Genomic DNA, 56522 nt, shown 5'->3' with positions numbered 1-56522 from the left:
ATCGACCAGGTGCGTCGGATCGACGATCCGGAGCTGTGCCAGGTGCTGCGCAACCTGCGTCGCCAGCGACGCTCGGCGGACCGCCTCTTCGGCTACTGGGACGGCACCACCTGGCGGGACGTGCGCAGCGACGAGGTCAACGACTACCTGCGCGAGGCCAGCGGTGGGGAGATGACCGCCAAGGACTTCCGGACCTGGCACGCCACCGTGCTGGCCGCCGTCGACCTGGCCGCGACGGGCGTCCGGCGCTCGGTCACGGCCCGGCGGCGGGCGGTCGCCGCGGTCATGCGGGCCGTCGCCGAACTGCTCGGCAACACCCCCACCGTGGCCCGGGCCTCCTACGTGGACCCCCGGGTGGTGGACCTCTACCAGGACGGGGTGGTCGTTCCGGTGGACCCGGACACGCCCCGGCCGGAGGCCGAGCGGGCGGTGCTGGCCCTGCTCGAGGAAAGCTGAACTGGCCCTGCTGGAGGAGACCTGGGCTGGCCCCGCTCGAGGAGGCCTGACCGGCCCCACCCGGCCTGGCGGAGGCGACGGTGGGGCCGGGCGTTCGGCCCGGGGCCGGACGACGGGGGACCGGGTGCCCGGAGAGCGACGTCGCGGCCTGAGCTCACGTCACACCGGCACTGCGGCCGGCGGGGCGCTGCCGCAACCCCCGTTGCCCGCGCGGCCCTCTCCTCGCAGCCGGTCACCGGACCGGCACTCAGCCGGTCAGTGGCCAGTATGCCGGGGGTCGGTTGTCCGAGCGTGCCACCGGGTTGACCGTCCGTGCCAACTCGTGGGCCGCCCGGTACGACCGGGGGCTCATCCCGTACGCCGCCCGGAAGGCCCGACTGAAGTGCGCCTTGTCGGTGAATCCCCAGCGCCAGCCGATCGCCTGCACCGGCCGGTTACGCAGCCTCGGGTCGGCCAGGTCCCGCCGGCAGCGCTCCAGCCGACGCCGGCGGATCAACTGGGCGACCGTGTCCGGCTCCTCGGCGAAGAGCCGGTGCAGCGAGCGCAGCGAGACGTGGTGCGCGTCGGCCACGGTCTGCGGGGTCAGCATCGGGTCGCCGAGGTGCCGGTCGATGAAGGCACGGACCTGCGCCAGCGTCGCCTGCTGCCGGACGTCGACGGGGAGCGCCGCCTCGAGGTCGAGCTGTCGGGCGAGCAGGGCGGAGACGAGGTCGAGGGTGAGGCCGGCCAGCCGGGGCGCCTCGCTGGCGGCGTACTGCTCCGGGTGGCGGGTGAGCTGGTTGAGGTGCTGGGCGAGGAGAGCGCCCATCCCCTCCGTCCCGGAGAGTCGACCGGCCGCGAGCCGGTCGATCTTGTTCGCCGGCAGCGGCAACAGGGACCGGGGGACCACCACCGTCGCCGAGGCGGCCGGTGCCAGGCCGCCCTGGTCGGCGTGGTGGAAGAGCTGGTGCGGCCGGCCGTAGTCGAGGAGGGTGAAGGCGTCCCGGCCGACCATGGTGTGCCGCCGGGCGGCGCTGATCCCGCTGGACCCGGTCAGGGTCAGGGCCAGCTGGTAGATGCCGGGATCGGCCTGCCGGATGAGCTTCGGGGTGCGTCGCCCCGTGAGCGACTGGTAGTGGAACCGGGTGAGCTGGACGCCGCCGAGGTCGATCAGCCGGGCGCCGCCCTGGAAGTCGGCTGCGTGCTCGGTGGTCATGGCGAGCGGCGCGACGGCCCGCCCGGTCACCTCCAGCCAGTACGGCCACCGGTCGGCCGGTGGCAGGTGCCGGGTGTCCACGCTCTCCGTCGGCAGCATCATCCCCACTTCCTGACCGACACCGTCCTCATCGTCCGGACGGCGCCGGCAGCCCGGACGTGGTGTTTGGGCAGGGTCACGGACGGCTACCGCGAGGATACCTCCACCGCGCTGACCACCCACGGGGTCCGAAGCCGACGGACGCGGACGGCCGTCCCGACCGGCGGGGCGGGACGGCCGGCAACCTCCCCACGACGCTGACCTGACGGCCACCAGGTCGCGGGAGTACGGCGCGGATCAGTCGTTGAGCACCTGCGCGAGGCGGTCCCGGAACCGGCGCTCGGAGTCGCTGACCACGTCCCCGCCGATGCCGAGGATCCCGCCCGTCGCGGCTGCCGTGACCACCTGGTCGGCGACCTCCACCAGCCAGTGCCGGTACGCCCCGGCCTGCCCCTCGTCCACCCGCGTGGCGAGCAGCGCGGCGGCCTGCCCGGCCCGGGTCAGTACGTCGTCGATCAGCGCCTGCGGATCCGACGGCGCGAGCACCGGCAGTTCCTCGCCGGCCTCCGGGTCGCCCACCCGGGCGACGATCTCCCCGGCCACGGCGGCGACCAGCGGGCTCGCCGACTCCCGGCCGGCCGAGATGGTCTCCAGTCCGGCGGCGGTCTCCGCCCGGGTGCGCCGGGTGCCGTCGGACTCCGCCGCGCTCGCCGCGGTCAGGATCGCCTGGGGCAGGCCGACCAGCAGCCCCCACTCCTCGTCGGAGAACCCGAACCCGGTGTACGCCGGCTGTTCGATCACGCCTTCGCCCCTCTCGCTGTGCACCAACCTCGACGGCACCGCCCTACGGCGGCAAGGAATCAGGCTAGACGAGTGTCAGTAACGACTGCCCACTCACCACGGGCACGGACAGCGTCTTGTACCCGACGTCGTCGAAGAGAACCGTCATCCGGTCCTCCTCGTAGCCGAGCACCATGCCGGCGCCCCACTCCGGATGACGGACCTGGCTGTGCACCGGGAAGGGCGAGTCGTCGGCCTCGCGGACGACGGCGACGCTGGTGCCGGCGTGGCAGTTGTCGCAGTGCCCGCAGACCTCGGTCATCTGTTCCCCGAAGTACGCCAGCAGCGCCTGCCCCCGGCAGCCGGTGGTCTCGGCGAAGGCCCGCATCATGTCGGTCCGGGACCGGGTCACGGTCTGCTGGCGTTCCGCCTCGGCCAATGCCGCCCGCGCGGCGTCCCGGGGGGCCGGGGCGTAGCGGGGGGCGCCGATCAGCTGCCGGCCCCGGGGCGCGACGGCACCGACCTGTTCGAGCAGGGCGAGGTACTGGCCGAGCTTGCGGGGGCCGAGACCGGTCAGCTCCCGCAACTGCTTGCGGTTGACCGGCTTGGCGTGCAGCAGTGCGGCCAGTTCGTGGAGTTGCCGCTCGTCCGGCAGGCCGCCGGTGAAGTAGCGTTGCAGCCCGATGTCCTCGGCCTGCCAGAGCAACAGCACCCGGGCCGGCTGGCCGTCCCGTCCGGCCCGGCCGATCTCCTGGAAGTAGCTGTCCGGCGAGTCCGGCAACGCCACGTGCACCACCCAGGCGATGTTCGGCTTGTCGATGCCCATGCCGAACGCCGAGGTCGCCACCATGATCGGCACCTGGTCGGCGAGGAAGGCGCGGTGCAGTTCGTCGCGGGCACCGGCCGGCATGCCGCCGTGGTAGTACTGCGCGGGAAAACCGGCGTCGGTGAGCCGTCCGGCCAGTTCCTCCGCCGACCGTCGGGTCGGGGTGTAGATGATGCCCGGCCGCTCGTCCTCGCGCAGCAGCGCGACCAGCCGCCGCCACCGGTAGTCCTCGGTGGGACAGTGCGCGACCTCCAGGAAGAGGTTCGGCCGGTCCAGCCCGGACAGCACCAGCTCCGGGTCACGCAGGCGCAGCCGGGCGACGATGTCGTCGCGGACCGGCGGCGACGCGGTCGCGGTCAACGCCACCACCGGCGGCCGGCCGATGCCCTCGATCAGGTGCCCCAGTGCCAGGTAGTCGGGGCGGAAGTCGTGCCCCCAGGCGGAGATGCAGTGCGCCTCGTCGATCGCCACCAGCGCCGGCCTGAGCGCGCGGACCTCGGCCAGCCGGGTCGGGTCGCTGAGCTGCTCGGGGGTGATGAAGAGGAACTCCGCCCGCCCGTCACGGACATCGGCGAGCGCCTTGGCCTGCTGGCTGGGGGTCTCGGCGGAACTGATCCGGACCGCCCGCAGTTCCGGCCGGCGCCGCTCGTGCAGGGCGGCGATCTGGTCCTGCTGGAGGGCGAGCAGCGGAGAGATCACCACGGTGCATCCCGGGATGAGGCTCGCCGGGATCTGGTAGATGGCGGACTTCCCCGCGCCGGTGGGCAGGACCACCAGCGCGTCGCGCCGCCGCATCACTGCCCGCATCGAGGCGAGCTGGTTGGGACGCAGCTCGTCCCAACCGAACAGGTCACGCGCGGCGCGACGGAGGGCGGTGGTGTCCCGGAAACGTCTCATCGGTGGCCGGTGGTACCCGGCCCGGCCGGGGGCGAAACCGGGGCGTGGCCCGGCGGCACCGGGGCGTTTCCGCTGGTGGACGCGGTCCTGCCCGGCTCACCGCAGCCGGGGCAGGACCGCACGCTGGTACAAGTCGAACAGCCCCTGCCAGTGCGGGCCGACGTTGGCCACGTACACCTCGTCGAAGCCGGCCCGGGCGTACGCCTCGATCTTCGCCAGGTGCGCGTCGGCGTCCCGGCCGCAGACGAACGCCTCCCGCGCGCTGTCCGGGCTCACCAGTTGGGCGGCCTGCTCGAAGTGCCTCGGCGAGGGGAGCACCTGGGACAGCTCGCCCGGCACCCCGGCGTTCGGCCAGCGCTCGTACGCGATCCGCGCGCCCTCGTCGACGCTGTCGGCGTACGCGGCCTTGAAACCGGCCTGGCACGGCTTGTCGCCGCCCCCGCCGTCGCGGAACCGCCGGACCAGGTCGGCGTCCGGGGAGGTGTTGATGTAGCCGTCGCCGATCCGGGCGGCCAGGTCGACGGCCTTCGGGCCGAAGCCGGAGACGTAGACCGCCGGGGGTGTCTCCGGCCGGGTGTAGATCCGGGCGTGCTCCACCGTGTAGTGCCGGCCCCGGTGGTTGACGAAGCCGCCGGCCCACAGCTCACGCATCACCCCGACCGCCTCCGCCAACATCTCCAGCCGGACGTCGGTGCCCGGCCACGCGTCGCCGAGGATGTGCTCGTTGAGGGCCTCGCCCGAGCCGACGCCGAGCACGAACCGCCCGGCGTGCAGCACCGAGCTGGTGGCCGCGGCCTGGGCCAGCACCGCCGGGTGGATACGAACGGTCGGGCAGGTCACGGCGGTGGTGACCGGCAGCCGGCAGACCTGGCTGAGCGCACCGATCATCGACCAGACGAAGGGGCTCTGCCCCTGGGCGTCCACCCAGGGGTGGTAGTGGTCGGAGATCCACAGTGCCTCGAATCCGGCCCGTTCGGCACCGCGCGCCTGCGCCAGGAGTTCGGCCGGCGTGAACTCCTCGCTGGACAGGAAGTAACCGATCCTCATCGTTTCCCCTCCGCCGCGTCCGTGGTCGGGCCCTCCGGTCGGACAACCTCGGCGGTACCCCGGGGGTGACGCGTCATGCCGGGTCCGGCACCCGGTCCCGGCGACGGGGCGGAGCCCGCCGCGAGAGCGTCAGCGGCGGGGCGGGCCGACCGGGAGGATCAGCGGAACATCGCGCGGATCGCGGCGATCAGGAGCAGGCCGCCGACGACCAACCCCAGCAGGCGGACCCCGGGGATGTCGTACCAGTCGACCTCGTCGGCGGCGGTGATCAGCGAGGAATGCACTCCCGCACTGTCGCACGACCCGGCCAGTGAGTGCCACGGCAGGCATCGGTCCGTCACGCCGCGTAATAGAAAGGTTTATTGACTATTAGGTGGTCCGGTGTGACCATGACAGCACCGCGGGCGGCGGGGCGGGCCCGCCGCCGGAGACCGAGGGGGTACGGGGGCCACATGAGCGCACCGATGGGGAACCTGGCGAGCCTGGCCGCTGCCGTCCTGCAACCCGGGTTCGTCGGCACCACCCCGCCCCCGTGGGTCCGCCGGTGGCTCGGCGAGGGGCTCGGCTCGGTGGTCCTGTTCGCCCGCAACGTCGTCGACCCGGCCCAGGTCGCCGCGCTCACCGCCGCGCTGCGCGCCGAACGACCGGACGTCGTCGTCGCCATCGACGAGGAGGGCGGCGACGTGACCCGGATCGAGTCCGGGCCGGGCAGCTCCCGTCCGGGCAACCTCGCCCTCGGCGCCGTCGACGACGTGGCCCTCACCGAGGAGGTGGCCCGGGACCTCGGGGCGGAGCTGGCCGCCGCCGGCGTCACCCTCGACTACGCGCCGGACGCCGACGTCAACTCGAACCCGGACAACCCGGTGATCGGGGTACGCGCGTTCGGCGCCGATCCCGCGCTGGTCGCCCGGCACACCGCCGCCTGGGTCCGTGGCCTCCAGGCGGGCGGGGTCGCCGCCTGCGCCAAGCACTTCCCCGGGCACGGCGACACCCGGGTCGACTCGCACCACGACCTGCCCCGGATCACCGCCGACCGGGCCCGCCTCGACGCGAACGAGCTGGTGCCGTTCCGGGCCGCCATCGCCGCCGGGGTGCAGGCGGTGATGACCGGGCATCTCGTGGTCCCCGCCCTCGACCCCGACCTGCCGGCCACGCTGAGCCGGCGCGTCCTGACCGACCTGCTCCGCGACGAGTTGGGCTTCCACGGCGTGGTGGTGACCGACGCGGTGGAGATGCGCGCGGTCGCCGGCACCTACGGCCTGGTCGGCGCGACGGTCCGGGCGCTCGCCGCCGGGGCGGACGCGATCTGCGTCGGCGGGGAACACGCCGACGAGGAGACCGCCCGCCGGCTGCGCGACGGCATCGTGGCGGCGGTGGTCGCCGGGGACCTGCCCGAGGAGCGGCTCGCCGAGGCGGCCAAACGGGTCGGCCAGCTCGCCGCCTGGACCACCACCGCCCGTGCCGCCCGCCCCCGGTACACCGGCGGGAACGGGGTCGGGCTGGCCGCCGCGCGTCGGGCGGTCCGGGTCACCACCGACGACGGCGGACCGCTGGTGCCGCTCACCGCCCCGGCGCACGTGGTGGAGTTCGCGCCGCCGCGCAACATCGCCATCGGCGCGGAGACCCCGTGGGGGATCGGCGCGCCCCTGGCCGAGCTGCTGCCCGGCACCACCACCGTCCGGTACGCCGAGGCGGACGTACCCGCCGACCCGGCCGCCGGCACGCCCGGCCGGCCCCTCGTGCTGGTGGTCCGCGACCTGCATCGGCACGGGTGGATGCGGGCGGCGGTGGAGCGTATATTGGCCGCCCGCCCGGACGCGGTGGTGGTCGAACTCGGCCTTCCGGTGCTGGTCGCCGGGCGGGTGCACGTCGCCACGCACGGCGCGAGCACGGCCGGGGCGTGGGCCGTCGCCGAACTCCTCAGCGGGATACGGGCCTGACCGAGTCCCACCCGCCGCCCTCCGGCGCCGGCCGGCTACGACCCGTCGGTGGCGGTGACGAGGTCGGCGTAACCGGGGTGGCGGTCGATGAAGGCGGCCATGAACGGGCAGCGCGGGACCACCCGCGCGCCGCGCCGGCGTACCTCGTCCAGCGCGCCCCGGACCAGCGCCTCGCCGACGCCCGCGCCCCGGAACGCCGGATCCACCTCGGTGTGGGTGAAGACCAGCACGTCTGCGCCGCGCGGCCGGTACGCGGTGAACCCGGCCAGCGCGTCGTCGACCAGGATCTCGAAGCGGCGGCGGGCCGGGTCGTCCTCCACGAGGTAGCTCACCCGGCCATTCTCCCTCCGGAACGCACCCGGCCGGTCCGGTTCGGCCAGCAACCGGTCGACCTCCTCGACGGTGTGGTCGGGGTGAACACGTGCCCGCCCCGGCCAGCCAAGATCGTCGTGGTGCCGGGGTGGAGCGGGTTGCGTACCCTTGCCTCCGTGACGAACCGACGCGCCACCCCCGCCCTCACCCCCGCCCGCCGCGCCGCCGGCCTGGTCGCCGGCCTTGTACTGGGCGTCGCCGTGCTCGCCGGTTGCAGCTCGGAGAACGCCACCACCGACTGTGGACTGGACGCCTGTACGGTCACCTTCGACCGGGGCGTCGAGGCCAGCGCCAACGTCCTCGGCATCGAGGCCAAGCTGATCAGCGCCCAGGACGATCAGGTCACCGTCGAGGTGGCCGGCGAGCAGCTCACCCTCACCACCGGCCAGCAGGCCACCGAGGTCGGAGGCTTCACGGTGTCGGTCGACAGTGTCACCGACGCCAACGTCACGATCCGCGTCGCGCGTAGTCCCGGCAGCTGACCGCCCCCGGGCGGCGGGGCCCGACGTTTGAGGACCATGGGGATCGGTGAATCTGCCGCCATGTCTCTCACCCACAGTGCCCAGGCCACCGCCGCCCGCACGGCCAACAGCCGGTGGCTGGAAACCCTCGCCCGAGTCGGCTTCATCGGCTACGGGATCGTCCACCTTCTCTTCGCCTGGCTGGCGTTGCAGATCGCCTTCGGCAAGTCCGCCGACGACGGGGACCAGTCCGGCGCCCTGCGGACCCTCGCCGCCCAGCCGATGGGCAAGTTCCTCGTCGTCGCGATCGCGGTCGGCCTGCTCGCCATGGCGATCTGGCAGGGGCTCGAAGCCGCCGTCGGGCACCGCGCCGAGCGTGGCGGCGAACGGGTCGTCGAACGACTTGCCTCCACCGGCCGCACCATCGTCTACCTCTACTTCGCCTGGACCGCCTGGAAGGTCTTCTCCGACGCCGGCTCCAACAGCGCCGACAAGCAGGAGGCGCTCACCGGCGAGCTGATGACCTCCTCCGGTGGTCGCTGGCTGGTCGGCCTGGCCGGGCTGGTGCTCGCCGCCATCGGGGTCGGCCTGGTCATCTACGGCCTGGTCAAGCGCTTCGAGAAGCACCTGAAGACCGGCGAGATGAACCCCCGCACCCGGAAGCTGGCCCGCCGCCTCGGCGTCGCCGGCTACGTTGCCAAGGGCATCGCGTACGCCATCGCCGGCATCCTGGTCGTCGTCGCCGCGGTGAACTACGACCCGGAGAAGGCCCGTGGCCTGGACGCCGCCCTGCGGACCCTGCGCGAGCAGTCCTACGGCACGATCCTGCTCACCCTCGTCGCGCTCGGCATCGCCGCCTTCGGCGCGTTCTGCTTCCTCCAGTCCCGCTACCGGAAGGTGTGACGCTGGTCGGTTCGTCGTTCGGCGGGCAACATGGGGCCTTTGCCATGTGATCAACCGTCGGCATGAGGGAGAGAAGCAGTGCAGAGCTACCTCGGGACGGTCGTCGCCGCGCTCGTCGCGGCGGCGATCGCCCTTCTGGTGGTCGAGGTCACCCATCGGCTGGTCCGCCGGCTCGGTCGGAACTCGTTGCTGATGGGAGAGCTGGCCGACCACGCGCACCGGCCGTTGAAGATCGCCGCCACCGTGCTGGCCGTCCAGTTCGCCATCCGGTTCAGCACCGGCTACGCGGTCGGCGACCAGTGGCGGCAGGTGCTGCTGCACGTGCTGGTGCTCTGCGTGATCGCCAGCACCGCCTGGCTGGTGGCCGCGCTGCTGGTGGTCGTCGAGGACACCGCCCTGGCCCGGTTCCGGATCGACGTGCCGGACAACCGGCACGCCCGCCGGGTGCGTACCCAGGTGGTGATGCTGCGTCGGCTGACCATCGCGGTGATCGTGGTGCTCACCATCGGTGTGATGCTGATGACCTTCCCCAGCGTCCGGGGTATCGGGGCCGGCGTGCTGACCAGCGCCGGTGTGGTCGGTGTGGTCGCCGCCCTGGCCGCGCAGAGCCTGCTCGGCAACGTCTTCGCCGGACTGCAACTGGCCTTCAGCGACGCGGTGCGCCTCGACGACGTGGTGGTCGTCGAGGGGGAGTGGGGTCGGATCGAGGAGTTGACCCTGAGCTACGTGGTGGTCCAGATCTGGGACGACCGCCGGCTGATCCTGCCCACTTCCTACTTCACCAGCACGCCGTTCCAGAACTGGACCCGGACCCAGGCGGCCGTGCTCGGCACCGCCGAGTTCGACCTGGACTGGGCGGTGCCGGTGCAGGCCATGCGCGAGGAGTTGCGTCGCCTGGTCGAGAGCACCGAACTCTGGGACGGTCGGGTCTGCGTGCTCCAGGTCACCGACGCCACCGGCGGCAACGTCCGGGTCCGGGCGCTGGTCAGCGCCGCCAACGCCGGCAACCTGTGGGACCTGCGGTGCCTGGTCCGCGAGCACCTGGTCGCCTGGGTACGCGAACAGCGCCCCACCGCCATGCCCCGCCTCCGTACCGAAGTGGGTGACGCCAGCAGCGAACTGCCCTGGCAGTGGGTGCAGCCCCGCCGACCGGTCCGCCGCCCCGACGGCGGCGTCCCGGACGACGCCCGGCTCTTCGGTGGCAGCGACGACGGGGAGGCCCGAAGCGAGGCATTCGTCGGCCCGGACGAGCCGGTCGACGGCCACCGTTTCGCGGAAGGCGAGTCGGACGACGGCGCTCGCCGCCGGCCGCGCGACGGGCGTGAGCGGGACGACGCGGCCGAGCCCGCCCGCAGCCACCGCTGACCGCCGGTGCGAAGGTGCCCGGAGCACGGCTCGCCGCCACCCGACCCCGGCCGCCGGTCGGGTTTGGGTTTGACCGGGCGGTTTGTGGGGACGCGCACTCGGCGCGGTCCGCTCCGACTGGTCGCCCCGCGCAGGATTGATCCCTGGCGAGTCAGGGCATACAGCGCGGTGAGGAAGAAAGGAGGACAGCATGGCTGACGTCGCGAATCCCAGTACGTCCCGGACCCGCAACGAGCCGTCGACTGCGGAGCTGGTGCAGCGCGCCACGGAGCAGGTCTCCCGACTCGTCCGAGACGAGCTGGCACTGGCCCGCGCGGAGCTGACCGAGAAGGGCAAGCGCGCCGGCATCGGGGTCGGCCTCTTCGGCGGCGGCGGGGTGCTCGCCGTCTACGGGCTCGGCGCGCTGCTCACCGCCGTCGTCCTGCTGCTGGCACTGGTGCTGCCGGCGTGGCTGGCCGCCCTGATCGTCGCCGTGGTGCTCTTCGTGTTCGCGGGGATCTTTGCCCTGGTCGGCAAGAAGCAGGTCAGCCAGGCGGTGCCACCGGTGCCGGCGGCGACGGTCCGCAGCGTCCGCGCGGACGTCGACACGGTCGCCGCGGCGGTCCGGGACAGGGGCCGGCCATGAGGGGCAACGGGACCGGTGACCCGGAGGCGCTCCGCGAGGAGATCCGGCGGACCCGGATCGAACTCAGCGAGACGGTAGAGGCGTTGGCCGCGAAGGTCGACGTCAAGGCGCGCCTGCGGGAGTCGGCCGGGCAGGCCCGGGAACGAATGCGCGAACAGGCCGGGCAGACCCGCGAGCGGATGCGCGAGCAGGCGGGACAAGTCCGCCGTCAGGCGGCCCACCAGGCGGGACAAGTCCGCCGTCAGGCGGCCCAGCAGGCCGGACAGGTCCGCCACCAGGCGGCCCAGACGATGGCGAGGGTACGCGGGCAGGCCGCCCAGACGGCCGGCACGGCGCGCGGCCAGGCGCGGGGGACGGGCGCGCTGGTGCGGCGGGACCCGGTGCCGTGGGCGGTGCTCGCGGCCGGCGCGTTGGCTACCGTGGTGGTGCTGGTGATCGTCGGCGGGAGGCGTAGGTGAGCAGGGGTATCAACAAGGTCGCGTACAAGCCGGTGGGTGTGCTCCTCGGCGTGGCCGCCGGTGCCGTCGCCGGTGCGGTGTTCCGGCAGGTGTGGAAGATGACCGCGGGGGACGGCGAGGCGCCCAGCGCCACCGACGAGGACCGTGGCTGGGCCGAGATCCTGGCCGCCGCCGCCCTCCAGGGCGCGATCTTCGCGGTGGTCCGGGCGGCGGTCGACCGGGGTGGCGCGGTGGGTGTCCGTCGGCTGACCGGGCACTGGCCCGACTGAGCGAGGATCCCCGGCCCCCGTCCGAGACCGGACGGGGGCCGTGCCATGTCCGGGCGGCTCGGTGTCTGGCGTCCTTCAGGTCACATGTAGGAGAATTTCGTCCGGTAGGCTGTGCAGAGTTTTTGCGTACGTGGTTTGCTGTTCCCCGCTGTTGAGAGATGGCGTGGGTTGAGAGAAGTCTCCTTCCAGGGGGCCGCCTCAGGCGCCGCTGCTCGAAAACGGCCAACCGGCCGCACGGCGTGCTCGGCCGCCAGTTTTAGAAGGAGATACACATGGCGCAGGGAACCGTGAAGTGGTTCAACGCAGACAAGGGCTTCGGCTTCATCACCGTCGACGGCGGGGGTGCTGACGTGTTCGTCCACTTCTCGGCGATCCAGACCAGCGGCTACCGCTCGCTGGAGGAGAACCAGCGGGTGGAGTTCGAGATCGCCCAGGGCCAGAAGGGCCCGCAGGCGGAGCAGGTCCGTCCCATCTGAGCAGCACCGGTCGGCCCCCGCCGGCCAACAGGCTGACCCGTCCCCACGGGTCCGCCCCTGTAAAGCCCCGTGTCCAGACCGGACGCGGGGCTTTCCGCATGGCCCGCCCGTCGGTCGGCCGTTCTGCGGGCGGTCAGGGACACGCGTGGTCAGGAACGCTGGTGGTCGCGGACACGCGTGGTCAGGAACGCGGGCGCCGGGCGCGCATCCCGAACCAGAGCACCACGAGCCCGACGAGCACCAGCAGCGGTCCGACCAGCGCCCAGATCCGCTGGTCGGTCAGGACGCTGCCGCTGACGTAGCCCAGCCCCTGCACCGTCCAGACCGCCCCGACCACGACGGCCAGCAGGCCGAGCGTGAGTGGAAGCCACCCCTTCACCGTTTCCCCTTCCTGCCGTGAGCCGCCCCGCCGATCGGGACAGCAACGTTTGCGGCCCGGCCCCGGTCCGGGTCGACCTGTCTGGCACCGAGACGGACGACGCCCACCCGGCGGCCCAGCCGGTCGGGGGTAGGCTGCTTCATTTGGCTGAGCCTAGTGATCCGGTCACCGGGCCACGCGAGGGGTTGGACGAGTTCGCAGCGGGACACCCGTACGGTTTGGAGGTTCGCCATGTGGGATCCGGCCAGCTACCTGCGCTTCACCGAGGAACGATCCCGGCCGTTCCACGACCTGGTGGCCCACATTCCGGCGCGGTTGCCGCGGACCGTGGTCGACCTGGGCTGTGGGCCGGGGCACCTCACCGCGACCCTCGCCGACCGGTGGCCGGAGAGCCGGATCGCCGGCATCGACTCCTCCCCGTCGATGGTGGACCGGGCCCGGCAGCAGGCCGGGCGGGTCACCTTCACCGTCGGTGACCTGCACGACTGGGAGCCCGGGCCGGACGTCGACGTGCTGCTCACCAACGCCGTACTCCAGTGGGTGCCCGGCCACCAGCGGCTGCTCACCCGTTGGGCGCGGGAGCTGCCGCCCGGCGCCTGGCTGGCGGCGCAGGTGCCCGCGAACTACGACGCCCCCTCTCACCGCACCCTGTGGGCGGTGGCCGACCAGGGGCCGTGGCGGGCGGAACTCCTCCCGCTGCTGCGCGAGGCCCCGGTCCGTGACGCCGTCGGCTACGCCGAGCTGCTGGCCGGTGCCGGCTGCGCGGTGGACGCCTGGGAGACTACCTACGTGCACCTCCTGCCGGCCCCGGCCGACGCCGACCATCCCGTGTTCACCTGGCTGGAGGGGACGGCCCTGCGTCCGATCCGGGCGGCCCTCGACGACGCCACCTGGGACCGGTTCCGCGCGACGCTCAGCGCTCGGCTCGTCGAGCACTACCCGGTCCGGCACGGTCAGGTGTACTTCCCCTTCCGCCGCGTCTTCTTCGTGGCCCGCACCCCCACCCGAGTCGAGGAGAATCCGTGACCGACCTGTCCTCGTTCATCGCCGGACTGCCCAAGGTGGAGCTGCACGTGCACCACGTCGGCTCCGCTTCGCCCCGGATCGTCGCCGAGTTGGCCGCCCGGCACGAGGGCCGCAGTCCGGTGCCGGCCGACCCGGAAGCGCTCGCGGCCTACTTCGAGTTCCGCGACTTCGCCCACTTCATCGAGGTCTACCTCAGCGTGGTCGACCTGATCCGGGACGACACCGACGTCTGGATCCTCACCCACGAGGTCGCCCGGGAACTGGCCCGGCAGCAGGTCCGCTACGCCGAGCTGACGGTGACGCCGTACTCGCACGTGCGGCGGGGCATCCCCGCGCCGGCCTTCTGCGAGGCGATCGAGGACGCCCGCAAGCGGGCCGAGGCGGACTTCGGCATCGAGCTGCGCTGGTGCTTCGACATCCCGGGCGAGGCCGGACTACCGGCCGCCGAGGAGACTCTGCGGATCGCCCTCGACCAGCGTCCGGATGGGCTGATCTCGTTCGGCCTGGGCGGCCCCGAGATCGGTGTGCCCCGGCCGCAGTTCAAGCCGTACTTCGACCAGGCCCGGGCGGCCGGGCTGCGCTCCGTCCCGCACGCCGGGGAGACCACCGGCCCGCAGACCGTCTGGGACGCGTTGCGGGACCTGGGCGCGGAGCGCATCGGGCACGGCATCTCCGCCGCCCAGGACCCGGAACTCCTCGCCCATCTCGCGCAGCAGCGCATCGCCCTGGAGGTCTGCCCCACCTCCAACCTCAGGACGCGGGCGGTGACGAGCCTGGACGAGCACCCGCTCGGGCGGCTCGTCGAGGCCGGCGTGTTGGTCACCATCAACTCCGACGACCCGCCGATGTTCGGCACCACGCTGAACGACGAGTACGCCGTCGCCGCCCGGCTGCTCGGGCTGGACGCTGCGGGGGTGGCCGGGCTGGCCCGGGACGCGGTGACCGCGGCCTTCCTGCCGGAGGAGGAGAAGCGGCGACTCACCGCCGAGATCGACGCCTACCTCGCCGCGACGCTCCGCTGAGCCGTCGGCCAGCGCTGGGCCGTCGGCCGGGGCTGAAACATCGATCGGGCAAGGCGTCGATCGAGGCTGAGGCGTCGATCGGGTTGGCGCCGGGCGAGGGACGCGCGACGGGGGCTGGTGTGGGGGACCGTACCCCCGCCGCGCGTATGGCTCCACCAGCCGTTGGGATGGTCCCGGGGCGTAGGCCGGTGGAACTGATGGGTTCGCGCCCACGAGCCTGCCATCCGGCGTGTCCGTACGGCGGATCGTTAAGGCGGATCTAAGGAAGACCTGAACCGGCCGAAAGCGAACCGCTCCCGGGGCCGCCGCTGGTTCAGTCGTCGGAGCGGCGGGGCCGGGGCCAGCGCCGGCGGCCGCCAGGCTCCCGGGCCATCCGGCCGACCAGCCCGAACCGGTTGACCGGCCGGGGCGTCGCCTCCGGGTCGGCCAGCAGCATCACCACGCTGGCCCCGCCCAGCCGGGCCCGGTCGATGCTCACCGAGCCGTTGGCCTGTAGGGCGACCCGTCGGGCGATGTCCAGCCCGAGTCCGGTGGAGCCCTGGTCGCTGGCCCCTCGGCACAGCGCCCGGTCGGGGTCGGCGATACCCGGGCCGGCGTCGTCGATTCGTAGCGCGACGTAGCCGTCCCGGCGGGAGACCGCCACCTCGAACGCGGTGCCCTGCGGCGTGTAGCGGAAGACGTTGCCGATCACCGCGTCGAGGGCGGCGGCCAGCTCGGCCCGGGGCACCGAGGCCGGGATGCGTAACTGGGCCCCGGTCACCCGGTGCGGCCGGTGCTGGTCCCCGGCCAGCGCCGACCAGAACACCATCCGGTCGCGGACCACCTCGCTGACGTCGCACTCGGCCGGCCCGGTGTCGTGGGTGATCGCCTTGCGGGTGGTCTTGATCAGCACGTCCACCTCGCCCTCGAGGGTGACGATCGCCTGCCGGAGCCGGCGGATGCTCCGGCGCCGGTCCAGCTCGTCCGCGCTGAACGTGCCCACGCTGGTGTCGTCGGAGTCCAGCGCCTCGGCGTCCAGTCGCAGCACGGTCAGCGGGGTGCGCAGCCGGTGGGACAGGTCGGCCACCAGCTCCCGCTCGTCCGTGCGGGTGGCGACCAGCCGGTCGGCCATCCGGTTGAAGGCGTACCCGGCCTCGGCCAGTTCGCGCGGGCCGGCGGGTTCGACGCGTACCGCCAGGTCGCCCTCGCCGAGCGCGAGCGCCGCCTGGACCAGACCACGGGCCGCGTCGCTGGCGCGGGCGGCGACCCGGTCGACCACGACGACCGCGGCGCCCACCAGGGCCACGGCCACCGCGCCGAGCAGCAGCCAGGTGCGGGTACCGTCGCCGGAGGTCGTCTCCGGGACGAAGACCTCGATCACGGCGACCTGGTCGCCGAGGACCACCGGGTCGAGCCGGACCCGGCCACCGGGCACGCCGACGACCAGCGAGCGCCGCTCCCGGCCGGCCCGGGCCACATCCGCCTGCTCGGCCCGGCCGCCGGGATCACCGCCGAGCCCGTGGACCACGGGTCGGGCGGCCGGGTCGCCGCCGGTCGCCTCCACCGCGCGGGCGACGTCCTCGGCCCGGGTGCTGACCGCCAGGGTGCCGGTGACCAGGGCGGCGCGGCTCGCGGCGTCGGCCAACGCCTCCTCCCGGGCCCGGTCCTGCATGGTGGTGCCGAGCGGGATCAGGAACGCCAGCGCCACCAGGGAGACCATCCCGGCCACCAGGGCGGCGAGCGTGCCCCTCAGTCCGGCGCCACCAGCCGAAAGCCCACCCCCCGCACGGTGCGCAGGTAGCGCGGCTTCGCCGCGGACTCGCCCATCTTTCGACGTAGCCAGTAGAGGTGAACGTCGATGGTCTGGTCCTCGCCGACCGACGGCTGACGCCATACTTCCTCCAGGAGTTCCCGGCGCGACACTACCCGCCCGGGCCGGGCCGCCAGGTACGCCAGCAGGTCGAACTCCTTACGGGTCAGCGCCAGCGGCTCCCCGTCGAGGTGGGCGCTGCGTTCGCCCACGTCCACCCGGAGCCCGCCCACGGTGTGCACCACCGGCTGGATGTTGCGGCTGGCCCGCCCGACCCGGCGCAGCACCGTGGTGATCCGGGCGTCCAGGTGCGCGCCGGTGAACGGCTTGACCATGTAGTCGTCCGCGCCGGCGCGCAGCAGCCGGACCACCGACTGCTCGTCGTCCCGGGCGGTGGCGATGATGATCGGGACGTCGGTGATTCCGCGCAGCATCCGCAGCGCGTCGGAGCCGTCCAGGTCGGGCAGGCCCAGATCGAGCACGACCAGGTCCGGGGTCTCCGCCGCGACCCGGCGCAGCGCCTCCAGCGCTGTACCGACCGCGTGCACGGCGTGCCCCCGGTCGGTCAGGGAACGCAGCATCGCGCCGCGGACGACATGGTCATCTTCGACCAGGAGCACGGTGGCCACGCCAAGACGGTACTGCCCCGGGCAGGCGGGTCGCGTTGCGGCGTACCGGCAGGCCGGGCAAGCTGGTCCAGCGATGTCCTTCACGATCTTCAGCGACACCCGGTTGGCGCTCGCCCGGGACAGCCTCGCCGGGCTCTCCGTCGGCGACGCGCTCGGCTCCCAGTTCTTCGTGCCCGGCAACGACCCGACCGACCTGGCCGCCGGCCGGCTTCCCGCGCCGCCCTGGTCGTGGACCGACGACACCGAGATGGCCTGCTCGGTGGTGCGGGCCCTGGCCACCGCCGGGCGGATCGACCGGGACGCGCTGGCTCTGGCCTTCGCCGGGCGCTGCGAGCCGTACCGGGGGTACGGGCCCGGGGCGGTGACCATCCTGCGGCTGATCCGCACCGGCACCCCGTGGCCGGTGGCCGCCGCCTCCGCCTTCGACGGGCAGGGCTCGTGCGGCAACGGGGCGGCGATGCGGGTCGCCCCGTTGGGCGCGTACTTCGCCGACTCCACTGCCCGGGCCGCCGCCCAGGCCCGGGCGTCGGCCGAGGTCACCCACGCCCACCCCGAGGGGATCGCCGGCGCGGTCGCGGTCGCCGTGGCCGCCGCGCTGGCCGCCCGGGCCCGCCTGGACGGACACCGGCCGGACGCCGCCCGGCTGCTCGCCGGGGTCGCCGGAACGCTCGAACCGGACAGTGAGGTCCATCGGGGGGTACGCCGGGCGGCCGAACTGCGGGACCGGCCGCTGACCGAGGCGGTCGACGCGCTCGGCAACGGCTCCCGGGTCACCGCGCAGGACACCGTCGCCTTCACCCTCTGGGTGGCCGCCCGTCACCTGGCCGACTACCCGGCGGCGATCCGCGCCTGCGTCGAGGCCGGCGGCGACGTGGACACCACAGCGGCGATCGTCGGGGGCGTGGTCGCCGCGTACGCCGGGGTGGGTACGCCCGGTGGGGTGCCCACCGACTGGCTGGCCGCCCGTGAGCCGCTGCCGGCCTGGCTCGCCTGACGTCACCGTCCGGGCGTCACTGTCCGCGCGTCGCCGTCCACGTGTCGCCGTCCGCGCGTTGCGTGCACGAACCCGCCTCACCCTCACGCTGCCCCGCCCCGCCCCGCCCTCGCCCGCCACCCGTCCGCGCCCGCGTAGCCGGCGCCCGCCGTGCCCGGGTGGTTGCAGGGGACCCCTGCTCATCAAAAAGCGGTAACAGGGGTCCCCTCCTTTCCCGGCGGCGGTGGGGGGTGGGGCGACCGATAGCATCGGCGCAGGGCCGTACCTCGGCCGTAACCGTGACGTTTTGGAGGAGCCATCGTGTCCGCACCCCGTACCCCTGCAGTGGCCGACCCCGTCGTCGTCGCCGCCGGGACGACGGCGGCCGACGCGGTGGCGGCGGCCGGGCTGCCCGCGACCGGGCCGAAGGCGATCGTGGTGGTCCGCGATCCGCAGGGCCAGTTGCGCGACCTGGACTGGAAGCCGGCCGAGGAGACCGAGGTCGAGCCGGTGAGCCTGGACTCCCCGGACGGGCTGAACGTGCTGCGCCACTCGACCGCGCACGTGCTCGCCCAGGCCGTGCAGGACGTCTTCGGAGAGGCGAAGCTCGGCATCGGCCCGCCCATCGAGAACGGCTTCTACTACGACTTCGACGTCGACAAGCCGTTCCAGCCGGACGACCTGGCGAAGCTCGAGAAGCGGATGCAGGAGATCGTCAAGTCCGGGCAGCGCTTCCGGCGGCGGCGCTTCAACAGTCTGGACGAGGCGAAGGCCGAGCTGGCCGACGAGCCGTACAAGCTGGAGTTGATCGACGTCCAGGGCGAGGGGCTGGACTCCTCCGAGGTGATGGAGGTCGGCGGCGGTGAGCTGACCATCTACGACAACCTCGCCGCGAACGAGGAGAAGGTCTGCTGGTCGGACCTGTGCCGGGGCCCGCATCTGCCGAACACCCGACTGATCGGGGCGTTCAAGCTGATGCGCTCGGCGGCCGCGTACTGGCGGGGCTCGGAGAAGAACCCGCAGCTCCAGCGGGTGTACGGCACCGCCTGGCCGACCCGGGACGAGCTGAAGGCGTACCTGAAGCTCCTCGAGGAGGCCGCCCGGCGCGACCACCGCAAGCTCGGTGTGGACCTCGACCTGTTCAGCTTCCCCGACGAGTTGGGATCGGGGCTGGCGGTCTTCCATCCCAAGGGCGGGATCATCCGTCGGGAGATGGAGAACTACTCCCGGATCAAGCATGAGCAGGCCGGTTACGCGTTCGTCAACACGCCGCACATCACCAAGGGCCACCTGTACGAGGTCTCCGGGCACCTCGACTGGTACGCCGACGGGATGTTCCCGCCCATGGAGGTGGAGGGCGCGAACTACTACCTGAAGCCGATGAACTGCCCGATGCACGACCTGATCTTCCGGTCCCGCGGGCGGTCCTACCGTGAGCTGCCGCTGCGGATGTTCGAGTTCGGCACGGTGTACCGGTACGAGAAGTCCGGCGTGGTGCACGGGCTGACCCGGGTACGCGGGATGACCCAGGACGACGCGCACATCTTCTGCACCGAGGAGCAGATGGCCGGCGAGCTGAAGTCGCTGCTCGCCTTCGTGCTCGAACTGCTGCGTGACTACGGCCTCGACGACTTCTACCTGGAACTCTCCACCCGCAACCCGGAGAAGTCGGTCGGCACCGACGAGAACTGGGAGCGGGCCACCGAGGCGCTGCGGTCGGCCGCCGAGGAGTCCGGCCTGAACCTGGTGCCCGACCCGGGTGGCGCGGCCTTCTACGGCCCGAAGATCAGCGTGCAGGCGAAGGACGCGATCGGCCGGACCTGGCAGATGTCCACCATCCAGGTCGACTTCAACCTGCCGGAGCGGTTCGGGTTGGAGTACCAGGCCGCCGACGGCACCCGGCAGCGGCCGGTGATGATCCACCGGGCGCTCTTCGGCTCGATCGAGCGGTTCTTCGGGGTGCTCACCGAGCACTACGCCGGCGCGTTCCCGGCCTGGCTGGCCCCGGTGCAGGCGGTCGGTATCCCGATCCGCGAGGAGCACACCGACTACCTCCGACAGTTCGTCGACACGTTGCGCGCCGAGGGGATCCGCGCCCAGGTCGACGCCGGTGACGACCGGATGCAGAAGAAGATCCGTACCGCCCAGCAGCAGAAGATCCCGTTCATGGTGATCGCCGGGGACGACGACGTGGCCGCCGGCACCGTCTCGTTCCGCTACCGGGACGGCTCGCAGCGCAACGGCGTGCCGCTGGCCGAGGCGGTCGCGCACGTCACCGAGGTGGTCCGCTCCCGCACCAACGCCGGCCCGTCGGCCGCCTGACCCGGGACGTACCGGAGGCCCCCGCCAGTGGCGGGGGCCTCCGTCGCGACCGGCCGGGGATCAGCTCCCGCAGCGGGCCTTCGTCATGACCGGCCGGGATCAGATTCCGCAGCTCGGGGCGGACCAGGACTGGCTGGGCGAGTTGCCCAGGTGGGTGTGGTCGTTGTGGCCCGGGTAGCCGGGGCCGAGGATGTTGCTGAAGCCGTGGTTGCGGGCCTGCTGGGCGAGCCGGCAGAACGACGGCGAGCCGGTCAGGTCGACGCCGTCGCCGTAGAGGTGCCGGCTACCGGACGCCCCGCCGACGGCGCTGTTGCAGGCGTAACTGCGGAACCCGCTGCTGATGTAGAGCGGCACACTGCCGAGGGCACGCCGCATGGCCTGGAGCTTCCACATCGAGACCAGCGCGTTGAACTTGGCGCTGCTCGCCGAGACCGCGCCACCCGACCAGTCGCCGTTGCACCGGTTCCACTCGGCGTAGCTGAAGTTGACCGGGGTGCAGTCGTCGTCCTGGAGCGCGTAGAGCTGGTTGTAGGTCTGCGGGCCGGCGACGCCGTCGGCGGACAGCCCGTACGCCTGCTGGAAGCGGATCACCGCGGACCGGGTCGCCGGGCCGAACGCGCCGTCGATGGCGATCCGGGCGCCGTAGCCGGGGTAGCCGGAGACGCGGATCTGGAGCTGCCGGACGTCCTCGCCGCTCGCGCCCTCGGCGAGGTTGCGGCCCCAGGTGTAGCAGCCGTCGGCCTGGGCGGCGCTGCTGGTCGCGGTCACGCCGACCAGGCTGGCGACCGCGGCGAGCGTCAAGGCCGTCAGGGCGCGGCCCAGACGGCGGAGAACGGTGGTACCTCGGTTCACGACGCACACTCCCATCGACGATCATCTCAATAGATTGGTATGAAAGTCTTAGTGCTCATGGCCTGGGCGTCAATATTCTTCACACATTCTTAATCTGGCCCCGGGCGGTTATGGCGGCATAGGTGGCCATATATCATGTGGCGATGCCCTGGTCCGAAGGCGGCGCCGGGTCATCCGGGTATGCCCGGTCGGGACCGTAGGATCGGTGGCGTGGCAGGGGTGGAACGGCACACGGACAGCGGCATGGCCGACAGCCTGGAGCGGCTCTGGACTCCGCACCGGATGACCTACATCACCGGCGAGGACCGGCCCGAGGGCGGGTACGAGAAGCCCGCCGGCTGCCCGTTCTGCCAGGCCCCCGGGCTGGCCCGGGAGCAGAGTCTGGTGGTGGCCCGGGGCACACACGTCTTCGCGGTGCTCAACCTCTACCCGTACAACCCGGGCCACCTGCTGGTCTGCCCGTACCGGCACGTCGCCGACTACACCGAACTCGACCTGCCGGAGACCGCCGAGCTGGCCGCCTTCACCCAGACCGCGATGCGGGTGGTCCGCGAGGTCAGCAACGCCCACGGGTTCAACCTCGGCATGAACCAGGGCGGCGTGGCCGGGGCCGGGATCGCCGCCCACCTGCACCAGCACGTGGTGCCCCGGTGGGGCGGCGACGCCAACTTCATGCCGGTGATCGGGCGGACCAAGGTCCTGCCCCAGTTGCTCACCGACACCCGTGACCTGCTCGCCAAGTCGTGGCCGGCCGCCTGACCGCCCGCCGGCCGCCTGACCGCCCGCCGGCCGCCTGACCGCCCGCCGGTGGCGTTCGGCCGGTCGGCGGGCGGGGTCAGGATGCGTGCGGCGTCCGGCCCGGTCGGCGGGGGCAGGAGGCGCGCGCGGCCTCCGCAGGCGGGGTCAGGAGGCGTGCGTGGGGCGGACCCCGTCGGCCAGGTGGGCGGGAAGCTGCTCGTAGCGGGCGAACGAGCGGCGGAACGTGCCGGTACCGGAGGTCGTCCCCCGCAGCTCCACCGCGTACCGCAGCAGCTCGGTGGCGGGCACCTCGGCGCGGACCAGCGTACGGTCCACCCCGGACGGGTCGGGCTCGGTGCCGAGCACCCGGCCGCGCCGGCCGGAGAGGTCGCCCAGCACCGCGCCCACGTACCGGTCGGGAATCTGGACGACCACCTCGTCCACCGGCTCCAGCAGGACCACCCCGCCCTTCTCGGCGGCGTCGCGCAGGGCGAGGGCCCCGGCGGTCTGGAACGCCGCGTCGGAGGAGTCGACGCTGTGCGCCTTGCCGTCCACCAGTGTCACCCGCAGGTCGACCGTCGGGTATCCGGCCGTCAGACCCCGCTCCATCTGGGCCCGGACGCCCTTCTCCACGGACGGGATGTAGGTGTGCGGTACCGCGCCGCCGACCACCCGGTCGACGAACTCGAACCCCGTGCCCCGGGGCAGCGGCTCCACCTCGATGTGGCAGACGGCGTACTGGCCGTGCCCGCCGGACTGCTTGACGTGCCGGCCGTGCCCGGTGGCGGTGGCGGCAAACGTCTCCCGCAGCGGCACCCGCACCGGCTCGGTCTCCAGGTCGACGCCGCCGCCGCGCAGCCGGTCCAGCACCACGTCGGCGTGTGCCTCGCCCATGCACCAGAGCACCAACTGGTGGGTCTCCGGGTTGCGTTCCAACCGCAGGGTCGGATCGCCGGCGACCAGCCGGGCCAGGTTCCGGGCCAGCGCGTCCTCGTCGGCCCGGCTGCGCGCGGCGACCGCCACCGGCAGCAGCGGTTCGGGCATCTCCCACGGGGCGACCAGCAGTGGGTCGTCCTTGGCGGAGATGGTGTCGCCGGTCTCCGCGCTGCCCGACTTGGTGATCGCACAGACGTCTCCGGCCACGCAGTACGGCACCTCCCGCAGCGTCGCGCCGAGCGGGCTGTAGACGTGCCCGACCCGCTCGTCGGCGTCGTGGTCGGGGTGTCCGCGCTCGGCCAGGCCGTGCCCGGACACGTGGATGGTCTGCTCCGGCCGCAGGGTGCCGGAGAAGACCCGGACCAGGGAGACCCGACCGACGTGCCGGTCGACGGTGGTCTTGACCACCTCGGCGACCAGCGGCCCGTCCGGGTCGCAGGTCAACGGCGGCCGGGGCGAGCCATCCACCCCGGTCACCGCCGGCAGGGCGTGTTCCGGCGGCGACGGGAAGGCCGCGGTCAGCACCTCCAGCAGGACATCGAGGCCCACCCCGGTCTGCGCGCAGACCGGCACCACCGGATAGAAGTGGCCCCGGGCGACCGCCTTCTCCAGATCCGCCACGAGGATGTCGGTGCCGATCTCCTCGCCCTCGAGGTAGCGGTCCATCAGGGTCTCGTCCTCGCTCTCGGCGATGACCCCCTCGATCAGCTCGTTACGGGCCTCGCCGATGGCCGGCAGGTGCTCCGGGTCGGGCTGCCGGATGGCGGCCGGCAGCCCGGCGGTGTAGTCGAAGACCCGGCGGGTGATCAGCCCCATCAGCCCCACCACCGAGATCCCGTCGTCGCCGAGCATCGGCAGGTAGAGCGGGAGCACGTTGTCGCCGAAGACCCGCTGGCACAGCGCCACCGCCTCGTCGAAGTCGGCGCGCGGGTGGTCCAGCCGGGACACCGCCACCGCGCGGGGCATGTCGACGGCCGCGCACTCCTCCCAGAGCGCGGCGGTGGCCGCGTCCATGCCGTCGACGGCGGAGACCACGAACAGGGCGGCGTCGGCGGCGCGGAGCCCGGCACGCAGTTCGCCGACGAAGTCGGCGTAGCCGGGGGTGTCCAGGAGGTTCACCTTGACGTCGTGGTGCAGCAGCGGCGCGCAGGCCAGGCTCACCGAGCGTTGCTGGCGTACGGCGGCGGGGTCATGGTCGCAGACCGTGGTGCCGTCGCCGACCGTGCCGACCCGGGTGATCGTGCCGCTGGCCGCGAGCAACCCCTCGACCAGGGTCGTCTTGCCGGCCCCGGAGTGGCCGACCAGCACCACGTTGCGGACCCGGCGCGGCTCGTCGGCCACCGGCGCGGCGCCGGTGGAACCCTTCTCGTGACTCCTCTGCGCCATGGGGCGCACCTCCCTCAGCGGTGGTGTGGTGGCGACCGCCGCGTGACGGGAAACGGCCCGGGCGGGTGCGCGGCGATATCCTCCGGTGGACTGCTGCGTTCCGGGAACGTGGGGGTGGGCGGGTGAGCTGGCTCACGTCCCTGCCTCGATCTCACACCCGTTACCGATCCGACACAACCTCGCCGGGCGGGTCGCGACCACCGGCGGTACCACCCGCACCGGTGGACCGTTATCGTGGGACCGCCATGGCGAAGATCTTCCAAGTGTCGGCCCGAGCGGGGATGACCCGTGTCGTCGAGCCCATCGCACGCACCTTCCTCCGTGCGGGCATCACCCCCAACGCGGTCACCGTCGCGGGCACCGTCGGGGTGCTCGTCGGCGCGCTCGGGTTCGGTGCGCGCGGCCACCTGGTCACCGGGGCCCTCATCGTCACCATCTTCGCGCTGACCGACCTGCTCGACGGCACGATGGCCCGGATGAGCGGCGGCTCCACCACGTTCGGCGCGTTCCTCGACTCCAGCATGGACCGCGTCGCCGACAGCGCGGTCTTCGGCGCGGTGGCCTACTACCTCGCCACCCAGGGTGACCGGGGCGGGGTGGCCGCGGCGCTGATCTGTCTCGCCGCCGGCGGCCTGGTCTCCTACGTCAAGGCGCGGGCCGAGGGACTCGGCATGACCTGCAACGTGGGCATCGCCGAACGGACCGAGCGGCTGCTGATCGTCGGGGTCGGCGGACTGCTCACCGGGCTCGGCGTCGACCGGGCCCTGGTGGTGGCGCTCTGGCTGCTCGCCGCCGTGTCGGTCTTCACCGTCGGCCAGCGGATGGCGCACGTCTACCGGCAGGCCCAGCGGGCCCGGGCGGGCGTGTCGGGGTGACCCACCCGACCGGCGCGCCTCGCCGTCGTGCCCGGATGGCCCCTGCCGTCCGGGCGGTCTCGGCGGTCCCGGTCGCGGCGACCCCAGCGCTCCCGGTCGCGGTGGGACCGGTCCTGGCGGACCCCGCCGACGCCCCCGGAGCACCGGCGTGAACCTCGCCGAACTGGGTTACGTCGCCGGGTGGCGGCTGGTCCGCGCGCTGCCCGGACCGGTTGCCGCCGCGCTCTTCCGCGCCGGGGCGGACCGGGCCCACCGGCGCGGCGGCGCGGGGACCGCCCGACTCGCCGCGAACCTGCGCCGGGTGGTCGGCCCCGAGGTGCCCGAGGCGGAGCTGGCCGAGCTGGTGCGGGCGGGACTGCGTTCCTACGCCCGGTACTGGCTGGAGGCGTTCCGGCTGCCCTCGCGCAGCCGGGAGCAGATCCTCACCGGCTTCCGGCTGACCCACGGCAAGGAACTGCTCGCCGCCGACGTGGCGTCCGGCCGGGGCGCGGTGATCGCGCTGCCGCACGCCGGTAACTGGGACGCTGCCGGAGCCTGGGTCGCCGCCCAGGGCTGGCCGATCACCACGGTCGCCGAACGGCTCCGGCCCGAGGCGGTCTACGAGCGCTTCCTCGCCTTCCGGCGCGGCCTCGGCATGGAGATCCTGCCCACCCACGGCGGCGAACGGCCCCCCTTCGAGATCCTCGTCGAGCGGCTGAACGCCGGGCACGTCGTGCCGCTGTTGGCCGACCGGGACCTCTCCGCCCGGGGCGTGGAGGTCACCTTCTTCGGCGGGCGGACCCGGATGCCCGCCGGACCGGCCCTGCTCGCCCTGCGCACCGGCGCACCCCTCTACGTCGCCACGATGTGGTACGAACCGGACGCGGCGTGCACGTCCATCGAGGGGCCGCTGGAGCTGCCCGACCCGGCCAGCGGCCCGCTCGACCAGCGGGCCCGGCTGCTGACCCAGCGCATTGCCGACGGACTGGCGGCGGGCATCGCCCGCCATCCGGAAGACTGGCACATGTTGCAGCGGATGTGGCTGGACCAGGACGGCCCCGGAGACCCGTCGCCGCGGCCCCGGCGGGAGAGCCGGCCCCCGGCGGCCTCCGGACCGGTCTGACGGTACGGCCCCGGGGAGAGCGTGAGAGCGAGGCGGCAGGTGCGGCGAGCCGGAGTGCGAGGAGCAGCGGAGCGGAGCCCCGCGGCAGTCAACGAAAGGCCCCAGCTGTGCGGATCGGCATCGTGTGCCCGTACTCCTTCGACGTACCCGGCGGCGTGCAGAACCACGTCGTTGACCTCGCGGAGGCGCTGATCGGCCTCGGGCACGAGGTGAGCGTGCTCGCTCCCGCCGACGAGGACTCGCCACTGCCGCCGTACGTGGTGTCGGCCGGCCGGGCGGTACCGCTGCCGTACAACGGCTCGGTGGCCCGGATCGCCTTCGGGCCGGTCTCCACCGCCCGGGTCCGGCGCTGGATCACCCGGGGCGACTTCGACGTCCTGCACGTGCACGAGCCGCTGACGCTGAGCCTGTCGCTGCTGGCCGTACTCTCCGCCCGGGGACCGGTGGTGGCGACCTTCCACACCGCGATGACCCGTTCGCGGGCGCTCGCCGCCGCCCAGGGCGTGCTCCAGATCGTGCTGGAACGGATCACCGCCCGCATCGCGGTCAGCGCCCTCGCCCGCAAGGTGCAGGTCGAGCACATGGACGGCGGCGCGGTGGAGATTCCGAACGGGGTTACCGTGGCTCGGTTCACCGGCGCGGAGCCGCTGCCCGGCTGGCCGGGGGAGTGCGGTCCGGGCACCGGGGGCACGGTCGGCTTCCTCGGCCGGTTCACCGAGCCGCGCAAGGGGTTCCCGGTGCTCCGGGACGCCTTCGTCGAGCTGGCCCCACGCCGGCCTGGCCTGCGGCTGCTGGTCGCCGGTCCGGGCGAGGCCGACGACCTGTACGACCGCATCCCGCGTGACCTGCGGGACCGGGTGACCTTCCTCGGCCTGGTCTCCGAGGCGGACAAACCGCGCATGCTGCGCAGTGTGCACCTCTACGTCGCGCCGAACACCGGCGGCGAGTCGTTCGGCATGATCCTCACCGAGGCGCTGGCCGCCGGCACCACGGTGGTCGCCAGCGACCTGGACGCGTTCCGCCGGGTGCTCGACGGCGGGCGGGCCGGGCAACTCTTCCCCACCGGGGACCCGGGCGCGCTGCGCGACGCGATGGCCGCCCTGCTCGACGACCCGGCCCGGCGGGCGGAACTGACCGCCTGCGGCGACCAGGTGGTGGCCACCTTCGACTGGCCGGTGGTCGCCCGCCGGGTCCTCGAGGTGTACGCGGCGGCCATCGAGGCCACCGACGGACGGGTGATCGACCAGGAGTGGGTGGGGCTGGGCTGAGCGGCGGTGACGATGGTGCGCGGGTGGCTCAGGTGACGACGGCCGCCGCGCCCGGGCGGACGAGAACGGGAGCAGCACTACGATGCCGGGCATGTGGTGGGTGGTGGGCGCGGTCGCGGTCGTCGTGCTGGTGTCGGCGTACCTGCTCTGGACGGCTGCCCGGGTCCAGCGGCTGCACCTGCGTGCGGAGTCGGCGGCCCGGGCTCTCGACGCCCACCTGCTGCGCCGCGCGGCCGCCGCGGCGGTCCTGGCCGAGCAGCGGTACGGCGTGGAGCTCTACGCCGCCGCGCGGATCGCCCTGGACGCCGGGCCCGACGAGCGGGAGGTCGCCGAGAACGACCTCACACGGCAGTTGCGGGCGGTGCCGTTCGACCCGGCGGACCCGGCCGGCGAGGCGGTGATCGCGGCGAGCCGACGCCTGGCGCTGGCCCGGCAGGTCCACACCGACCTGGTCCGGGACGCGCTCACCGCCCGCCGCCGGCGGCTGGTCCGCCTGCTCCGGATGGCCCGCCGGCACGACCGGCCGCGCTACTTCGACGTGGACGACCCCACCCTGGCCCCGCCGGTGGACGCCCCGACCAGCGGAGAACCGGCCGCCTGAGCGGGCCGGAGCTGCGGTGACGGGCTGCCTGAGCGGGGCGGAGCGGAGCCGGCCGCCTGAGCGGGGCGAAGTTGCGGTGACGGCTGTCTGACCGCGGCCGTTACGCGGTGACGACCGTCACAGAGCAGGCCACCCGGGGCTTGATTGGCTGTCGGACCGGTGTTGGACCGCACGTAGCATTTTCGTGACCCAGCACCTCCCCCGACACGCCGAGGAGCGATCACCCGTGTCCGAATCCACCACCCAGCCCGCCACCGCCACGCCCGTCGTCGGCACCGCCCGCGTCAAGCGCGGCATGGCCGAGATGCTCAAGGGCGGCGTGATCATGGACGTGGTCACCGCCGAGCAGGCCAAGATCGCCGAGGACGCCGGCGCGGTCGCCGTCATGGCCCTGGAGCGGGTGCCCGCCGACATCCGCGCGCAGGGCGGGGTCTCCCGGATGAGCGACCCCGACATGATCGACGGCATCATCAACGCCGTCTCCATCCCGGTCATGGCCAAGGCCCGGATCGGCCACTTCGTCGAGGCGCAGATCCTCCAGTCCCTCGGCGTCGACTATGTCGACGAGTCCGAGGTGCTCACCCCGGCCGACTACGCCAACCACATCGACAAGTGGGCGTTCACCGTCCCCTTCGTCTGTGGCGCGACCAACCTCGGCGAGGCGCTGCGCCGGATCACCGAGGGCGCGGCCATGATCCGCTCCAAGGGTGAGGCCGGCACCGGTGACGTCTCCAACGCCACCACCCACATGCGTAAGATCCGCCAGGAGATCCGTCGCCTCCAGACGCTGCCGACCGACGAGCTGTTCGTCGCGGCCAAGGAGCTTCAGGCCCCGTACGAGCTGGTCAAGGAGATCGCCGAGACCGGCAAGCTGCCCGTGGTGCTCTTCACCGCCGGCGGCATCGCCACCCCGGCCGACGCGGCCATGATGATGCAGCTCGGCGCGGAGGGTGTCTTCGTCGGCTCGGGCATCTTCAAGTCCGGGAACCCGGCGCAGCGGGCCGCGGCGATCGTCAAGGCCACCACCTTCCACGACGACCCGGACGTGCTGGCCAAGGTCTCCCGGGGCCTGGGCGAGGCGATGGTCGGCATCAACGTCGACGAGATCCCCCAGCCGCACCGCCTGGCCGAGCGGGGCTGGTGAGCGTGAGGAGCGAGCCGGGGTTGCGAGCCCCGCAGTCGCGAACAGGGGCGGCTTGGTGAACATGGGCGGGCCCATCATCGGGGTGCTCGCGCTCCAGGGTGACGTCCGCGAGCACGTACACGCCCTCATCGGCTGCGGCGCGGACGCCCGCCCGGTCCGCCGCCCCGAGGAACTGGACGCGGTCGACGGGCTGGTCATCCCCGGCGGGGAGTCCACCACGATCAGCAAGCTCGTCGACATCTTCGAGATGCGCGAGCCGATCGACAAGCGGATCGCCGCCGGCATGCCGGTCTACGGCTCCTGCGCCGGCATGATCATGCTGGCCCGGCAGGTGCTCGACGGCCGTCCCGACCAGCGTGGCTTCGAGGCGATCGAGATGACCGTCCGGCGCAACGCGTTCGGTCGGCAGGTCGACTCGTTCGAGGCCCCGGTGACGCTCGCCGGGGTCGAGGGGGAGCCGTTCCACGCGGTCTTCATCCGCGCGCCCTGGGTCGAGCGGGTCGGCGACGAGGTCGAGGTGCTCGGCACGGTCACCGAGGGACCGGCCGCCGGTCGGATCGTCGCCGTCCGGCAGGGCAACCTGCTGGCCACCTCGTTCCACCCCGAGTTGACCGGCGACCTGCGGCTGCACGCGTACTTCGTCGACCTGGTCCGGGCCGCCGCCTGACCGGTGCCCGGCCGGTCCGCACCATCGGCCGGGCACCGCGTCCGGGCGGTTCCCACCGCCGTTTCGGCGATGGCGCGGTGTCCCTCTCCCGGGATGCCGCGCCATTGCCGATCCGGCCCGCCGGTGGTGGTGTGACACCGACCAGGGGAGCATCGGTAGGATTGCCGCGGTTCGGCAGGGCCACCGCCCGCTGCGGCCCTCCACGCGGAGCCGACCGGCCGCCCCTGCCGCCGGCGTCGAGGTGCGTGGAGCGGGTGCGGGCAGTCGACGCAGGCGTGGGTCAACAGACGGAGGTACGAGATGTCCGGCCACTCAAAGTGGGCGACCACCAAGCACAAGAAGGCCGTCATCGACGCCAAGCGCGGCAAGATGTTCGCCAAGCTGATCAAGAACGTCGAGGTGGCGGCGCGCACCGGTGGCGGCGACCCGGCCGGTAACCCGACCCTCTACGACGCCATCCAGAAGGCCAAGAAGAGCTCCGTCCCCAACGACAACATCGACCGCGCGGTCAAGCGCGGCTCGGGCCTGGAGGCCGGCGGTGCCGACTACCAGACCATCATGTACGAGGGATACGGCCCCAACGGCGTCGCGCTGTTGATCGAGTGCCTGACCGACAACCGCAACCGCGCGGCGACCGAGGTCCGCACCGCGCTGACCCGCAACGGCGGCTCGTTCGCCGACGCCGGCTCGGTGTCGTACATGTTCTCCCGCAAGGGCGTGGTGATCGTGCCCAAGGCCGACACCAACGAGGACGACGTGATGCTGGCCGTCCTCGACGCCGGTGCCGAGGAGGTCAACGACCTGGGCGAGGCGTTCGAGGTGGTTTCCGAGCCGGGCGACCTGATCGCCGTGCGCACCGCCCTCCAGGACGCTGGCATCGAGTACGAGTCGGCCGAGTCCTCCCTGATCCCCAGCGTCAACGTGCCGCTGGACGAGGAGGGCGCGCGGAAGGTCTTCAAGCTGATCGACGTCCTCGAGGACTGCGACGACGTGCAGAACGTCTACGCCAACTTCGACGTCAGCGACGACGTGATGGAGGCCGTTGGCTGACCCACGGCGTTGATACACGCACCTCCCGGAAAATTATTTGTCCGGGAGGTGTTTTGTATGGCGAAGACTCTGTTGGACCTCGACGAGGACCTTCTTGCCGAGGCGACCGCCGCCCTCGGTACCTCCACCAAGAAGGAGACCGTGACGGAGGCCCTCAGGCAGGCGGTGGAATTCAGTCGGGAGCGTCGGCAGCGTGCGCTGGCGGACCTTCAGGAAGTCGCCGACGAGGGGGGCTTCCAGTTCGACCGGCTCGACGAGCTCGACGGGTGAGATATCTGGTTGATACGAGCGCACTTGTTCGCATGGTGCGCCGCCAGGTTGATCCGCATTGGTCTGATCTGGCGACCCGCGGCCTGATCGCCCTTTGTGACCCTGTGCTCGTGAGACCTTGACGATCGCCGATGCCAAGGCGTACGACCGGGTCGAGCGCGGCCTGCGGGACCTGTACCCCTGGGTGCCGGTTCCCGACGACGCCTCGCAGGTCGTACGGGCGGGGCGGCAGGAACTCGCCAGTCAGAGCGCACATCAGGGGTTGTCCGTGGCCGATTATCTGGTTGTCGCCACCGCCATCCGACTGAAGCTCGTGGTACTTCATCAGGACGCCGACTCCGAGACGGTGGCCAGGCTCGTGCCGCAACTCAGCGAAGAGCGGATCGGCTGACGGCGGCTGAGCCAGCCGCCTACGGTCGGTCGCGTTGGGCGCGTTCGGCGATGGCCCGCAGGGCGTGCACGAACGAGGCGAGGCTTTTGTTCGGTTCGCCGTCCAGGGCTCGTGCGGCCAGCCGGAACGGGAAGCCGATCACGCCGAGCGCCGAGATCGCCGGGGCACCGGGTGACTTTTCGTGCTCGACCCACTCGCCATCGTGGGTCCGGATGGCCACTTCACCGGTGTAGGCGCCGGTCAACGGCCACTACAGGTCGAGGCGTTCCTCGCACAGATCGCGCCGCCCTTCCGGTCCGTGTGGACCCGGGCGATGGGTGCCTGAGATGTAATCCGCTCGGCGTGTCGTGTATCTGAGCTGCCACTGTCTGCGCAGACGCAGCTTCGCCGGGGCTGACTACATCACCCTGCTCGACGCCGCGCATCAGCAGCTCGACGTGTTGTGGCGGTGTATGCAGGTGCTGGACGGGGGCGTACCCTGCCGGGGTGCTGAATCCCGACTACCCGATCCGCACCGAGCGGCTCGACCTGCGCCCCTTCACGGAGGGTGACTTCGCGGCGCTGCACGCGTACCAGTCCCGGCCGGACGTCGCCCGCTACCTGTACTGGGAGCCGTACGACGAGCAGGCGACCCGGGAGTCGCTGGCCCGCAGGCGTCGTCGTACCGTGCTCCAGAACTCCGGCGACGTGCTGAACCTGGCCGTGGTGGTCCGGGAGACCGGCCAGCTCGTCGGGGACGTGCTGCTGTGCTGGGTCAGCGTGGAGCACCGCCAGGGTGAGGTCGGGTACGTCTTCCACCCCGAGCACGGCGGCCGGGGCTACGCCACCGAGGCGGCGCGGATGATGGTGGAGATCGGCTTCGACCTGCTCGGCCTGCACCGGATCGTCGGCAGGCTCGACGCCCGCAACACCGCCTCGGCGCGGGTGCTCGAACGGTTGGGGATGCGACACGAGGCGCACCTGCGGGAGAGCGAGTTCGTCAAGGGCGAGTGGTGCGACGAGGTGGTCTACGCGATGCTCGCCCGGGAGTGGGAGAAGCACCGGCCGTCGTGACGCGGACGGTCGCCGCGGGGTTGCACGACCTGTCGGCAGCAGCCGCCCGGCCCGGCCTGCCGCCGTGTGGCCGGCCGTGCCCGGCTTCCGGTCGGACTCACTCGCCGCCGACGGAGTAGATGCTCCACGGCCAGTGGTCGCCCTTGCCCTGGCCGACCAGCGTGAAGCCGGCCGCCCGAACCACGTCGTCGTAGTCCGGCGAGTAGTAGACGATGGTGATCTTCTGCTTCCGCTGCCGGGTCGAGGCCACCAGGTTCCGCATCACGGTGTCGAAGACGGGCGGCCCGAACGGCGAGAACAGGAAGACGACCAGGTTCTCCGGGGGCACGACGAAGTCCACCGCGTCGATGGCGAGCAGTTCGATCTCATTGGTCGCCACCGGTCCGGTGTAGCGTTCCACGTTCTCCTTCGCCTGGGCGATGAACGTGGGGGAGAAGTCCACCCCGACCACCCGCTTGTACGGCTTCTCCGCCGCGAGCAGGACGACCCGGCCCTTGCCGCAGCCGAGGTCGACGAAGACGTGCTCCCGGTGGTCGATCTCGCCGACCGTCGCCATCATCCGGTCGAACTCCTGCTTGCGGGTGGGCAGGTAGTGGGAGGCCTCCTCCAGGTGCGGTCCGATCCCGTCGATGTCGGCCAGCCCGACGATGCCGTTGGTCTCGGTGCCGTACCGCTCGTCGAAGCGTTCCCGCTGCTCGTGGAATCGGATCTTGATGTACTCGAAGCTGTCGACGAGGGCCTCTTTGAGAGTGGAGTCCCGCATGGTCTGTCGGAAGATCTTCCAGTCGGTGCGGATGTCGGACAAGCTCAGCACGGTTCACCTGCTCAAGTGGGTGAAGGAGTCGGTGTGGAGTCCCGCTCACCACCCGACGACCAAGAGGTTTACCCATGATCTGGGCGCGTCCTGGCACTGTCCAGAGTGACCAGCCCTCCACCCGGTCAGGAAATGTCCGCCGGTCGGGCGGTGGCGCGATGACCGTTGTTCCCCATGTGTCGCCCCGTCCGGGCAGGTCGGACCGGTACCGGTCCGACCTGCCCGGACCTCAGGCCTGACCCGACGCGAGCGCTGGTCAGGTCCGGACGGGCGTCAGCGTGACCACCGGGATGATCCGGGTCGTCTTCGCCTGGTAGTCGGCATAGCCCGGGGCGACCTCGACGATCCGGGCGAAGGTCCGGTCGCGTTCCGCGCCGGTGAGGACGGTCGCCTCGGCCTGGTGGGTGGAGACCCCGTCCTCGACGGTGACCAGGGGATTCGCCCGAAGATTGTGGTACCAGGCCGGGTGCTGGGGCGCCCCGCCCGCCGAGGCGACGACCAGGAGCCGGTCGCCGCTGTCGGGCAGGCACCCGAGCGGGGTGGTGTGGGGCCGTCCGGTGCGGGCCCCCGTGGTGGTCAGCAGCAGGAGCCGGCTGCCGGCGAAGGGCCCGCCGACCCGTCCGCCGTTGGCCCGGAACTCGTCGATGATGGCGTCGTTGAAGTGGTTCGGCATGTCCCGTTCCTTCTTGTCCGCGTCGCCCGCCGTCAGGCAGGACGGAGCCGTCGGTGATGGTGGAGAAGAGAAGGAAACGGGGGAGAGGTGGCCCTCTCGCCGACCCGGCGGTCACGCCAGGGCCGGGAACCTCACGCGCTCGTGGCCCATGGCCGACCCGGCAGTCACGCCGGTGACTCTAGTTCCAGCACCGTGCGTCCGGGCGCCCGGGCCGGTTCCACCTGATCGGGTGGAACCGGCCCGGGTGCGAGGGGCCAGGCATGCCCCGGGCCGCGGGTACGTCAGCGGCGGTGACGGTACGCCTTGACGACGCTGTCGACGACGTCCCAGAGCACGATCAGCACGGTGCCGGCGACCACGACCGCGTTGACGGTGTCCAGGTTGTCGCCCTCGCTGAACCAGGCGACATGCTGCACCACGTCGGGGTTGAACAGCCGGTCGGTCAGGAGCAGCCAGATCACCGGCACCGCGAACGCCAGATTCAGCACCACGTTCACCGCGACCAGCGGCCAGGTCCAGCGTCCGACCCGGTACTTGACGACCTCGAAGCCGATGGTGGCGACCAGTACGGCGATCAGGAACGGCAGCCAGAAGCTCCACAGCGTCGGGTCGAGGATCGGCACGTCGCCGCCCGCGCCGTCGGAGACGAAGGACCGGTAGTGCTGCCACGGCAGGTACGCGATGACGAGCACGAGCCAGCCGATCGACGCGCCGGTGTCGGTCAGCGGGATCTGCCGGTCGACGCGCTCCTCCGGCAACCGGTCGACGGTCCACTCCGGCAGGTCCAGGGGAACGTTGAGACGCTCCAGCACCGCGAAGACCAGGGTGACCCAGAAGCAGATGTGCAGCGCGACCATGAGGGCGGCGACGATGCCCTCGCCGATCGCCCCGCCGGGGTTGCCGTCGACGGCCTCGAGCGCGCCCATGATCACCCCGACCGTCGCCGGCAGGAAGCTGAGCAGTCGCTTCAGCAGCCGTTCCCAGGCCAGGAAGTACGTGGGGCCGATGAGGTGCAACCGGCGGTCGGCGTAGCGGGCGGCGAGCTGTGCCGGGTCGCCCAGTTCGGTGAGCACCTCCCGTTCGGCGGTGGTGGTGTCCTGCCCGCCCGCCGTCCGGGCCTCGACCATGTCGTCGATCGAGGCCCGCAGCTCGGTGGCGATCTCCGCGCGCCGGGCGACCGGCACCGCGGGCAGGGTGGCGGCGAGATACCGGTCGGTCAGGGATGTCATCACTTGGTTCCTTCGATCAGCCCGGTGAGGGAGGTCTGCACGGTGGCGAGGTCGTCGAGGAGCCGGCCCAGCAGCGACTTGCCCTCCTCGCTGGTCCGGTAGAACTTGCGCGGCCGGCTCTCCTCGGTGTTCCACTCGCTGGTCAGCAGCCCCTGCTCCTCGAGCCGCCGCAGCAGCGGATAGAGCGTGTTGGCGTCGACCGGGAAGCCGTGGTCGGCGAGGCGTTGCAGCAGGGCGTAGCCGTAGTCGGGGCGGCGTAGGGCGAGCAGGCTCGCCACCACCACCGTGCCCCGACGCAGCTCCTGGAGGTGCGTTCGCAGGATCTCGTCGCTGACCATGCGTCACACGATAGTGTGTGCCACACACCATTGTCCAGCAACGCATCATCGTGTGGTCGCGCAGCAGTGTGTCGCTGGGGGATTGCCCGTCAGCGCGTCGACGGGCCGCGTGGCGGTCCGGAGGCGGGGGTCGGGCGGGGGGTTAGGGTAGGCCGACCGCCAAAGATCAGACCCGGGGGGCGCTCTGTATGGCCGACTCGTTCGCGCATCTGCACGTGCACACGGAGTACTCGATGCTCGACGGTGCGGCCCGGCTCAAGGACCTCTTCTCCGAGGTGGCGCGGCAGGGCATGCCGGCGGTGGCGATGACCGACCACGGCAACATGCACGGCGCGCACGACTTCTACAAGCAGGCGATGGCCGCCGGGGTCACCCCGATCCTGGGTATCGAGGCGTACGTGGCGCCGGAGTCGCGGTTCCACAAGCAGCGGGTGAAGTGGGGTCGGCCGGAGCAGAAGAGCGACGACGTCTCCGGTAGCGGTGGGTACACCCACAAGACGATCTGGGCGCGGAACAAGACCGGCCTGCACAACCTCTTCACGCTCACCTCGAAGGCGTACACCGAGGGGTTCTTCGTCAAGTGGCCGCGGATGGACACCGAGCTGATCGCCGCGCACGCCGAGGGCCTGATGGCCACCACCGGCTGCCCGTCGGGTGAGGTGCAGACCCGACTGCGGCTGGGTCAGGACGCCCAGGCCCTCGAGGCGGCGGCGAAGTACCAGGAGATCTTCGGCCGGGAGAACTACTTCCTGGAGCTGATGGACCACGGCCTGGACATCGAGAAGCGGGTCCGCGACGGGCTGCTGGAGATCGGCAAGAAGCTGAGCATCCCGCCGGTGGTCACCAACGACTCCCACTACACCCACGAGGCCCAGGCCGAGTCGCACGACGTGCTGCTCTGCGTGCAGACCGGCAGCAACATCGCCGACCCGAACCGGTTCAAGTTCGGCGGCAGCGGCTACTTCATCAAGTCCGCCGAGGAGATGCGCGGGGTCGACGGCTCGGACATGTGGCTGGAGGGCTGCCGGAACACCCTGCTGGTGGCCGAGAGGGTCGACCCGGCCGGGATGTTCGAGTTTCACAACCTGATGCCGCGCTTCCCGGTCCCGGAGGGGGAGACCGAGGAGTCCTGGTTCCGCAAGGAGACCTTCAAGGGGCTGGCCCGCCGTTTCCCGGGCGGCGTTCCGGAGGGGCACGTCGTCCAGGCCGAGTACGAGCTGGGCGTCATCATCCAGATGGGTTTCCCGTCGTACTTCCTCGTGGTCGCCGACTTCATCCAGTGGGCGAAGAGCCAGGGCATCGCGGTCGGACCGGGCCGTGGCTCGGCGGCCGGCTCGCTGGTCGCGTACGCGCTGGGCATCACCGACCTGGACCCGATCCCGCACGGCCTGATCTTCGAGCGGTTCCTCAACCCCGAGCGGGTCTCGATGCCGGATGTCGACATCGACTTCGACGAGCGTCGGCGCGGTGAGGTGATCAAGTACGTCACCGACAAGTGGGGCGAGGACAAGGTCGCCCAGATCGCCACCTTCGGCACGATCAAGGCGAAGGCCGCGATCAAGGACTCGGCCCGGGTGCTCGGCTACCCGTACGCGGTGGGCGACCGGATCACCAAGGCGATGCCCCCGGCGGTGATGGGCAAGGACATCCCGCTGTCCGGCATCTTCGACCCGAAGCACCCCCGGTACGCCGAGGCCGGCGAGATCCGGGGCCTGTACGAGTCCGACCCGGACGTCAAGAAGGTCATCGAAACGGCCAAGGGCATCGAGGGACTGATCCGGCAGACCGGTGTGCACGCCGCCGGCGTGATCATGTCGGCCGAGCCGATCATCGAGCACATCCCGCTGATGCGCCGGGACTCCGACGGGGTGATCATCACCCAGTTCGACTACCCGACGTGCGAGTCGCTCGGGCTGTTGAAGATGGACTTCCTCGGCCTGCGGAACCTGACGATCATCGACGACGCGGTCAAGAACATCCAGCTCAACCACGGCAAGGACCTCGACCTGCTGGGCCTGGAGCTGGACGACAAGGCCGCCTACGAGCTGCTCGCCCGGGGCGACACCCTGGGCGTGTTCCAGCTCGACGGCGGGCCGATGCGGTCGCTGCTGCGGATGATGAAGCCGGACAACTTCGAGGACATCTCCGCCGTCCTGGCGCTCTACCGGCCCGGCCCGATGGGCGTGGACTCGCACACCAACTACGCGCTGCGCAAGAACAACCTCCAGGAGATCACCCCGATCCACCCGCAGTTGGAGGAGCCGCTGCGGGAGATCCTCGCCCCCACCTACGGCCTGATCGTCTACCAGGAGCAGGTGCAGCGCGCCGCGCAGATCCTCGCTGGCTACAGCCTCGGCCAGGCCGACCTGCTCCGCCGGGCGATGGGCAAGAAGAAGAAGGAGATCCTCGACAAGGAGTTCATCCCGTTCCGGGACGGCTGCCGCGAGCGCGGCTACTCCGACGAGGCGATCCAGGCGGTGTGGGACGTGCTGGTCCCGTTCGCCGGCTACGCCTTCAACAAGGCGCACTCCGCCGCGTACGGGCTGGTGTCCTACTGGACGGCGTACCTCAAGGCGCACTACCCGGCCGAGTACATGGCCGCGCTGCTGACCTCCGTCGGCGACGACAAGGACAAGATGGCGCTCTACCTGTCCGAGTGTCGCCGGATGCGGATCCAGGTCCTGCCGCCGGACGTGAACACCTCGGCCGGACCGTTCACCCCGGTCGGCAAGGAGATCCGCTTCGGTCTCGGCGCGGTGCGCAACGTCGGCGCGAACGTGGTCGCCTCGATCATGCGCTGCCGGGAGGAGAAGAGCGAGTACACGGACTTCTACGACTTCCTGTCCAAGGTCGACGCGGTGGTCTGCAACAAGAAGACCATCGAATCGCTGATCAAGGCGGGAGCGTTCGACGCGCTGGGCCACCCCCGCAAGGGCCTGCTCGCCGTGCACGCGGAGGCGATCGACGCGTACGCCGACGTCAAGCGCAAGGAGGCGGTCGGTCAGTACGACCTCTTCGGGGCCGGGTTCGGGGACGCCGAGACCACCAGCACCACCGTGATGCCGGTGATCGGCGAGGGCGAGTGGGACAAGCGGGACAAGCTCGCCTTCGAGCGGGAGATGCTCGGTCTCTACGTCTCCGACCACCCGCTGTTCGGCCTGGAACACGTCCTCGGCGCGGCGGCGGACTGCACCATCGCGGCGCTGTCCGAGGAGGGCTCGGTGCCCGACGGCGCGGTGGTCACCCTCGCCGGCATCCTCTCCGGCGTCCAACGTCGGGTCACCAAACAGGGCCGGGCGTGGGCGTCGGCCACCCTGGAGGACCTGGCCGGTGGGGTGGAGACGCTGTTCTTCCCCAACACGTACGAGGTGATCGGCCAGTACATCGCCGAGGACGCGATCGTGGTGGTCAAGGGGCGGGTGGACCGCCGCGACGACACGCCACGGATCATGGCGATGGACATGCAACTGCCGGACATCACCAGCAACCCGGACAGCAAGCCGGTCACCCTGACCATCCCGGCGCACCGGTTGACGCCGCCCCTCGCGGAACGACTCAAGGAGACCCTGGTGCTGCACCCCGGGGACGCCGAGGTGCACGTCAAGCTCCTCCGGAGCAGCACGATCGAGACGTGGCGGTTCGGGCTGTTCCGGGTGGCGCCGACCACCGCGCTGATGGGTGACCTGAAGAGCGTGCTCGGCCCGGCAAACGTGAGCTGACCACCGCGGACCGGCGGGGCCGGCGGGCCGGCGTGAGCTGACCACCGTGGGCCGGCGGGGCCGGCGTGAGCTGACCACCGTGGGCTGGCGGGGCCGGCCGTGCCGGGAGCCAGGGACCGTCAATTGGCTGTGACCGAGTCGTGATCACGCGGCTAGCGTCGGAGTCATGGATCTGGACGAGGCACGGAAGCTGTGGCATCCGGAGCCCGGTTGGCTGAACACGGCCAGTTACGGGCTGCCGGCCGAACCGACCTGGACGGCGCTCCAGGAGGCGCTGGCCCAGTGGCGGGTCGGACGCAATGCCATCGAGTTGTGGAACGAGTCGGCCGAACGGTCGCGGGCGGCGTTCGCCCGGCTGGTGGGCGTACCGGCCGGGGACGTGGCGATCGGGAGCACGGTGTCCCAGCTGTTGGCCCCGGTCGCTGCGGCGTTGCCGCCGGGGGCGCGGGTGGTGGTGCCGGAGGTCGAGTTCATCAGCAACCTCTTCCCCTGGCTGGCGCAGGCCGAGCGGGGTGTCGAGGTGCGGACGGTGCCGCTGGAGAAGCTTGTCGACGCCATCGACGACGGCACCGACCTGGTCGCGTTCAGCCTGGTGCAGTCCGCCGACGGCCGGATCGCCCCGTACGACGAGATCGTGGCCGCCGCCCGCGCGCACGGTGCACTGGTGTCGGTCGACGCCACCCAGGGCTGTGGCTGGCTGCCCTTCGACGCCCGCCGGGCCGACGCGGTGGTGGTCGGGGCGTACAAGTGGCTGACCGCCCCGCGCGGCGTGGCCCTCGGCTACCTGGCGCCGGGGTTGCGGGACCGGATGCGACCGGACGCCGCCGGCTGGTTCGCGGGCGGGGACCCGAACGGCTCCTACTACGGGCCGCCACTGCGTCTGGCCGACGACGCCCGGCGGTTCGACATCTCCCCGGCCTGGTTCTGCTATGTCGGCGCGGCCCCCGCGCTGGAACTCGTCGCCGAGATCGGGGTGCCGGCGATCCGGGACCACGACGTGGCCCTGGCCAACCGGTTCCTCGACGGTCTGGGGCGTCCGCCCGGGGAGAGCGCGATCGTCACGGTCGACGTCCCCGGGGCGGAGGAGAAGCTGGAGCGGGCCGGAGTACGGGCGGCGGTCCGCGCCGGACGGGTCCGGGCCTCCTTCCACGTCTACAGCTCCGAGGAGGACGTGGACCTCGCCCTGAACGCGCTTGCCGGCTGATGGCGACCGGTGGCATCCCCACATGTCAATGGGGTGCTCCGCCGACGCATTGACGATCCGGGCCCGTTCCTCATGGTGGACGGGCCCGGGTGATCGGGCCCGAATGTATGGGACATCGACATAGTTAGAGACATCCGCCTCGCCGTAGGTTTCCTGCACGCGACGATCCTGTGACCGTGGTCACCGGACCGGTCGTCGCCGTTGATCTGCGGAGGGTGCGATGGCTGGGCAGGGACTGCTGTCGGCGCGGGGGCTGACCCGGGACTTCCGGGGCTTCCGGGCCGTGGACCAGGTCGACCTGGACGTCGTCGAGGGCACCGTGCACGCCCTGGTCGGGCCGAACGGCGCCGGCAAGACCACCCTGTTCAACCTGCTCACCGGCTTCCTGCGGCCCAGTGACGGACGCATCCTGCTGGACGGACGGGACATCGGTGGCCTGCCGCCGGAACGGGTCGCCCGACTCGGTGTCGCCCGGTCCTTCCAGATCACCAGCCTCTTCCCGCAGCTCTCCGCCCGCGAACACGTGGCGCTGGCGTTGCAGAGCCCCAGCGGGCTGGGCTGGCGGTTCTGGCGATCGGCGCGTCTGATGAGCCGCTACACCGCCCGGGCCGACGAGCTGCTCGCCGAGGTCGGGCTCGCCGACCTGGCCGAGACCCCCGCCGACGCCCTCGCGTACGGGCGTAAACGGGCCCTGGAACTGGCCATCGCCCTCGCCCTCGACCCCCGGGTGCTGCTGCTCGACGAGCCGACCGCTGGGATGGGCCTCGAGGACGTCGACCGCACCGCCGAACTGATCGCCCGGGTCCGCGCCGGCCGGACCGTGGTGATGGTCGAACACAACATGAGCGTGGTCGGTCGGCTGGCGGACACCGTCACCGTGCTACAGGCCGGCAAGGTCCTCGTGGAGGGCCCGTACGAGCAGGTCCGTGCCGACGAACGTGTGATCACCGCCTACCTGGGAGCCGCCCATGGAGCGACGGACGGAGCGACCGATGCTGCGCGTTGACGACCTGTCCGCCTGGTACGGCGAGGCGCAGGTGCTGCGCGGGGTGAGCCTCACCATCGACGCGGGCGAGGTGGTCACCCTGGTCGGGCGCAACGGGGCCGGCAAGTCCACCCTGCTGCGCTGTGTGATGGGGCTGCACGCCGGTCGCAGCGGCACGATCACCCTGGACGGCCGGGACGTCGATCGGCTCCCGGCACACCGTCGGGCCCGGCTGGGGCTGGGCTGGGTCCCCGACGACCGGGGCGCGTACGCCACGCTCAGCGTCACCGAGAACCTGACGCTGCCGCCGAAGGTGGGCCCCGACCCCTGGCCGTTGGAGCGGGTGTACGAGGCGTTCCCCGCTCTGTACGCCCGCCGCGACTCGGCCGCCACCCAGCTCTCCGGCGGCGAGCAGCAGATGCTCGCCCTGGCCCGGGTGCTGCGGATGGGCGCCCGGCTGCTGCTCTGCGACGAGCCGACCGAGGGCCTCTCCCCACTGCTGGTGGGGCAGGTCGGCGAGATCCTGCGGCAGGCCAAGCAGCACGGGGTGACCGTGCTGCTGGTCGAGCAGAACCTGCACTTCGCCACCGGCGTCGCCGACCGGCACTACCTGCTGGCCGAGGGACGCATCGTGGAGGCGATGGACAACTCCGAGGTGCGCTCGCGGGAACGCGAGCTGCTGTCGTACCTCGGCATCTGACAACTGAGCCGCGCGGCGTGCGCGGATGGAGGGATGACCATGCGCAGGACCGTGGGAGTGGCCGCCGTGTCGGCGGCCGCGTTGCTGGTGGCCGGCTGCGGTGGGGGACCGCAGTCCTCGGGCGACGGCAAGCTCAGCGGGGACAAGATCGTGCTGGGCGTGCTCAACGACCAGTCCGGTGCCTACCTCGAGCTGTCCGGCAAGAACTCGGTGAAGGCCGTGGAGATGGCCATCGCCGACTTCAAGAAGAAGCACGGCGACGACGCGGTGACGAAGGACATCACCGTGGAGACCGCCGACCACCAGAACAAGCCGGACATCGCCAACACCAAGGCGAACGAGATGTACGACCGCAAGGCCGTGGACCTGATCCTCGACGTGCCGACCTCGTCGGCCGCCGAGAAGGTGGCCGACGTGGCGAAGGAGAAGAAGAAGCTCTACTTCAACATCGGCGCGGCCACCACCACGCTGACCGGCGCGAAGTGCAACAAGTACACGTTCCACTACGCGTACGACACGTACATGCTGGCCAACGGCACCGGCCGGAACACCACCGAGCAGGGCGCGAAGAACTGGTACGTGCTCTACCCGAACTACCAGTTCGGGCAGGACATGGAGCGTAACTTCTCCAATGCGATCACTGCGGCCGGCGGCAAGGTGCTGGCGAAGGACGCCGCGCCGTTCCCGAACACCAGCGGCGACTACTCGACGTACCTGCTGAAGGCCCCTGGGCTGAACCCGAAGCCGGACGTGCTCGGCACCATGCAGGCCGGCGCCGAGCTGGTCAACGTGGTCAAGCAGTACAACGAGTTCAAGCTCCGGGAGAAGGGCGTCGGCCTGGCGGTCGGGCTGATGTTCCTCACCGACATCCACTCGCTCACCCCGGACGCGTTGGCCGGCACCACCTACACCGACGCCTGGTACTGGAACTTCGACCAGCAGAACCGGGAGTTCGCCGACCGGTTCAAGGCGGAGACCGGGACCCGGCCCACCTTCGCGCACGCGGCCAACTACTCCGCCGCCACCCAGTACCTGGAGGCGGTGCAGGCCGCCGGCACCGACGACGCGGACACCATCGTCAAGGAGCTGGAGGGCAAGACCATCAACGACGTCTTCCTCCGTAACGGCAAGATCCGCGCCGAGGACCACCGGGTCGTGCACGACGCCTACCTCGCCCAGGTCAAGCCGGGTGCCGAGGTCACCGAGGAGTGGGACTACGTGAAGATCCTCAAGACCATCCCGGCGGCGGAGGCGTTCGCGGCCCCGTCCCCGGACTGCCGGATGTGACGTCGCCGTGACCGGCTTCCTCCTAAACACGTTCAACGGGTTGGTGAGCGGGGCGTTCTACGCCCTGCTCGCCCTCGGGCTCGCGGTCATCTTCGGCATGCTGCGGGTGGTCAACTTCGCGCACGGCGCGTTCTACATGCTCGGCGCGTTCGGGGCCTACGTGCTGCTCAGCGAGGCCGGGGTGCCGTTCTGGGCGGCGCTGGTGATCATGCCCGTCGCGCTGGGGCTGCTCGGCATGCTGCTGGAACGGGCCTTCATTCACCGGCTCACCCGACTCGACCCGCTGTACAACTTCCTGCTCACCTTCGGCCTGACGCTGATCCTCCAGGACCTGGTGAAGCTCCGGTACGGCGCGCAGTCCAGCCCGTACACCACCCCGAAGGAACTGAGTGGCTCGGTCGACTTCGGACTGTTCGACTTCCCCACCTACCGGGTGTTCATCCTCGGCTTCGCGGTGGCCGTCTGCGTCGCCGCGTGGTGGCTGCTCGGCCACACCCGGATCGGCATGGTGGTTCGGGCCGCCACCGAGCGTCCCGAGTTGACCCGGGCGTTCGGTATCGATGTCGGCAAGTGGATCACGCCGGTCTTCGGCTTCGGGATCGCCCTGGCCGGGCTGGCCGGGGTGCTCGCCGCGCCGATGCGGGCGGTCAACCCGCTGATGGGCGCGGACCTGATCATCGTGGTCTTCGCGGTGGTGGTGATCGGCGGTCTCGGCTCGATCTTCGGCTCGGTCGCGGCCGGCTTCGGCATCGGGCTGATCCAGGCATGGGGCGAGGCCTACCTGTCGGACTGGCCGATCGTCGCCCAGACGACCGTGTTCATCGTGATGGCCGTGGTGCTGCTCTGGCGTCCGGCCGGGCTCTTCGGCCGAGAGGAGGCCCCGGCATGACCACTGTGGTCGACAAGGAGCCGAGTGCGAAGCGCACCCCCTCCGCCCTGGCCGCCGTCGCCCGTGCCCCCCGCTGGGCCCAGTACGCACTGCTTGCCGTCGGTTTGCTGGTGGCGGTCCTGCTGCCCTTCGGTCTCTACCCGCCGGTCGCGGTGGACATCCTCTGCTGGGCGCTGTTCGCCGTCTCGGTGGACCTGCTGCTCGGCTACACCGGGCTGATGTCCTTCGGGCACGCCGCCTTCTGGGGCACCTCGGCGTACGTCACCGGGCTGGTCGCCATCAACGCCGGCCTGCCGTTCCCGGCGGCGGTGCTGCTCGGCGCGCTCGCCTCGGCGGTGCTCGCGGTGCCCATCGGGTACCTGGCGGTGAGCCGTACCGGCATCTACTTCGCCATGGTCACCCTGGCGTTCGCGCAGATGGTCTACTACATCGCCAACGAGTGGCGCTCGGTCACCCGGGGCGAGAACGGTCTGCAGAGCGTGCCCCGGGAGTTTTTCGGGCTCGACCTCACCGACGACTTCTACTACTACTACGCGGCGCTGCCCATCGTGCTGCTCGGGCTCGCCGCCGCCTGGCGGATCGTGAACTCGCCCTTCGGTCGGGTGCTGGTCGGCATCCGGGACAACCCGGCCCGCGCCCGCGCGCTCGGCTACCCGGTCCGCCAGTACAAGCTGACCGCGTTCGTCCTCTCCGGCTTCATCGCCGGGCTGGGCGGCGGCCTGTTCGCCATCGGACACCGGTTCGTCTCGCTGGAGACCCTGCACTGGACCACCTCCGGCAAGGCGGTGATCGTCGTGGTGCTCGGCGGGATCGGCACGCTCTGGGGCGGGGTGCTCGGCGCGGGCATCCTGGTGCGGCTGGAGGACTGGCTGTCCTTCTCCGGCTTTCCGGCGATCAACCTGGTCACCGGGACCATCTTCGTGCTGGTCGTGCTCCTGTTCCGGCGCGGCATCTGGGGCAGTGTGGCGGCGCTGGCCGCCCGTTGGCGCCCCGGCCGCCGCGAGTGACGGGCTCCGCCCGACCGTCTCGGGAACCGCCTCTGAGCAGGAAAAACCTGCTCAGAGGCGGTTCCCTGTCGGTGGTCGGGCGGCCTAGGCTGGGGACGGGATCCGACCGCGCCGCCCCCGGCAGGATCGCAGGGGAGGCGTGCCGTGCCGGCGTACGCGAACACCGGGCACCCGAGGCGGTGGCCGATCCTCGGGGTGACCGTGGTCAGCCTGCTCCTGGTGGTCATGGACACCACCATCCTCAACGTCGCCCTGCGCACCCTGGCCGATCCGGTGCACGGCCTCGGCGCGAGCCAGGCCGAGCTGGAGTGGGCGATCAACTCGTACACGCTGGTCTTCGCCGGGCTGCTGTTCACCCTCGGAGTGCTCGGCGACCGGTACGGCCGGCGGCGGTTCCTGCTGGCCGGGCTCGCCGTCTTCGGGCTGGGTTCGCTGCTGTCGGCGTACGCCCAGGAGCCGGCGCACCTGGTCCTGGCCCGGGCGGTGATGGGCCTCGGCGGCGCGGCGATCATGCCGGTGACCCTGTCGATCATCGCCACCGTCTTCGACCCCCGGGAACGCCCCCGGGCGATCGGGTTCTGGTCCGCCTCGGTCGGGCTCGCCGTGGCGGCCGGCCCGATCCTCGGTGGCGTCCTGCTGGAGCACTTCTGGTGGGGGTCGGTCTTCCTGGTCAACGTGCCGGTGGCGGTCGCCGGTCTGGTCGCCGGGGCGCTGCTGGTGCCCGAGTCGCGCGATCCCCGTCCCGGCCGGATCGACCTGCCCGGCGTGGGGCTCTCCGTGGTCGGCCTGGTCACCCTCACCTGGGGTGTGATCGACGGCGGTGAGCACGGCTTCGACCGCCCGGTGGTCTGGGCGGCGGTGCTCAGCGGCCTGGCCGTGCTGGTCGCGTTCGGCTGGCACGAGCGGCGCACCGAGCACCCCGCGCTGGACGTGCGACTGTTCCGGATGCCCCGGTTTGCCGCCCCGGTGGCCCTGGTCGGCCTGGTCTTCTTCGCCGGGTCGGGGGTGATGTTCGTCAGCGCGTTCCACCTGCAACTGGTGCGCGGCCACTCGCCGCTGCACACCGGCCTGCTCTACCTGCCGCTGGCCCTGGCCCAGCTTGTCCTCGCCCCGCGCAGCGCCACCCTGGTCCGCCGGTACGGCGCCCGGGTGGTCTGCGGCGGCGGACTGGGCCTGGTCACGGTCGCGCTGGCGGGCTGGGCCCTGGTCGACGCGGCCACCCCGATCTGGGTGATCGCCGTGCTGCTCGGGGTCCAGGGCGTGGGCATGGCGCACATCACCGCCCCGGCCACCGAGTCGGTCCTGGCGGCGCTGCCCCGCCAGCGGGCCGGCGTCGGTTCGGCGGTCACCAACACGGTCCGGCAGGTAGGCGCGGCCCTCGGGGTCTCGGTGCTCGGCGCGGTGCTCGCCGCGGTCTACCGGGCCCGGGTCGCGCCGGCCACCGGGGAACTGCCCGACGGGGTCCGGGAGGCAGCCGAGGGGTCCCTTGCCGGGGCGTACGGCGTCGCGCCCGGGCTTGGCGCGGACGCCACCGCCCTGCTGGCCACGGCGGACCGGGCCTTCGTCACCGCCATGCACTCGGTGGCGCTGCTCGCCGCCGCCGTGGCCGGTCTCGGGCTGCTGGGCATGCTGCGCTGGCTGCCCGGCCGCTCCGTCGTCCCGACCGGGACAGATCACTCCGACCCGGCCGCGAGTGGTGGTTCCGGCCCGCCCGGGAGCAGCGGTTCCGAGCCGCCCGGAACCGGCCGGTCCGAGCTGGCGGGGGCCGGATAGCCGGGTCTGGCTCAGCGGCCCGGGTCGCGGAGCCGGTGCAGACGGAGCGCGAGCTGCACCTCCAGCGCCCGCTCCGGCTTCTGCCAGTCCGGGCCGAGCAGTTGCCCCACCCGTTCCAGCCGCTGGGTGACCGTGTTGACGTGCACGTGCAGCTGTTCCGCCGCCCGGGCCAGGCTCCCGCCGACCCCGAAGTACGCCTCCAGGGTCTTCACCAGCGCGGTGCCCCGCCGGGCGTCGTAGTCGACCACCGGGCCGACGGTGTCGGTGAGGAACCGGGACACGTCCCGGTCGCCCCGGTCGCCGACCGCGCCGAGCAGCAGCCCGACGAAGCCCAGCTCGGCGGTGCTTGCGCCCTGGCCGATCCGGCCCAGCGCGCCGAGGGCGGTCAGGCAGCGGTCCGCCTCCCGGAACGTCGCCGCCAGCGACGCCGGCCCGCGCGCCGGTCCGCTCGCCCCGGCGGTCACCGGCCGGCCGGTCACCCGGGACAGGTCCCGGGCCACCGCCCGGGCCGCGGCGCCGGCGTCCTGGCCAGGCAGCATCAGTACCACCCGCCCGTCGCGCGCGGCGGCCAGCCCACCCCGGGTCGAGGCGTACGTGGTGGCCCAGGAGACCACCCGCTGCCGGGCCGAGCCGGTCGACGCGAACGCGTCGTCGCCGACCGCCACCAGCACGTGCGCGGCGTCCAGGTCGACGCCGAGCCGTCGGCCCCGGCTGTGCAGCGCCTCGGCGTCGCTCAGTGGCCGGGCGATCAGGTCGTCGAGCAGCTCACCCCGGACCCGACCCTCCGCCTCGGCGACGGTCCGCCGGAACAGCAGCAGCAACGCGGTGACCAGGGCGGCCCGCTCTAGGATGCGCTGGTCGGCGTCGACCAACTCGTCCTCCGGGCGCAGCACCAGCGCGCCGAGGTTCTCCGCGCCGGCGACCACGGCGGCGTACCAGAGCCGGCCCCGCCGCACGCTGCGTCCTTCGGTCCGCGACGCGGCCACCGCCTCCACCATGTCCGAGCGGTCCGGCTCGTCGATCTCACCGACCCGGGCCAGCAGCCGCCCCTCGGCGTCCAGCGCCAGCAGCGCCCCGCCGAGCACGTCGGTGACCGCCGCCGCGACGTCCTCCACCCCGCCGCCGCGCAGCACCAGCGCGGTCATCCGGTCGTGGGCCGCCGCGGCCCGCTCCACCGAGGTGCTGTGCGCCCGGATGGTGGTGTTCGCCGTCGACAGTTCCTCCAGCGCCGCCCGGGTCTCGGCGAGCAGCCGGGCGGTGTCGATGGCCACCGCGGCGTGCGCGGCGAGCGAGACCAGCAGGGCCACCTCCTCCCGGGCGAACGGCCGGGCGGAGCGGTTCGCCGCGTAGAGCACCCCGATCGAGGTCGAGCCGAGCCGCAGCGGCACGCCCAGGATCGCCACCAGGCCCTCCTCACGCACCCCGGCGTCGATCTCGCCGGTGTGGTGGAAGCGGTCGTCCTCGGAGTAGTTGGCGGTCACGTAGGGGGTGCCGGACTGGGCCACCAGACCGCCGAGCCCGGCTCCTATCGGCAACCGCAGCCGCTGGAACCGGGCGGAGACCGACCCGTCGGTGACCCGCATGTACGTGTCGCCCCGGTCGTCGTCGTTGAGGGTCATGTACGCGACGTCCGCGCCGAGCAGGTTCCGGGCCCGGTGCACGATGGCCCGCAGCACGTCGTCGGAGTCCCGCAGCCCGGCCAGGTCACTGGCCGTGTCGTACAGCCCGGACAGCTCGATCTCGCGGCGGCGGCGCCGTTCCAGCAGCGCGCGTACCCGCAGCGCCAGCACCTTCGCCTGCTCGAGCTCGGCGATCTGGTTGGCGGGCAGCCCGGCCGAGCGCGCGGCGACCAGCGGTCCCTCGAACTCGACGGCCGCGGCCTCCCGGGCGAGCAGTTCCAGGAACTCGATCGGCGACGACATGAGCGACATTGTGCTGGTCACCCCTAGTTGGCCGTCCAGCCCCCGTCGAGGGCGATTGAAGATCCGGTGATGAACGACGCCGGCGGGGAGCAGAGATAGGCGATCAACTCAGCGACCTCCTCCGGCTCGATCAGCCGTTTGATCGCCGCCCGGGCCAGCATGATCTTGTCGATCACCTCGTCCTCGCCGATGCCGTGCCGGGCCGCCTGCTCGGCGATCTGACTCTCCACCAGCGGGGTCCGCACGTACGCCGGGTTGACGCAGTTGGCGGTGACCCCGTGCGCGGCGCCCTCCAACGCGATGACCTTGGACAGGCCCTCCACGGCGTGCTTGGCCGACACGTACGCCGACTTGTACGCCGAGGCCCGCAGCCCGTGCACCGAGGAGACGGTGATGACCCGTCCCCAACCCCGGGCGTACATGTGCGGCAGCGCCCGCCGGACGATCCGGAACGGCGCCTCCACCATCACCCGGTGCAGGTGGGCGAAGCGTTCGACCGGGAACTCGGCGACCGGGGCCACGTGCTGGAGGCCGGCGTTGTTCACCACGATGTCGACGTCGGTGTCGAGCCGTTCGACCGCCTCCGGGTCGGCCAGGTCGACGCCCTCGGCGCGCCCGCCCGCCTCGTCGGCGACCTCCTTGGCCGCCTCGACGTTGACGTCCACCACGTGCACCGTCGCGCCGGCCGCGGCGAGTCGCAGGGCGCATGCCCGGCCGATACCACTGCCACCACCGGTAACCAGCGCGGTACGACCGGTGAGGTCGACCTGGACAACGTGGGGGAACGCCACGGGTTCAGCCGTCATGGCGCAGAAGTTACGAGTTGTGTGCCCCACGGCACATGGTTGCTCCGCACATACTCCACGGCCCGGCTATGTGGGACTGACGCTCCGTCGTTTCGCGCCCGCAGCGCCCGGGTGTCCCGCCGGTGGCCGGACCGTCCCGCCGGCGCTGTCGGACGCCCGGCGTGTCCGGAGGTGGTGGCCGTCGGGACGACCAGTAGGGTGTCGAACACACGTACTGCTGGCGGCTCGGGGAGGAGACGGCGTGCGGGTGCTGGGCGTCGACCCGGGGCTGACCCGGTGCGGGGTCGGCGTGGTCGAGGGCGTGCCGGGGCGGCCCTGCACGCTGGTGGCGTACCACGTCGTGCGCACCGACCCGGACGACGAACTGCCGCGCCGGCTGCTGCTGCTCGACCGGGCGCTCACCGAGCTGGTCGCCGAGCACCGGCCGGAGAGCGTCGCCGTGGAACGGGTGTTCAGCCAGCACAACGTCCGTACCGTGATGGGCACCGCCCAGGCCAGCGGGATCGCCGTGCTGGCCGGGGCGCGCGCCGGCCTGCCCGTGCAGACGTACACGCCGAGCGAGGTGAAGGCGGCGATCACCGGCTCCGGCCAGGCGGACAAGGCGCAGATGACTGCCATGGTGACCCGGCTGCTGCGGCTGGCCGAGCCGCCGAAGCCGGCCGACGCCGCCGACGCGCTGGCCCTGGCCATCTGCCACATCTGGCGGGGCGGCACCCGTTCGAAGCTGGCCGCCGCCGCCGACCGGGTACGACGAGGAGGAGCGCGATGATCGCCAGCGTGCGCGGCACGGTGACCGCGACCGGTCCGGACCACGCGGTGGTGGAGGTCGGCGGGGTCGGCCTCGCCGTGCAGTGCGCCCCCGGCACCCTCGCCGAGCTGCGGGTCGGCCAGGAGACCCGGCTCGCCACCAGCCTGGTGGTCCGGGAGGATTCGCTCACCCTCTATGGCTTCGCCGACGACGACGCCAAGGCGCTGTTCGAGCTGCTCCAGACCGCCAGCGGGGTCGGCCCCCGGCTGGCTCAGGCGGTGCTGGCCGTGCACACCCCCGACGGGGTGCGCAAGGCCATCGCCAACGGCGACACCGCCGCGCTGACCCGGGTGCCGGGCATCGGCAAGAAGGGCGCCGAGCGGCTGGTGCTGGAACTGCGGGACCGGATCGGCCCGGTGGCCGTCGGACCGGACGGCGCGGCCGGGGTGACCAGCGGCGCCTGGCCCGAGCAGGTCCGGCAGGCACTGGTCGGGCTGGGCTGGACGGCGGGCCAGGCCGACCAGGCGGTGGCCGCCGTGGCGGAGACCGTGGACGGCCCGACCCCGCCGGTGCCGGTCCTGCTCAAGCAGGCGATCCGACTGCTGGGCCGGACCAGGTGACCGACGCCCGGGGGGAGGAGACAGCGTGACCGACAACGGCCTCGTCTCGGCGTACGTCCAGGACGCGGAGCGGGACCTGGAGGTGAGCGTCCGGCCGAAGCGGCTCGACGAGTTCATCGCCCAGGACCGCGTCCGCGACCAGCTCGACCTGCTGCTCAAGGGGGCGATGCGGCGCGGTTCCCCGCCGGACCACATCCTGCTCTCCGGGCCGCCCGGCCTGGGCAAGACCAGCCTGGCCAACATCGTCGCCGCCGAGCTGGGCTCGGGCATCCGGGTGACCAGCGGCCCGGCCATCGAACGCTCGGGCGACCTGGCGGCGATCCTGACCAGCCTCGCCGAGGGCGACGTGCTCTTCATCGACGAGATCCACCGGATCGCCCGGCCGGCGGAGGAACTGCTCTACAGCGCGATGGAGGACTTCCGGGTCGACGTGGTGGTCGGCAAGGGTCCCGGCGCGACCGCCATCCCGCTGGACGTGGAGCCGTTCACCCTGGTTGGCGCGACCACCCGGTCGGGCCTGCTGACCGGGCCGATGCGGGACCGCTTCGGTTTCGTCGCCCACCTCGACTTCTACTCCCCGGCGGACCTGGAGACCCTGCTGCACCGCTCGGCCCGCATCCTCGGCGTACCGATCACCGACGACGGCGCGGCCGAGATCGCCGGCCGCTCCCGGGGCACCCCCCGGATCGCCAACCGGCTGCTGCGCCGGGTCCGCGACTTCGCCGAGGTTCGGGCCGACGGCGTGGTCACCGTGGAGACCGCCCGGGCCGCCCTGACCGTGTACGACGTGGACGCGCTCGGGCTGGACCGGCTGGACCGGGCGGTGCTGACCGCGCTGGTCGACTCGTTCCGGGGTGGCCCGGTCGGGCTCTCCACCCTCGCCGTGGCGGTCGGCGAGCAGCCGGACACGGTCGAGGAGGTCTGCGAGCCGTTCCTGGTCCGGGCCGGCCTGCTGGCCCGCACGCCCCGGGGCCGGGTGGCGACCGAGGCTGCCTGGCATCATCTGGGGCGTATCCCGCCGAATGGTACATTTGGCGGGAGCGCCCCTCCCGTGCCCGATCTCTTCTCCGTCGAGCCCGATCAGCCGTGATGCGAACGTGATCCGAGCTGCGTTCGGCGTTCTCAGGTGCAGGGATTAGACTCGCCGCGGTCTGTACAGGACGTGAGAACACGCCTCCGCTCCGGCGCCCCCCGTCGGACGGGTGGCCAATGGGAAGGTCTTTACCGTGCTTTACGCAGCAGAGGGCGGTGGGGGAGCCGGCGGTCTGACGCCGATCCTGATGATCGCTCTGCTCTTCGGCGTCATGTACTTCATGATGATCCGCCCCCAGCAGAAGCGCCGCAAGCAAGCCGAGGCCATGCAGTCCGCGCTCGGCCCCGGCGACGAGGTGGTCACCATCGGCGGGCTGTACGGCACGGTCACCGGCGTCGACGACGACACCGTCCTGCTCGAGGTCGCCCCCGGCGTGCAGACCCGGTACGCCCGGCCGGCCATCGCCCGGGTGGTCACCCGCGCGGAGCAGAGCGAGCCGACCGAGCAGGTCACCGAGGACGCCGACGTCAAGGAGTGAACGCGTGCCCCACGGGGCAGCGCGCGGATCGAAATAAGTGGATAGTAGGTCGGCGTCGGTGTCGACCCGGACGGACGCGACGGCGGGCCCTGGCCAGCTTCCCCGCCCGGGCCGACACCGACGTCCACCCCAACACGTGGCCGGATCCCCGGCCTGACCCCCGCCGCCTTGCACCAGCGGCGCGACCGCACAGGGAGACAGGACAGCCGTGGCACCACCTCAGGGACAGATGCGGCCGGGACGGCAGCTCGCCGTGCTCGGCGTCATCTTCGTCGTCCTCTATCTTTTGGTGTTCTTCGCGGGCGGTGCCAGCGGTGGCTGGAAGGACCGGCTCGAGCCCAAGCTCGGCTTGGACCTGATCGGCGGCACCCGGCTCACGCTGGAGGCGACCAACAGCGTCGACGGCCGTCCGCCGACCGCGGAGAGCCTCGAGGAGGCCCGGAGCATCATCGACAACCGGGTCAACGCGCTCGGTGTCGCCGAGGCCGAGGTGGTCACCGAGGGCGACCGGAACATCGTCATCTCGCTGCCCGGTGAGAACCGGGACCTGAGCGAGGTGGGTAGCGCGGCCGAGCTGCGGTTCCGCAAGGTGCTCAAGGTCGCCGACGGTAGCGGCGCGGCGGCCACCCCGCCGACGGCCGCCCCCGCCCCGTCCGGCAGCGCCGCGCCGGCTCCGTCGGGCAGCGCCACGCCGGCCCCGTCCGGCAGTGCCGCCCCGAAGGTCAGCGCCTCGCCGAGCACCGGCGGCCAGGGTGGCGGCGCGCCGGCCCCGTCCGCCAGCGCCAGCCCCGCCCCGAGCCCGTCGGCCAGCGCCCCCGCCTCGCCGAGCCCCGAGCCGGTGCCGCAGGGTATCGAGGAGCAGCGCAAGGCCGTCGAGCAGAAGGTCGGCGCGGCCGCCTGGCAGGCCGCCAGCGGCCTACAGGCCCCGGCCGACGTGAGCGCCGACCCGGCGCTGGCCGAGCGGCTCACGCCGTTCGGCACGCTGACCCCGCGCGAGGTGGCGGTGCTCCCGGCGACGATGCAGTTCAACGTGCCGACGATCACCTGCGAGCAGCTCGACAAGCGGCCGGCCGGCTCGATCAGCGACCCGAAGCAGCAGGCGGTGGCCTGCGAGGCCGGCGCCAAGTACCTGCTCGACCAGGCCAAGGTGCAGGGCACCGACGTCGACGACGCCGACCCGGCGCTCGACCAGACCGGCCAGTGGGTGGTCAGCCTGAACTTCACCGGCCCCGGCCAGGAGAAGTGGACGGCGCTGACCCGGGAGGCGTTCAACAACGAGGGGCAGGCCTGCGACGCCAGCGCGCTCGGCCAGGACGGCAAGTGCCGGGTGGCCGTGGTGCTCGACAACGCGGTGATCTCCTCCCCGGAGATCCAGGGCGTGCTGACCGGTGACTCGCAGATCAGCGGCAGCTTCAACAACAGCACCGCCAGCGACCTGGCCAGCACGCTGCGCTACGGTGCCCTGCCGGTGACCTTCGAGCCGCAGGAGCAGCAGAACGTCTCCGCCACCCTGGGCGAGAGCCACCTGCGGGCCGGTCTGCTCGCCGCCGGCATCGGCATGCTGCTGGTCATCATCTACGCGTTCTTCTACTACCGGCTGCTCGGCTCGGTGATCTTCCTGAGTCTGGTGCTGTCGGCGCTGCTGGTCTTTGGCGCGCTGGTCTTCCTCGGCCGCCAGATCGGCTTCACGCTGACCCTCGCCGGCATCGCCGGCATGATCGTCTCGCTCGGTGTGGCGGCGGACTCCTTCGTCATCTACTTCGAGCGCCTCAAGGACGAGATCCGTGAGGGCCGCAGCCCACGCAGCGCGGTGCCCCGCGCCTGGATCCGGGCCCGCCGGACGATCATCTCGGCGAACGCCATCACCATCCTGTCCGCCGTGGTCCTCTACATCGTCTCGGTCGGCGCGGTGAAGGGCTTCGCCTTCGCCCTGGGCCTGGCTACCGTGCTCGACCTCGTGGTGGTCTTCCTCTTCCGGCACCCGATCATGGCGATGTTCGCCCGGACCCGGGCGTTCCTGTCGCCCCGGGTCAGCGGCCTCGGCCGGGTGCTTCCCGCCAAGGGTGCCGAGCAGCCGACCACCCGCAACCAGCGTGTCAAGGAGGCCTGAGATGGCTCGTAGTGGTCTGGCCACCCGGCTGTACCGGGGCGAGGCTGGTCTCGACGTCGTCGGCCGCCGCAAGCTCTGGTTCGGCGTCGCCGGGGCGCTCGTCCTGCTCGCCGTGCTCAGCTTCCTGGTGAGCGGCTTCAAGCTCGGCATCGAGTTCAGCGGCGGCAACTCCTTCCAGGTGCCGGCGAGCGTCGGCACCCTGGAGCGCGCCGAGGCGGTCACCGAGGAGGCGCTCGCCAGCGCCGGTGGTGGCGCCGAGCTGGTCACCGCGCAGGAGGTCGGTGGCCCGAGCGGCAACTTCTACGAGATGCGTACCTCGGAGCTGGACGCCGGCGAGGCCGAGGCGGTCAAGGTCGCACTGGCCGGGGACCTCGGCCTGAACGCCGACCAGATCAGCACCAACCGGGTTAGCTCGGCCTGGGGCGGCCAGGTCACCTCGCGGGCCCTCCTCGGTCTGGTGATCTTCATCGCCCTGGTGACGGTCTACCTGGTCCTGCGGTTCGAGTGGCGGATGGCCGCCGCCGCGGTCGGCTCGCTCTTCCTCAACCTGGTGCTCACCTCGGGTATCTATTCGGCGGTCGGCTTCGAGGTGACCCCCTCGACGGTGATCGGCTTCCTCACCATCCTCGGCTTCGCCCTGTACGACGTCGTGGTCGTCTTCGACAAGGTGCAGGAGAACGTCCGGGGGATCACCGCCAACAACAACCAGACGTACGGCGAGGCGGCCAACCTGGCGGTGAACCAGAGCCTGATGCGGTCGCTGAACACCTCGGTGGTCGCGCTGCTGCCGGTCGGTGGTCTGCTCTTCATCGGTGCCGGCCTGCTCGGCGCGGGCACCCTGAAGGACCTCGGCCTGGTGCTCTTCGTCGGTATGGCGGTGGCCTTCCTGACCTCGATCCTGGTGGCCACCCCGCTGTTGGTGGTGTTGAAGAACCAGGAGCCCCGCATCCAGGCGCACAACAAGCGGATCCTGGCCCGGCGCGGCGCGATCGCCCGGGGCGAGGTCACCCCGAAGGGGACGGCGAAGTCCACCGAGGGGGGCGAGGAGTCGGTCGACCCGGAGACCGCGGCGCTGGCCGGCGCGGCCCCGAAGGTTGGTGCCCGACCGACCGGCAAGCGGTCGACCGGTGCGCGCGGTGGCCGGCCCACCGGCGGCAGCGGCAACCGGCCCGGCGGCAAGCGCCGCTGACCCGGGCGGGTGGGGCGGCGCACGCCCCACCCGCCGACAACTGACGTGACGGCGTCCTTCATGCTGTGCGAGCAGCATTGAAGGACGCCGTGTCGTTGAAGGGGACAATCGTGACGGAAACCCACACCGGGGTACGCGGCGACAGCGGTGCCGCCGTCGCCGAGCTGGTGGCCGGTCGGGTGCTCGACGTACCGGACTTCCCGAAGCCCGGGATCATGTTCAAGGACCTGATGCCGCTCTTCGCCGACGGTGCGGTCTTCCGCGAGGTCGTCGACGGGATCGTCGCCCACCACGGGCGCGAGTCCTTCGACGTGGTGGTCGGCATCGAGGCGCGCGGGTTCGTGGTTGCCGCCGCC

55 protein-coding genes and 2 pseudogenes (2 of these 57 cut by a window edge) are annotated in these 56522 nt (G+C 72.2%); 39 read left to right on the top strand and 18 right to left on the bottom strand.

Annotation, left to right across the window (positions count from 1 at the left end; all coding sequences use genetic code 11):
- Positions 1–456: the 3' portion of a DNA topoisomerase IB gene (locus GA0074692_RS14925; RefSeq protein WP_091645009.1), read on the top strand. Its footprint begins 528 nt before the window's first position; only the last 456 of its 984 coding nucleotides appear in the window; its start codon lies off the left edge, out of view; it ends in the stop codon at positions 454–456.
- Between the two features lie 247 nt (positions 457–703).
- Here the strand turns inward: GA0074692_RS14925 and GA0074692_RS14920 are convergent, their stop codons facing one another.
- The 5 genes from GA0074692_RS14920 to GA0074692_RS36520 form a co-directional block, all read right to left on the bottom strand.
- The gene (locus GA0074692_RS14920; protein ID WP_218106669.1) at positions 704–1753 is read right to left on the bottom strand and encodes an AraC-like ligand-binding domain-containing protein; all 1050 of its coding nucleotides are present in this window, start codon (positions 1751–1753) and stop codon (positions 704–706) included.
- A gap of 234 nt (positions 1754–1987) precedes the next feature.
- On the bottom strand, positions 1988–2491 hold the full coding sequence (locus tag GA0074692_RS14915) for a hypothetical protein (protein ID WP_091645007.1): 504 nt from the start codon (positions 2489–2491) through the stop codon (positions 1988–1990).
- Positions 2492–2555: 64 nt separating this feature from the next.
- Entirely contained in the window at positions 2556–4193 is a 1638-nt protein-coding gene (locus GA0074692_RS14910) for a RecQ family ATP-dependent DNA helicase (protein ID WP_091645005.1), read from the bottom strand.
- A gap of 96 nt (positions 4194–4289) precedes the next feature.
- On the bottom strand, positions 4290–5240 hold the full coding sequence (locus GA0074692_RS14905; RefSeq protein ID WP_091645003.1) for a TIGR03557 family F420-dependent LLM class oxidoreductase: 951 nt from the start codon (positions 5238–5240) through the stop codon (positions 4290–4292).
- A gap of 158 nt (positions 5241–5398) precedes the next feature.
- Positions 5399–5524, bottom strand: a complete 126-nt coding sequence (locus tag GA0074692_RS36520; RefSeq protein ID WP_269148516.1) for a hypothetical protein — start codon at positions 5522–5524, stop codon at positions 5399–5401.
- A 168-nt stretch (positions 5525–5692) separates the two neighbouring features.
- Here GA0074692_RS36520 and GA0074692_RS14900 point away from each other — a divergent pair, with 168 nt between their 5' ends.
- Positions 5693–7180, top strand: a complete 1488-nt coding sequence (locus GA0074692_RS14900; RefSeq protein WP_091645001.1) for a glycoside hydrolase family 3 protein — start codon at positions 5693–5695, stop codon at positions 7178–7180.
- A gap of 35 nt (positions 7181–7215) precedes the next feature.
- Here the strand turns inward: GA0074692_RS14900 and GA0074692_RS14895 are convergent, their stop codons facing one another.
- Entirely contained in the window at positions 7216–7512 is a 297-nt protein-coding gene (locus GA0074692_RS14895) for a GNAT family N-acetyltransferase (protein ID WP_091653478.1), read from the bottom strand.
- A gap of 156 nt (positions 7513–7668) precedes the next feature.
- On the opposite strand from GA0074692_RS14895, the gene GA0074692_RS14890 reads away from it, so the two are divergent.
- From GA0074692_RS14890 to GA0074692_RS14860, 7 genes and pseudogenes are all read left to right on the top strand, one after another.
- Positions 7669–8034 carry a hypothetical protein gene (locus tag GA0074692_RS14890; RefSeq protein WP_091644999.1) on the top strand — a complete coding sequence of 122 codons (366 nt, stop codon included), beginning with the start codon at positions 7669–7671 and terminating at the stop codon, positions 8032–8034.
- A 60-nt stretch (positions 8035–8094) separates the two neighbouring features.
- Positions 8095–8916 carry a DUF1206 domain-containing protein gene (locus GA0074692_RS14885; RefSeq protein WP_091644997.1) on the top strand — a complete coding sequence of 274 codons (822 nt, stop codon included), beginning with the start codon at positions 8095–8097 and terminating at the stop codon, positions 8914–8916.
- Between the two features lie 78 nt (positions 8917–8994).
- Positions 8995–10185, top strand: a pseudogene (locus tag GA0074692_RS14880) (mechanosensitive ion channel family protein); the annotation flags it as partial.
- Between the two features lie 286 nt (positions 10186–10471).
- Entirely contained in the window at positions 10472–10906 is a 435-nt protein-coding gene (locus GA0074692_RS14875; RefSeq protein ID WP_091644994.1) for a phage holin family protein, read from the top strand.
- Positions 10903–11214 (top strand): annotated as a pseudogene (locus tag GA0074692_RS36965) (DUF3618 domain-containing protein); the annotation flags it as partial. The gene GA0074692_RS14875 and the pseudogene GA0074692_RS36965, both read left to right, overlap by 4 nt.
- A gap of 146 nt (positions 11215–11360) precedes the next feature.
- Positions 11361–11633 carry a DUF4235 domain-containing protein gene (locus tag GA0074692_RS14865; protein WP_091644989.1) on the top strand — a complete coding sequence of 91 codons (273 nt, stop codon included), beginning with the start codon at positions 11361–11363 and terminating at the stop codon, positions 11631–11633.
- Positions 11634–11905: 272 nt separating this feature from the next.
- On the top strand, positions 11906–12109 hold the full coding sequence (locus GA0074692_RS14860) for a cold-shock protein (protein WP_030338233.1): 204 nt from the start codon (positions 11906–11908) through the stop codon (positions 12107–12109).
- Between the two features lie 181 nt (positions 12110–12290).
- Here the strand turns inward: GA0074692_RS14860 and GA0074692_RS14855 are convergent, their stop codons facing one another.
- On the bottom strand, positions 12291–12488 hold the full coding sequence (locus GA0074692_RS14855; RefSeq protein ID WP_091644987.1) for a hypothetical protein: 198 nt from the start codon (positions 12486–12488) through the stop codon (positions 12291–12293).
- A 231-nt stretch (positions 12489–12719) separates the two neighbouring features.
- Between GA0074692_RS14855 and GA0074692_RS14850 the strand changes: the two genes are divergently transcribed.
- Positions 12720–13514, top strand: a complete 795-nt coding sequence (locus tag GA0074692_RS14850) for a trans-aconitate 2-methyltransferase (RefSeq protein WP_091644985.1) — start codon at positions 12720–12722, stop codon at positions 13512–13514.
- Positions 13511–14536, top strand: a complete 1026-nt coding sequence (locus GA0074692_RS14845) for an adenosine deaminase (RefSeq protein ID WP_091644983.1) — start codon at positions 13511–13513, stop codon at positions 14534–14536. Before GA0074692_RS14850 ends, GA0074692_RS14845 begins: the two co-directional genes overlap by 4 nt.
- 313 nt (positions 14537–14849) lie before the next feature.
- Here the strand turns inward: GA0074692_RS14845 and GA0074692_RS14840 are convergent, their stop codons facing one another.
- Together GA0074692_RS14840 and GA0074692_RS14835 are read right to left on the bottom strand one after the other, a co-directional pair.
- Positions 14850–16244 (bottom strand): HAMP domain-containing sensor histidine kinase, encoded by a 1395-nt coding sequence (locus GA0074692_RS14840; RefSeq protein WP_176738453.1) that lies wholly within the window; start codon positions 16242–16244, stop codon positions 14850–14852.
- A 20-nt stretch (positions 16245–16264) separates the two neighbouring features.
- Positions 16265–16954, bottom strand: coding sequence for a response regulator transcription factor (locus GA0074692_RS14835; RefSeq protein ID WP_091644981.1), 690 nt, complete (start codon positions 16952–16954; stop codon positions 16265–16267).
- 73 nt (positions 16955–17027) lie between these two features.
- Between GA0074692_RS14835 and GA0074692_RS14830 the strand changes: the two genes are divergently transcribed.
- Complete coding sequence (locus GA0074692_RS14830) at positions 17028–17948, top strand: ADP-ribosylglycohydrolase family protein (RefSeq protein WP_091644978.1); 921 nt, start codon at positions 17028–17030, stop codon at positions 17946–17948.
- A gap of 300 nt (positions 17949–18248) precedes the next feature.
- Positions 18249–20249 (top strand): threonine--tRNA ligase, encoded by a 2001-nt coding sequence (gene thrS, locus GA0074692_RS14825; RefSeq protein WP_091644976.1) that lies wholly within the window; start codon positions 18249–18251, stop codon positions 20247–20249.
- 99 nt (positions 20250–20348) lie between these two features.
- Here the strand turns inward: thrS and GA0074692_RS14820 are convergent, their stop codons facing one another.
- Positions 20349–21101 carry a D-Ala-D-Ala carboxypeptidase family metallohydrolase gene (locus GA0074692_RS14820; protein ID WP_245730311.1) on the bottom strand — a complete coding sequence of 251 codons (753 nt, stop codon included), beginning with the start codon at positions 21099–21101 and terminating at the stop codon, positions 20349–20351.
- Positions 21102–21344: 243 nt separating this feature from the next.
- Here GA0074692_RS14820 and GA0074692_RS14815 point away from each other — a divergent pair, with 243 nt between their 5' ends.
- A complete protein-coding gene (locus GA0074692_RS14815; protein WP_176738697.1) occupies positions 21345–21860 on the top strand; it encodes an HIT family protein in 516 nt (171 codons plus the stop codon).
- A gap of 144 nt (positions 21861–22004) precedes the next feature.
- Here the strand turns inward: GA0074692_RS14815 and GA0074692_RS14810 are convergent, their stop codons facing one another.
- Positions 22005–24161: an elongation factor G-like protein EF-G2 gene (locus tag GA0074692_RS14810; RefSeq protein WP_091644970.1), complete on the bottom strand. Its 2157-nt coding sequence runs from the start codon at positions 24159–24161 to the stop codon at positions 22005–22007.
- A gap of 245 nt (positions 24162–24406) precedes the next feature.
- Between GA0074692_RS14810 and pgsA the strand changes: the two genes are divergently transcribed.
- The 9 genes from pgsA to GA0074692_RS14765 all read left to right on the top strand — a co-directional run bounded on the left by pgsA (position 24407) and on the right by GA0074692_RS14765 (position 31529).
- Positions 24407–25036, top strand: a complete 630-nt coding sequence (gene pgsA / locus GA0074692_RS14805; RefSeq protein ID WP_091644968.1) for a phosphatidylinositol phosphate synthase — start codon at positions 24407–24409, stop codon at positions 25034–25036.
- Positions 25037–25184: 148 nt separating this feature from the next.
- The gene (locus GA0074692_RS14800; RefSeq protein ID WP_091644966.1) at positions 25185–26138 is read left to right on the top strand and encodes a phosphatidylinositol mannoside acyltransferase; all 954 of its coding nucleotides are present in this window, start codon (positions 25185–25187) and stop codon (positions 26136–26138) included.
- Positions 26139–26245: 107 nt separating this feature from the next.
- A complete protein-coding gene (locus tag GA0074692_RS14795; protein WP_091644963.1) occupies positions 26246–27406 on the top strand; it encodes a glycosyltransferase family 4 protein in 1161 nt (386 codons plus the stop codon).
- 82 nt (positions 27407–27488) lie between these two features.
- Complete coding sequence (locus GA0074692_RS14790) at positions 27489–28007, top strand: hypothetical protein (RefSeq protein ID WP_091644961.1); 519 nt, start codon at positions 27489–27491, stop codon at positions 28005–28007.
- A 226-nt stretch (positions 28008–28233) separates the two neighbouring features.
- Positions 28234–29151: a pyridoxal 5'-phosphate synthase lyase subunit PdxS gene (gene pdxS / locus GA0074692_RS14785; protein WP_091644959.1), complete on the top strand. Its 918-nt coding sequence runs from the start codon at positions 28234–28236 to the stop codon at positions 29149–29151.
- 61 nt (positions 29152–29212) lie between these two features.
- Entirely contained in the window at positions 29213–29818 is a 606-nt protein-coding gene (gene pdxT, locus GA0074692_RS14780; protein ID WP_091644957.1) for a pyridoxal 5'-phosphate synthase glutaminase subunit PdxT, read from the top strand.
- 300 nt (positions 29819–30118) lie between these two features.
- On the top strand, positions 30119–30868 hold the full coding sequence (locus tag GA0074692_RS14775) for a YebC/PmpR family DNA-binding transcriptional regulator (RefSeq protein WP_091644954.1): 750 nt from the start codon (positions 30119–30121) through the stop codon (positions 30866–30868).
- A gap of 57 nt (positions 30869–30925) precedes the next feature.
- Positions 30926–31138, top strand: a complete 213-nt coding sequence (locus GA0074692_RS14770; RefSeq protein ID WP_091644952.1) for a type II toxin-antitoxin system VapB family antitoxin — start codon at positions 30926–30928, stop codon at positions 31136–31138.
- Between the two features lie 118 nt (positions 31139–31256).
- On the top strand, positions 31257–31529 hold the full coding sequence (locus GA0074692_RS14765; RefSeq protein WP_091644950.1) for a PIN domain-containing protein: 273 nt from the start codon (positions 31257–31259) through the stop codon (positions 31527–31529).
- A 19-nt stretch (positions 31530–31548) separates the two neighbouring features.
- On the opposite strand, the gene GA0074692_RS14760 is transcribed toward GA0074692_RS14765, so the two are convergent.
- Positions 31549–31749, bottom strand: a complete 201-nt coding sequence (locus GA0074692_RS14760) for a hypothetical protein (protein ID WP_141725287.1) — start codon at positions 31747–31749, stop codon at positions 31549–31551.
- A gap of 266 nt (positions 31750–32015) precedes the next feature.
- Here GA0074692_RS14760 and GA0074692_RS14755 point away from each other — a divergent pair, with 266 nt between their 5' ends.
- Complete coding sequence (locus tag GA0074692_RS14755; protein WP_091644945.1) at positions 32016–32582, top strand: GNAT family N-acetyltransferase; 567 nt, start codon at positions 32016–32018, stop codon at positions 32580–32582.
- Positions 32583–32679: 97 nt separating this feature from the next.
- On the opposite strand, the gene GA0074692_RS14750 is transcribed toward GA0074692_RS14755, so the two are convergent.
- The 4 genes from GA0074692_RS14750 to GA0074692_RS14735 form a co-directional block, all read right to left on the bottom strand.
- The gene (locus tag GA0074692_RS14750; protein WP_091644942.1) at positions 32680–33396 is read right to left on the bottom strand and encodes a class I SAM-dependent methyltransferase; all 717 of its coding nucleotides are present in this window, start codon (positions 33394–33396) and stop codon (positions 32680–32682) included.
- Between the two features lie 256 nt (positions 33397–33652).
- Entirely contained in the window at positions 33653–34069 is a 417-nt protein-coding gene (locus GA0074692_RS14745) for a nitroreductase family deazaflavin-dependent oxidoreductase (protein WP_091644940.1), read from the bottom strand.
- 281 nt (positions 34070–34350) lie between these two features.
- Positions 34351–35298, bottom strand: a complete 948-nt coding sequence (locus tag GA0074692_RS14740; protein ID WP_091644938.1) for a permease prefix domain 1-containing protein — start codon at positions 35296–35298, stop codon at positions 34351–34353.
- Positions 35298–35636 (bottom strand): PadR family transcriptional regulator, encoded by a 339-nt coding sequence (locus GA0074692_RS14735; RefSeq protein WP_091644936.1) that lies wholly within the window; start codon positions 35634–35636, stop codon positions 35298–35300. Before GA0074692_RS14735 ends, GA0074692_RS14740 begins: the two co-directional genes overlap by 1 nt.
- Before the next feature lie 188 nt (positions 35637–35824).
- Here GA0074692_RS14735 and dnaE point away from each other — a divergent pair, with 188 nt between their 5' ends.
- From dnaE to GA0074692_RS14695, 8 genes are all read left to right on the top strand, one after another.
- A complete protein-coding gene (gene dnaE / locus GA0074692_RS14730; protein ID WP_091644934.1) occupies positions 35825–39355 on the top strand; it encodes a DNA polymerase III subunit alpha in 3531 nt (1176 codons plus the stop codon).
- Positions 39356–39521: 166 nt separating this feature from the next.
- Complete coding sequence (locus tag GA0074692_RS14725; RefSeq protein WP_091644932.1) at positions 39522–40559, top strand: aminotransferase class V-fold PLP-dependent enzyme; 1038 nt, start codon at positions 39522–39524, stop codon at positions 40557–40559.
- A 220-nt stretch (positions 40560–40779) separates the two neighbouring features.
- Positions 40780–41565, top strand: a complete 786-nt coding sequence (locus GA0074692_RS14720) for an ABC transporter ATP-binding protein (protein WP_091644930.1) — start codon at positions 40780–40782, stop codon at positions 41563–41565.
- Positions 41552–42244, top strand: a complete 693-nt coding sequence (locus GA0074692_RS14715; RefSeq protein ID WP_091644928.1) for an ABC transporter ATP-binding protein — start codon at positions 41552–41554, stop codon at positions 42242–42244. The genes GA0074692_RS14720 and GA0074692_RS14715 overlap by 14 nt, the downstream gene beginning before the upstream one ends.
- Before the next feature lie 33 nt (positions 42245–42277).
- Entirely contained in the window at positions 42278–43531 is a 1254-nt protein-coding gene (locus GA0074692_RS14710; RefSeq protein WP_091644925.1) for an ABC transporter substrate-binding protein, read from the top strand.
- Between the two features lie 7 nt (positions 43532–43538).
- On the top strand, positions 43539–44420 hold the full coding sequence (locus GA0074692_RS14705) for a branched-chain amino acid ABC transporter permease (RefSeq protein ID WP_091644923.1): 882 nt from the start codon (positions 43539–43541) through the stop codon (positions 44418–44420).
- On the top strand, positions 44417–45427 hold the full coding sequence (locus GA0074692_RS14700; protein ID WP_091644921.1) for a branched-chain amino acid ABC transporter permease: 1011 nt from the start codon (positions 44417–44419) through the stop codon (positions 45425–45427). The genes GA0074692_RS14705 and GA0074692_RS14700 overlap by 4 nt, the downstream gene beginning before the upstream one ends.
- 144 nt (positions 45428–45571) lie before the next feature.
- Positions 45572–47200: an MFS transporter gene (locus tag GA0074692_RS14695; protein WP_091644918.1), complete on the top strand. Its 1629-nt coding sequence runs from the start codon at positions 45572–45574 to the stop codon at positions 47198–47200.
- An 11-nt stretch (positions 47201–47211) separates the two neighbouring features.
- Here the strand turns inward: GA0074692_RS14695 and GA0074692_RS14690 are convergent, their stop codons facing one another.
- Both GA0074692_RS14690 and GA0074692_RS14685 read right to left on the bottom strand, forming a co-directional pair.
- A complete protein-coding gene (locus GA0074692_RS14690) occupies positions 47212–49131 on the bottom strand; it encodes a helix-turn-helix domain-containing protein (protein ID WP_091644916.1) in 1920 nt (639 codons plus the stop codon).
- 14 nt (positions 49132–49145) lie between these two features.
- Positions 49146–49928 carry a 3-hydroxybutyrate dehydrogenase gene (locus tag GA0074692_RS14685; RefSeq protein ID WP_091644913.1) on the bottom strand — a complete coding sequence of 261 codons (783 nt, stop codon included), beginning with the start codon at positions 49926–49928 and terminating at the stop codon, positions 49146–49148.
- Between the two features lie 241 nt (positions 49929–50169).
- On the opposite strand from GA0074692_RS14685, the gene ruvC reads away from it, so the two are divergent.
- The 7 genes from ruvC to GA0074692_RS14650 form a co-directional block, all read left to right on the top strand.
- Positions 50170–50697 carry a crossover junction endodeoxyribonuclease RuvC gene (gene ruvC / locus GA0074692_RS14680; RefSeq protein ID WP_091644911.1) on the top strand — a complete coding sequence of 176 codons (528 nt, stop codon included), beginning with the start codon at positions 50170–50172 and terminating at the stop codon, positions 50695–50697.
- Positions 50694–51296: a Holliday junction branch migration protein RuvA gene (ruvA, locus tag GA0074692_RS14675; protein WP_091644909.1), complete on the top strand. Its 603-nt coding sequence runs from the start codon at positions 50694–50696 to the stop codon at positions 51294–51296. Before ruvC ends, ruvA begins: the two co-directional genes overlap by 4 nt.
- A 25-nt stretch (positions 51297–51321) precedes the next feature.
- On the top strand, positions 51322–52386 hold the full coding sequence (gene ruvB / locus GA0074692_RS14670; protein ID WP_091644907.1) for a Holliday junction branch migration DNA helicase RuvB: 1065 nt from the start codon (positions 51322–51324) through the stop codon (positions 52384–52386).
- 136 nt (positions 52387–52522) lie between these two features.
- Complete coding sequence (gene yajC / locus GA0074692_RS14665; RefSeq protein WP_091644904.1) at positions 52523–52867, top strand: preprotein translocase subunit YajC; 345 nt, start codon at positions 52523–52525, stop codon at positions 52865–52867.
- A 208-nt stretch (positions 52868–53075) separates the two neighbouring features.
- Positions 53076–54977 (top strand): protein translocase subunit SecD, encoded by a 1902-nt coding sequence (secD, locus tag GA0074692_RS14660; protein WP_176738452.1) that lies wholly within the window; start codon positions 53076–53078, stop codon positions 54975–54977.
- Between the two features lies 1 nt (position 54978).
- The gene (gene secF, locus GA0074692_RS14655) at positions 54979–56166 is read left to right on the top strand and encodes a protein translocase subunit SecF (protein WP_091644899.1); all 1188 of its coding nucleotides are present in this window, start codon (positions 54979–54981) and stop codon (positions 56164–56166) included.
- Between the two features lie 110 nt (positions 56167–56276).
- On the top strand, positions 56277–56522 hold the 5' end (the start) of the coding sequence (locus GA0074692_RS14650; RefSeq protein ID WP_091644896.1) for an adenine phosphoribosyltransferase. The gene runs 318 nt beyond the window's last position; 246 of the gene's 564 nt are visible here — the first part of the coding sequence; the start codon lies at positions 56277–56279; the stop codon falls past the right edge of the window.

It is taken from the genome of Micromonospora pallida, from assembly GCF_900090325.1.
Classification (GTDB): Bacteria; Actinomycetota; Actinomycetes; order Mycobacteriales; family Micromonosporaceae; genus Micromonospora; species Micromonospora pallida.
The sequence above is the reverse complement of the archived record's forward strand: the minus strand, read 5'-3'. Positions and strand labels throughout refer to the sequence as shown.

Coding starts and splice junctions, on each gene's coding strand:
- GA0074692_RS14920 (WP_218106669.1), bottom strand. CDS start 1,753: ATGATGCTGCCGACGGAGAGCGTGGACACCCGGCACCTGCCACCGGCC.
- GA0074692_RS14910 (WP_091645005.1), bottom strand. CDS start 4,193: ATGAGACGTTTCCGGGACACCACCGCCCTCCGTCGCGCCGCGCGTGAC.
- GA0074692_RS14905 (WP_091645003.1), bottom strand. CDS start 5,240: ATGAGGATCGGTTACTTCCTGTCCAGCGAGGAGTTCACGCCGGCCGAA.
- GA0074692_RS14900 (WP_091645001.1), top strand. CDS start 5,693: ATGAGCGCACCGATGGGGAACCTGGCGAGCCTGGCCGCTGCCGTCCTG.
- GA0074692_RS14885 (WP_091644997.1), top strand. CDS start 8,095: ATGTCTCTCACCCACAGTGCCCAGGCCACCGCCGCCCGCACGGCCAAC.
- GA0074692_RS14875 (WP_091644994.1), top strand. CDS start 10,472: ATGGCTGACGTCGCGAATCCCAGTACGTCCCGGACCCGCAACGAGCCG.
- GA0074692_RS14860 (WP_030338233.1), top strand. CDS start 11,906: ATGGCGCAGGGAACCGTGAAGTGGTTCAACGCAGACAAGGGCTTCGGC.
- GA0074692_RS14850 (WP_091644985.1), top strand. CDS start 12,720: ATGTGGGATCCGGCCAGCTACCTGCGCTTCACCGAGGAACGATCCCGG.
- GA0074692_RS14830 (WP_091644978.1), top strand. CDS start 17,028: ATGTCCTTCACGATCTTCAGCGACACCCGGTTGGCGCTCGCCCGGGAC.
- GA0074692_RS14815 (WP_176738697.1), top strand. CDS start 21,345: ATGGCCGACAGCCTGGAGCGGCTCTGGACTCCGCACCGGATGACCTAC.
- GA0074692_RS14810 (WP_091644970.1), bottom strand. CDS start 24,161: ATGGCGCAGAGGAGTCACGAGAAGGGTTCCACCGGCGCCGCGCCGGTG.
- pgsA (WP_091644968.1), top strand. CDS start 24,407: ATGGCGAAGATCTTCCAAGTGTCGGCCCGAGCGGGGATGACCCGTGTC.
- GA0074692_RS14790 (WP_091644961.1), top strand. CDS start 27,489: ATGCCGGGCATGTGGTGGGTGGTGGGCGCGGTCGCGGTCGTCGTGCTG.
- pdxT (WP_091644957.1), top strand. CDS start 29,213: ATGGGCGGGCCCATCATCGGGGTGCTCGCGCTCCAGGGTGACGTCCGC.
- GA0074692_RS14775 (WP_091644954.1), top strand. CDS start 30,119: ATGTCCGGCCACTCAAAGTGGGCGACCACCAAGCACAAGAAGGCCGTC.
- GA0074692_RS14770 (WP_091644952.1), top strand. CDS start 30,926: ATGGCGAAGACTCTGTTGGACCTCGACGAGGACCTTCTTGCCGAGGCG.
- GA0074692_RS14745 (WP_091644940.1), bottom strand. CDS start 34,069: ATGCCGAACCACTTCAACGACGCCATCATCGACGAGTTCCGGGCCAAC.
- GA0074692_RS14740 (WP_091644938.1), bottom strand. CDS start 35,298: ATGACATCCCTGACCGACCGGTATCTCGCCGCCACCCTGCCCGCGGTG.
- GA0074692_RS14735 (WP_091644936.1), bottom strand. CDS start 35,636: ATGGTCAGCGACGAGATCCTGCGAACGCACCTCCAGGAGCTGCGTCGG.
- dnaE (WP_091644934.1), top strand. CDS start 35,825: ATGGCCGACTCGTTCGCGCATCTGCACGTGCACACGGAGTACTCGATG.
- GA0074692_RS14725 (WP_091644932.1), top strand. CDS start 39,522: ATGGATCTGGACGAGGCACGGAAGCTGTGGCATCCGGAGCCCGGTTGG.
- GA0074692_RS14720 (WP_091644930.1), top strand. CDS start 40,780: ATGGCTGGGCAGGGACTGCTGTCGGCGCGGGGGCTGACCCGGGACTTC.
- GA0074692_RS14715 (WP_091644928.1), top strand. CDS start 41,552: ATGCTGCGCGTTGACGACCTGTCCGCCTGGTACGGCGAGGCGCAGGTG.
- GA0074692_RS14710 (WP_091644925.1), top strand. CDS start 42,278: ATGACCATGCGCAGGACCGTGGGAGTGGCCGCCGTGTCGGCGGCCGCG.
- GA0074692_RS14700 (WP_091644921.1), top strand. CDS start 44,417: ATGACCACTGTGGTCGACAAGGAGCCGAGTGCGAAGCGCACCCCCTCC.
- GA0074692_RS14690 (WP_091644916.1), bottom strand. CDS start 49,131: ATGTCGCTCATGTCGTCGCCGATCGAGTTCCTGGAACTGCTCGCCCGG.
- GA0074692_RS14685 (WP_091644913.1), bottom strand. CDS start 49,928: ATGACGGCTGAACCCGTGGCGTTCCCCCACGTTGTCCAGGTCGACCTC.
- ruvA (WP_091644909.1), top strand. CDS start 50,694: ATGATCGCCAGCGTGCGCGGCACGGTGACCGCGACCGGTCCGGACCAC.
- secF (WP_091644899.1), top strand. CDS start 54,979: ATGGCTCGTAGTGGTCTGGCCACCCGGCTGTACCGGGGCGAGGCTGGT.